52 protein-coding genes and 1 pseudogene (1 of these 53 running past the window's edge) are annotated in these 57,233 nt (G+C 61.2%); 40 read left to right on the top strand and 13 right to left on the bottom strand.

Annotated features, from left to right (window positions below; translation table 11 throughout):
- Together IB263_RS28640 and IB263_RS28635 are read left to right on the top strand one after the other, a co-directional pair.
- Positions 1–1,017 carry the 3' portion of an ABC transporter permease gene (locus tag IB263_RS28640; RefSeq protein WP_192439347.1) on the top strand. The gene continues 33 nt to the left of window position 1, outside the view, so the window shows 1,017 of its 1,050 coding nt (coding positions 34–1,050); the start codon falls outside the window, past its left edge; the stop codon is at positions 1,015–1,017.
- A 51-nt stretch (positions 1,018–1,068) separates the two neighbouring features.
- Positions 1,069–2,112, top strand: a complete 1,044-nt coding sequence (locus tag IB263_RS28635) for a substrate-binding domain-containing protein (RefSeq protein WP_192439346.1) — start codon at positions 1,069–1,071, stop codon at positions 2,110–2,112.
- A 57-nt stretch (positions 2,113–2,169) separates the two neighbouring features.
- Here the strand turns inward: IB263_RS28635 and IB263_RS28630 are convergent, their stop codons facing one another.
- From IB263_RS28630 to IB263_RS28620, 3 genes are all read right to left on the bottom strand, one after another.
- The gene (locus tag IB263_RS28630; RefSeq protein ID WP_034796449.1) at positions 2,170–2,394 is read right to left on the bottom strand and encodes a hypothetical protein; all 225 of its coding nucleotides are present in this window, start codon (positions 2,392–2,394) and stop codon (positions 2,170–2,172) included.
- 70 nt (positions 2,395–2,464) lie between these two features.
- On the bottom strand, positions 2,465–4,519 hold the full coding sequence (locus IB263_RS28625) for a bifunctional aldolase/short-chain dehydrogenase (RefSeq protein WP_110819241.1): 2,055 nt from the start codon (positions 4,517–4,519) through the stop codon (positions 2,465–2,467).
- A 57-nt stretch (positions 4,520–4,576) separates the two neighbouring features.
- On the bottom strand, positions 4,577–5,557 hold the full coding sequence (locus tag IB263_RS28620) for a sugar-binding transcriptional regulator (RefSeq protein WP_034796445.1): 981 nt from the start codon (positions 5,555–5,557) through the stop codon (positions 4,577–4,579).
- Between the two features lie 298 nt (positions 5,558–5,855).
- Between IB263_RS28620 and IB263_RS28615 the strand changes: the two genes are divergently transcribed.
- From IB263_RS28615 to IB263_RS28605, 3 genes are read left to right on the top strand one after another with little or no spacing between them, the layout of a single operon-like run.
- Positions 5,856–6,407, top strand: coding sequence for a MaoC family dehydratase (locus IB263_RS28615; RefSeq protein WP_034796442.1), 552 nt, complete (start codon positions 5,856–5,858; stop codon positions 6,405–6,407).
- Between the two features lie 7 nt (positions 6,408–6,414).
- Positions 6,415–7,575 carry a CaiB/BaiF CoA-transferase family protein gene (locus IB263_RS28610; protein WP_060603754.1) on the top strand — a complete coding sequence of 387 codons (1,161 nt, stop codon included), beginning with the start codon at positions 6,415–6,417 and terminating at the stop codon, positions 7,573–7,575.
- Positions 7,572–8,708, top strand: coding sequence for an extracellular solute-binding protein (locus IB263_RS28605; RefSeq protein ID WP_112985053.1), 1,137 nt, complete (start codon positions 7,572–7,574; stop codon positions 8,706–8,708). The genes IB263_RS28610 and IB263_RS28605 overlap by 4 nt, the downstream gene beginning before the upstream one ends.
- A 54-nt stretch (positions 8,709–8,762) precedes the next feature.
- Here IB263_RS28605 and IB263_RS28600 read toward each other — a convergent pair whose 3' ends face one another.
- Positions 8,763–9,599, bottom strand: coding sequence for an amidohydrolase (locus IB263_RS28600; protein WP_112985054.1), 837 nt, complete (start codon positions 9,597–9,599; stop codon positions 8,763–8,765).
- A 76-nt stretch (positions 9,600–9,675) separates the two neighbouring features.
- Positions 9,676–10,464: an IclR family transcriptional regulator gene (locus tag IB263_RS28595; protein WP_034796531.1), complete on the bottom strand. Its 789-nt coding sequence runs from the start codon at positions 10,462–10,464 to the stop codon at positions 9,676–9,678.
- Positions 10,465–10,628: 164 nt separating this feature from the next.
- Between IB263_RS28595 and IB263_RS28590 the strand changes: the two genes are divergently transcribed.
- The 15 genes from IB263_RS28590 to IB263_RS28520 all read left to right on the top strand — a co-directional run bounded on the left by IB263_RS28590 (position 10,629) and on the right by IB263_RS28520 (position 24,356).
- Complete coding sequence (locus tag IB263_RS28590) at positions 10,629–11,948, top strand: extracellular solute-binding protein (RefSeq protein ID WP_034796434.1); 1,320 nt, start codon at positions 10,629–10,631, stop codon at positions 11,946–11,948.
- Between the two features lie 81 nt (positions 11,949–12,029).
- On the top strand, positions 12,030–12,926 hold the full coding sequence (locus IB263_RS28585) for a carbohydrate ABC transporter permease (RefSeq protein WP_034796432.1): 897 nt from the start codon (positions 12,030–12,032) through the stop codon (positions 12,924–12,926).
- Positions 12,926–13,792 (top strand): carbohydrate ABC transporter permease, encoded by an 867-nt coding sequence (locus tag IB263_RS28580; protein ID WP_034796430.1) that lies wholly within the window; start codon positions 12,926–12,928, stop codon positions 13,790–13,792. The genes IB263_RS28585 and IB263_RS28580 overlap by 1 nt, the downstream gene beginning before the upstream one ends.
- Before the next feature lie 6 nt (positions 13,793–13,798).
- The gene (locus tag IB263_RS28575) at positions 13,799–14,896 is read left to right on the top strand and encodes an ABC transporter ATP-binding protein (protein ID WP_110819237.1); all 1,098 of its coding nucleotides are present in this window, start codon (positions 13,799–13,801) and stop codon (positions 14,894–14,896) included.
- A 1-nt stretch (position 14,897) separates the two neighbouring features.
- Complete coding sequence (locus IB263_RS28570) at positions 14,898–16,010, top strand: mandelate racemase/muconate lactonizing enzyme family protein (protein WP_110819236.1); 1,113 nt, start codon at positions 14,898–14,900, stop codon at positions 16,008–16,010.
- Between the two features lie 15 nt (positions 16,011–16,025).
- A complete protein-coding gene (locus IB263_RS28565; protein ID WP_034796424.1) occupies positions 16,026–16,376 on the top strand; it encodes an L-rhamnose mutarotase in 351 nt (116 codons plus the stop codon).
- Positions 16,369–17,448 (top strand): Gfo/Idh/MocA family protein, encoded by a 1,080-nt coding sequence (locus IB263_RS28560; protein WP_110819235.1) that lies wholly within the window; start codon positions 16,369–16,371, stop codon positions 17,446–17,448. The genes IB263_RS28565 and IB263_RS28560 overlap by 8 nt, the downstream gene beginning before the upstream one ends.
- 1 nt (position 17,449) lies before the next feature.
- Positions 17,450–17,896, top strand: coding sequence for a MaoC/PaaZ C-terminal domain-containing protein (locus IB263_RS28555; protein WP_034796420.1), 447 nt, complete (start codon positions 17,450–17,452; stop codon positions 17,894–17,896).
- Between the two features lie 10 nt (positions 17,897–17,906).
- Complete coding sequence (locus IB263_RS28550; protein ID WP_060517918.1) at positions 17,907–18,641, top strand: SDR family oxidoreductase; 735 nt, start codon at positions 17,907–17,909, stop codon at positions 18,639–18,641.
- Between the two features lie 25 nt (positions 18,642–18,666).
- On the top strand, positions 18,667–19,512 hold the full coding sequence (locus tag IB263_RS28545; protein ID WP_034796416.1) for a fumarylacetoacetate hydrolase family protein: 846 nt from the start codon (positions 18,667–18,669) through the stop codon (positions 19,510–19,512).
- A gap of 19 nt (positions 19,513–19,531) precedes the next feature.
- Positions 19,532–20,809 carry an L-fuconate dehydratase gene (locus IB263_RS28540; RefSeq protein WP_112985055.1) on the top strand — a complete coding sequence of 426 codons (1,278 nt, stop codon included), beginning with the start codon at positions 19,532–19,534 and terminating at the stop codon, positions 20,807–20,809.
- Positions 20,810–21,004: 195 nt separating this feature from the next.
- Positions 21,005–21,982, top strand: coding sequence for a C4-dicarboxylate TRAP transporter substrate-binding protein (locus IB263_RS28535; RefSeq protein WP_060517914.1), 978 nt, complete (start codon positions 21,005–21,007; stop codon positions 21,980–21,982).
- Between the two features lie 137 nt (positions 21,983–22,119).
- On the top strand, positions 22,120–22,632 hold the full coding sequence (locus IB263_RS28530) for a TRAP transporter small permease (protein WP_060518088.1): 513 nt from the start codon (positions 22,120–22,122) through the stop codon (positions 22,630–22,632).
- Positions 22,629–23,942: a TRAP transporter large permease gene (locus tag IB263_RS28525; RefSeq protein ID WP_060603769.1), complete on the top strand. Its 1,314-nt coding sequence runs from the start codon at positions 22,629–22,631 to the stop codon at positions 23,940–23,942. The genes IB263_RS28530 and IB263_RS28525 overlap by 4 nt, the downstream gene beginning before the upstream one ends.
- A gap of 165 nt (positions 23,943–24,107) precedes the next feature.
- Entirely contained in the window at positions 24,108–24,356 is a 249-nt protein-coding gene (locus IB263_RS28520; protein ID WP_034796529.1) for a WGR domain-containing protein, read from the top strand.
- 19 nt (positions 24,357–24,375) lie between these two features.
- Here IB263_RS28520 and IB263_RS28515 read toward each other — a convergent pair whose 3' ends face one another.
- The 3 genes from IB263_RS28515 to IB263_RS28505 all read right to left on the bottom strand — a co-directional run bounded on the left by IB263_RS28515 (position 24,376) and on the right by IB263_RS28505 (position 28,513).
- On the bottom strand, positions 24,376–24,882 hold the full coding sequence (locus IB263_RS28515; protein ID WP_060517910.1) for an NUDIX hydrolase: 507 nt from the start codon (positions 24,880–24,882) through the stop codon (positions 24,376–24,378).
- A 93-nt stretch (positions 24,883–24,975) separates the two neighbouring features.
- Positions 24,976–26,559 carry a Na+/H+ antiporter gene (locus IB263_RS28510; RefSeq protein WP_089045103.1) on the bottom strand — a complete coding sequence of 528 codons (1,584 nt, stop codon included), beginning with the start codon at positions 26,557–26,559 and terminating at the stop codon, positions 24,976–24,978.
- A gap of 640 nt (positions 26,560–27,199) precedes the next feature.
- On the bottom strand, positions 27,200–28,513 hold the full coding sequence (locus IB263_RS28505; protein WP_112985056.1) for an MFS transporter: 1,314 nt from the start codon (positions 28,511–28,513) through the stop codon (positions 27,200–27,202).
- 202 nt (positions 28,514–28,715) lie between these two features.
- Here IB263_RS28505 and IB263_RS28500 point away from each other — a divergent pair, with 202 nt between their 5' ends.
- Genes IB263_RS28500 through IB263_RS28480 form a run of 5 tightly spaced genes read left to right on the top strand, consistent with a single transcriptional unit; the run spans position 28,716 to position 33,885 of the window.
- Positions 28,716–29,555: an inositol monophosphatase gene (locus IB263_RS28500; protein WP_090298586.1), complete on the top strand. Its 840-nt coding sequence runs from the start codon at positions 28,716–28,718 to the stop codon at positions 29,553–29,555.
- Between the two features lie 56 nt (positions 29,556–29,611).
- Positions 29,612–30,232 (top strand): dual specificity protein phosphatase, encoded by a 621-nt coding sequence (locus IB263_RS28495; RefSeq protein WP_029742776.1) that lies wholly within the window; start codon positions 29,612–29,614, stop codon positions 30,230–30,232.
- Positions 30,225–31,925, top strand: coding sequence for a metallophosphoesterase (locus tag IB263_RS28490; RefSeq protein WP_112985057.1), 1,701 nt, complete (start codon positions 30,225–30,227; stop codon positions 31,923–31,925). The genes IB263_RS28495 and IB263_RS28490 overlap by 8 nt, the downstream gene beginning before the upstream one ends.
- 2 nt (positions 31,926–31,927) lie before the next feature.
- Positions 31,928–32,218 carry a MurR/RpiR family transcriptional regulator gene (locus IB263_RS28485; protein ID WP_049810991.1) on the top strand — a complete coding sequence of 97 codons (291 nt, stop codon included), beginning with the start codon at positions 31,928–31,930 and terminating at the stop codon, positions 32,216–32,218.
- A gap of 20 nt (positions 32,219–32,238) precedes the next feature.
- Complete coding sequence (locus IB263_RS28480; protein ID WP_034796400.1) at positions 32,239–33,885, top strand: Na/Pi cotransporter family protein; 1,647 nt, start codon at positions 32,239–32,241, stop codon at positions 33,883–33,885.
- A 10-nt stretch (positions 33,886–33,895) separates the two neighbouring features.
- Here the strand turns inward: IB263_RS28480 and IB263_RS28475 are convergent, their stop codons facing one another.
- On the bottom strand, positions 33,896–34,885 hold the full coding sequence (locus IB263_RS28475) for a LacI family DNA-binding transcriptional regulator (RefSeq protein ID WP_089045101.1): 990 nt from the start codon (positions 34,883–34,885) through the stop codon (positions 33,896–33,898).
- Positions 34,886–35,470: 585 nt separating this feature from the next.
- Here IB263_RS28475 and IB263_RS28470 point away from each other — a divergent pair.
- From IB263_RS28470 to IB263_RS28435, 8 genes are all read left to right on the top strand, one after another.
- The gene (locus IB263_RS28470; RefSeq protein ID WP_029742781.1) at positions 35,471–37,321 is read left to right on the top strand and encodes an iron ABC transporter permease; all 1,851 of its coding nucleotides are present in this window, start codon (positions 35,471–35,473) and stop codon (positions 37,319–37,321) included.
- Entirely contained in the window at positions 37,321–38,454 is a 1,134-nt protein-coding gene (locus IB263_RS28465) for an ABC transporter ATP-binding protein (protein ID WP_090298573.1), read from the top strand. Before IB263_RS28470 ends, IB263_RS28465 begins: the two co-directional genes overlap by 1 nt.
- A gap of 54 nt (positions 38,455–38,508) precedes the next feature.
- Entirely contained in the window at positions 38,509–39,645 is a 1,137-nt protein-coding gene (locus tag IB263_RS28460; protein WP_110819230.1) for an ABC transporter substrate-binding protein, read from the top strand.
- 65 nt (positions 39,646–39,710) lie between these two features.
- On the top strand, positions 39,711–40,814 hold the full coding sequence (locus tag IB263_RS28455; RefSeq protein ID WP_060603794.1) for an ABC transporter substrate-binding protein: 1,104 nt from the start codon (positions 39,711–39,713) through the stop codon (positions 40,812–40,814).
- A gap of 119 nt (positions 40,815–40,933) precedes the next feature.
- Entirely contained in the window at positions 40,934–41,776 is an 843-nt protein-coding gene (locus tag IB263_RS28450; RefSeq protein ID WP_371590025.1) for an inositol monophosphatase, read from the top strand.
- A 17-nt stretch (positions 41,777–41,793) separates the two neighbouring features.
- A complete protein-coding gene (locus tag IB263_RS28445) occupies positions 41,794–42,426 on the top strand; it encodes a dual specificity protein phosphatase (RefSeq protein WP_112984805.1) in 633 nt (210 codons plus the stop codon).
- Positions 42,427–43,282: 856 nt separating this feature from the next.
- Positions 43,283–44,560: a pilus assembly protein TadG-related protein gene (locus IB263_RS28440; protein WP_060603798.1), complete on the top strand. Its 1,278-nt coding sequence runs from the start codon at positions 43,283–43,285 to the stop codon at positions 44,558–44,560.
- A gap of 151 nt (positions 44,561–44,711) precedes the next feature.
- Positions 44,712–45,332 (top strand): pentapeptide repeat-containing protein, encoded by a 621-nt coding sequence (locus IB263_RS28435; protein WP_034796525.1) that lies wholly within the window; start codon positions 44,712–44,714, stop codon positions 45,330–45,332.
- A 28-nt stretch (positions 45,333–45,360) separates the two neighbouring features.
- Here the strand turns inward: IB263_RS28435 and IB263_RS28430 are convergent.
- The 3 genes and pseudogenes from IB263_RS28430 to IB263_RS28420 all read right to left on the bottom strand — a co-directional run.
- Positions 45,361–45,441, bottom strand: a pseudogene (locus IB263_RS28430) (transcriptional regulator); the annotation flags it as partial.
- A gap of 245 nt (positions 45,442–45,686) precedes the next feature.
- On the bottom strand, positions 45,687–46,652 hold the full coding sequence (locus IB263_RS28425; RefSeq protein ID WP_060580704.1) for a magnesium and cobalt transport protein CorA: 966 nt from the start codon (positions 46,650–46,652) through the stop codon (positions 45,687–45,689).
- Positions 46,653–46,703: 51 nt separating this feature from the next.
- A complete protein-coding gene (locus tag IB263_RS28420; protein ID WP_112984804.1) occupies positions 46,704–48,602 on the bottom strand; it encodes a potassium transporter Kup in 1,899 nt (632 codons plus the stop codon).
- Positions 48,603–49,017: 415 nt separating this feature from the next.
- On the opposite strand from IB263_RS28420, the gene IB263_RS28415 reads away from it, so the two are divergent.
- The 6 genes from IB263_RS28415 to IB263_RS28395 all read left to right on the top strand — a co-directional run bounded on the left by IB263_RS28415 (position 49,018) and on the right by IB263_RS28395 (position 55,497).
- The gene (locus tag IB263_RS28415; protein ID WP_112975592.1) at positions 49,018–50,796 is read left to right on the top strand and encodes a hypothetical protein; all 1,779 of its coding nucleotides are present in this window, start codon (positions 49,018–49,020) and stop codon (positions 50,794–50,796) included.
- Between the two features lie 298 nt (positions 50,797–51,094).
- On the top strand, positions 51,095–52,438 hold the full coding sequence (locus tag IB263_RS28410; RefSeq protein WP_051659348.1) for a hypothetical protein: 1,344 nt from the start codon (positions 51,095–51,097) through the stop codon (positions 52,436–52,438).
- Positions 52,439–52,892: 454 nt separating this feature from the next.
- Entirely contained in the window at positions 52,893–53,030 is a 138-nt protein-coding gene (locus IB263_RS28405) for a hypothetical protein (protein ID WP_167550732.1), read from the top strand.
- Positions 53,031–53,329: 299 nt separating this feature from the next.
- A complete protein-coding gene (locus IB263_RS34515) occupies positions 53,330–53,455 on the top strand; it encodes a hypothetical protein (protein ID WP_256436129.1) in 126 nt (41 codons plus the stop codon).
- 117 nt (positions 53,456–53,572) lie between these two features.
- Positions 53,573–54,142: a helix-turn-helix transcriptional regulator gene (locus IB263_RS28400; RefSeq protein ID WP_090302569.1), complete on the top strand. Its 570-nt coding sequence runs from the start codon at positions 53,573–53,575 to the stop codon at positions 54,140–54,142.
- A gap of 158 nt (positions 54,143–54,300) precedes the next feature.
- Positions 54,301–55,497, top strand: a complete 1,197-nt coding sequence (locus IB263_RS28395) for an MFS transporter (RefSeq protein ID WP_112984802.1) — start codon at positions 54,301–54,303, stop codon at positions 55,495–55,497.
- A gap of 32 nt (positions 55,498–55,529) precedes the next feature.
- On the opposite strand, the gene IB263_RS28390 is transcribed toward IB263_RS28395, so the two are convergent.
- On the bottom strand, positions 55,530–56,039 hold the full coding sequence (locus IB263_RS28390) for a GNAT family N-acetyltransferase (protein WP_162727316.1): 510 nt from the start codon (positions 56,037–56,039) through the stop codon (positions 55,530–55,532).
- Positions 56,040–56,269: 230 nt separating this feature from the next.
- On the opposite strand from IB263_RS28390, the gene IB263_RS28385 reads away from it, so the two are divergent.
- Complete coding sequence (locus tag IB263_RS28385; protein WP_060580700.1) at positions 56,270–56,842, top strand: NADPH-dependent FMN reductase; 573 nt, start codon at positions 56,270–56,272, stop codon at positions 56,840–56,842.
- The last annotated feature ends 391 nt before the right edge of the window (positions 56,843–57,233 follow it).

Raw genomic sequence — 57,233 nt, 5'->3', positions numbered from 1 at the left:
GTTGCAGTCCCTTCGAGCGCATCGGGAATTCGCGAGGCGGCCATCAAATACGGCTTCCTCGTGCTTCTCGCCGGGATGGTCCTCTATTTCTCGCGCGTGACCGGCGGCTTCGCCTCACCGCAGAGTGCGGTCTTCATCCTGCAGTCGGTGTCGATTACCGGCATCCTGGCGCTGGGCGTGACGGCCACGCTTGTCGTCGGCGGCTTCGATCTTTCGATCGGCTCGGTCGCGACGACGGCGATGATGGCCTCGTCCTATGTGATGGTGGTGATGGGCGGCGACGCACTGACGGCGACGCTCGTGTGCCTTGCCATCGGTGTCCTGGTCGGTTTCGTCAACGGCGTCATTATCGTCTACATGCGCGTGCCTGATCTGCTGGCGACACTCGGCATGATGTTCCTCCTGCTCGGCCTCCAGCGCATCCCGACGGAGGGCCGGTCGATTGCCACAGGCATGACGCTGCCCGACGGTTCGGTCGCCGGCGGCACTTTCAGCCCGGCCTTCCTTGCACTCGGCCGCCACCGCTTCGATTTCGTCCTGCCCAACCTCGTGCCGGTTTCGGTCGTGGTGCTGATCGTGCTGGCGATCGTCATCTGGTTCTTCCTCGAATACACCCGCTTCGGCCGCATGATGTATGCCGTCGGCTCCAACGAGCGGGCAGCCGGCCTCGCCGGTGCGCCGGTCAATGCCTACAAGATTTCGGCCTATATCATTTCCGGCGTCTTCGCCTCGATCGGCGGCATCCTGCTTGCCGCCCGTCTTGGTCGCGGAGACATCGCGTCGGGCAACAACCTGCTGCTCGATGCGGTTGCCGCAGCGCTGATCGGTTTTGCCGTGCTCGGCGCCGCCAAGCCGAACGCTTTCGGCACGGCGATCGGCGCGCTCTTCGTCGGCATCCTGTTGCAGGGCCTGACGATGATGAACGCGCCCTATTACACCCAGGATTTCATCAAGGGCGCCGTGCTCGTCGCTGCCCTGATCTTCACCTTTGCGCTCTCGAAAAGAGGCAAACGCTGAAGGGGTGCCCTTCAGCGGAAAACAAAAAGTTCACCAGTGGAGGAGACTGACATGAACATGACTCGCAGAAGCCTGGGCCGCTTGACGCTTGGGTTGATGGGGGCAGCCGCCTTCGGCGTGCCGTCCTTTGCAGCCGACATGCCAAAGCCGTTCGACAAGGCCGGCGATGTCAAGATCGCGCTTGTGCGCTACCTTTCGACCGGCGACTTCTTCCAGTCCTATCTCGCAGGCGTAGAGGCGCAGTCCAAGGCGCTCGGCGTGCAGCTTCAGGTCTTCGACAGCCGCCAGGATGCAGCGCTCCAGGCCGACATGGTCGACCAGGCGATCGCGCTTGGCGTGCAGGGCATCATCATCCAGCACGGCCTGACCGAATCGATGAAGGAAGCTGCCCAGCGCGCGGTTGACGCCGGCATCAAGGTCGTCGCCTTCGACGTAAACGTCGAGAACGAGAAGATCCCGCAGATCGAGCAGTCCGACTGCGACCTCGCCCGCCTCGCGCTCGAGCAGGCCGTCAAGGACAATGGCGAAAGCTTCAAGGCAGGCTACGTCTATGTCGCCGGCATCGCGCCGCTCGACCGCCGCGACGAGACCTGGAAGGAATTCAAGGCGAAGTACTCCGGCATCGAGGAAGCCGCGCAATTCGGAACGATGGACAACCCGATCGCCAACTCGGTAGCCAACCAGGCCCGCGCGGTGATTTCGGCCAAGCCCGACATTACCGTGATGTTCGCGCCCTATGACGAGTTCGCCAAGGGCGTGAAGATCGCCGTCGACGAAGCGGGCCTGTCTTCCAGCGTCAAGATCTACTCGGCCGACATTTCGACGTCCGACATCGCCGCCATGCGCGAAACGGGCTCGGCCTGGACGGCGACGGCCGCCACCAACCCTGCCGTCGTCGGCCAGGTCTCGGTCCGCTCGCTCGCCATGCTGCTTGCCGGCGAAGACCCGGGCCGCCAGGTGGTCGTACCGCCGACGCTGATCACCCAGAAGGACCTGAACGATCAGGACATCAAGAACATGGAAGAGCTCGGCGTGAAGCTGCCGCAGTTCGCCCATGCAGATGTTGCCATGCCCGCATGGATGCCGAAGCCTTAATCTCCCAAGGCGAAACGAAAGGGGCGGTCGATCAGACCGCCCCTTTTTTTGTCCTTATTACTCTAATTCGCTTTCCGCCTTTGGCGGCACCCAGGCTTCGATCGCCGTCTCGGGATAGATCTGCACGGAGCCCGGCTCGAAATGGCTTTCGATCGCGTAGCCGAGGCTGGTCAGGTCTGTGCGATACCAGCCGACGATCTTGCCGCGCCATGAGGCGCGGCCTTTCTTGGCGGCATAGTCACCCATTTGAAACGCGGCATCTGCGGGCCATCGATCGACCATTTCGTCTCCATCCGAACAACTCTGGCGGGAGACTGCAGTGTGGCACGTTTTTACGCTTAGACGGAAGCGCTCAGCGCATCGCCGCTGCGATGTTGCCGCCATCCACAGTCGTCACATCCGCGGTGGTTCGTTCTGCGAGCGCGTGGTGCACGAAGGCGCGCGCTACGTCCTCGGCCGTCACTTCGAGACCGAGCAGGTTTCCGCCCATGTAGTCCTTGACCGAAAGGCCGCGGGCGGCTGCACGATTGGCGATCATCTCGTCGTTGAGCAGGCCCGAGCGGATGCGATCGGCGTTGACGGCATTGACGCGGATATGGTCGGCACCATGCTCAAGCGCATATTGCCGCGACAGAAACAGCGTCGCCGCTTTCGGCAATCCGTAGGCGCCGAACTTCGCGCCCGGGTTGACTGCCTGCTTGGAGGCGTTGAAGAGCAGCACTCCGCCGGTCTTCTGTTCCTTCATGATGCGAACGGCATTCTGCGCAACCGTCTGATGCGCGAAGAAATTCAGCTCGAAGCTACGGCGCAGCAGGGCGTCGTCCATCGTCGCAATCGGGCTTTCCCAGGCGGCGCCCGCATTGGAGACGACGATATCGACGCCGCCGAAGGTCGCGACCACCCGGTCGAAGGCGGCGCGCACCGAAGCGGGATCGGTGATGTCGCAGGCGATGCCAATCGAGTTGTTGCCGGCCGCCTTCGCCACTGCGCTTGCTTTGTCGCCATCGAGATCGAGCACGACGGCATGGGCGCCCTCGGCGACGAAAGCCTTGACGATGGCAGCGCCGATGGCGCCGGCGCCGCCGGTGACGAGCGCGACCTGGCCGGTAAACGGCTTCGGCTTGGCGCCTGCGAGTTTCGCCTGTTCCAGCGACCAGTATTCGAGATCGAAGAGATCCGGCCGGCTGACCGGCTCGAAGCGGCCAACGGATTCTGCGTCGCGCGCAGCTTCGATCCACATCTCGCCGACATCGACGGCGATCGTCGCGTCCTTGTAGGTGCGGCCATGGCCGAACATGCCGAGCCCGGGCACCAGCGTCAGGCGCGGCATGGGATCGAGCATGATGCGCTTGACGTCGTCTCGTGCGTCGTTGCTGTGGAAATACCCGGTGTAGTCGGCGGCAAAGGCGGTGACCCGCGCGTCGATCACGGCCCGGTAGCCCGAGAGATCATCTTTAGCCGGCGCCGGAAGCACCAACGGGCCGGTCTTGATGCGGATGGAAAGATCGGGCGTCGAAACGCCCCTGGCTGCCATCTCCTCAACCTGCTGCGCATTGACGAAGTCGAGGATATCGGGCGAGGTGCGGAACACACTGACCATGCGGTCAAAACGGCCTTCGCCCTTGTCGACGGCAACGGCGCCGCGCAGCATTGGCGCGATATCGGCAGGGCTTGCAAGCACTGCGGGCAGGGCGGCGGGCGTAAACGGATTGTGCCCCTTCGCTTTCACATGCTCTTCGGCGAGCGTGACATAGCGGATCATCCGATCATAGGCTTCCTTCGCCGTGTCGGCGAAGGTGAAGATTCCGTGCTTGTCGAGGATCAGCCCCTCGACTGTCGGATCCTGATCGAACACGTCCGCCGCAGCCTTCGCCAGCGCGAAGCCCGGCATGATGTAGGGCACGAAGCCCATCTTCCTGCCGAAAAGCTCGGCGCACATCTCCCGGCTCTTGGCCTGATCGGCGATGGCAAGAATGGCGGTAGAATGGGTGTGGTCGACGAACTTGTGTGGCAGGAAGGCGTGCAGCAGCGCCTCCACGGACGGGTTCGGCGAGGCCGGGTCGATGAGGTTGGCGCGCAACAGCGTCACCATGCACTCGTCCGAAAGCCTTTCGAGCTTGCGGCTCTTGAGCAGGGGGGCGATCTTGACGGCTGGCAGGCCGGGGGGCTCGATCGTGCCCATGTCCCAGCCACTGCCCTTGACGCAGAGCACGGCATGCGTGTCCCCGACGAGGTCTGTGATTTCGGTTTTCACCGAGGTGTTGCCGCCGCCATGCAGCACGAGCCGCGGCTCGCCGCCAAGCAGTCGCGTCGTATAGGTCCGCAGCGCCAGATCGCGGCCGGTGCCCTTGGCCTGATAGCCCGCAACGACCTTCTCCGCCTCGTCGTCGCGCCAGAGATTTTCCATAAGTTCAGCCTCCCGATAAACCGGCCCGGCCGGTATCGGCGGACCCAAATTCGAGGCTCAGGGGGCGCCTGAGCCGCTTCTGCCAAGCCCTTCGCGGTTCCAGCGATCGAGGACTTTGCGTGCCATCGACTCGGTGATGACGAGATGCGAGGCGAAGCCGCCCTTCAAGGCCGCCATCAGCGGTTCGAACTTGCTGTCCTCCTGCACGACCAGCATGCGCTTCTTGATCGTGCGGATGGAGCCGAGATCGGCCGAAATGCAGCGGCGATTGTGCTCGCAATCCATCCATTGGCCGTCGCGATCGATGAGCTGTCCGGCAATGACGCCGGCCGCGCCCTTTTCGCCCATCGCATGCATGTCTGCAGCCGAGAGCGCGCCGCATTTGACGAGGTGGCTGTCATCCTCGATGCCGCCGACCGAATAGAGCGCCAGACCGCAGTCGGAGATGGTCGCGAGCTGCTCCTTGATGACGGGTTCGCCGCGCAGTTCTTCGGCGAGCCGCTCGGAGGAAAGCACGAGCGGCGCATAAAAATTAATCCCTTCGGCATTGAGGCGGCGGGCGATTTCCGTCGTGCATTGATCCGGGCGGTAGGAATAGGGCGCGCCGAGGTTGCCGCAAAGTTGCACGACCGTGACGCCGCGCAGGTCCGCAAAGGGCATGACGTCGGCGATATGATAGACGGTGCGGCCCCAGGCAACACCGATCCGGTCGCCCTTGTTGATCAGTTCGAGAAAGACGGAGGCCGCGACGACGGGCATTTCGGCGGCCGGGTCCATCGCCTGCCGATCTTCCGGCACGAGCCATGCAGTCGTAAGCCCGGTGGCGTCTTCGAGCTCGCGGGCAAGCACGTCCTGCGAAAACAGTTCTGTCGACGTGGTGATCGTGACGATGCCCATCTCGCGGGCCTTGCGCAGATACATGGCGATCGAGGCGCGGGATATCTCCAGCCGCTGCGCCACTTCGTCCTGGCGCAGGCCGTGCGTATAATAGAGCCAGGCGGCCTTGTGAATGATCTGGTCTGTGGCTCGGATGGGCATTGGCGGAACCTTCGCAAGATGGATCTGACATATTTCATCTATACTGACAAAAGTCAACGTCGTTGACGAATGTCGCCACCTCGCGCGCGCTGCAGCAGCTGAACCTCTATTTGAATGATGGTCTTTACGGCGTCGCTTCTCGCCGCGAACGCGCTTGCAGCCCACAGCCGGTTGCAAACGGAATCCATATGTGAACATACTATTCATATAAGGATCCGAATGGAGATCGAGCGGCATTGCCCTCGGGAACCGTCGAACGGACCCGCAGTTGCCGACCTATTGCATCAGGGACTGACCAATGGATGACTTCATGCCCACTGTCGGGGTGTCCTCGACCCGTCCCGGGGACATGCCGGAGGAGCACGCCGCGCTTCCCGTGTGGAACGCGGAAAACTGGTTCTATGAGGACTGGCCAGTCGGCCAGCGTATAAGGTCCTTGCGTCGCACGATCGCCGAGAGCGACAGCCACCTCTTCAATACGCTCGTCGTCGACATCCATCCTTACGTGCAGGATCAGATGTTTGCCGAGCGCGAGGGCATCTTCGGCAGGCGTCTCGTTGCCGGCGCCTTCGTCTTTTCCGCAGGCCTCGGGCTGGTCGCCACCAACTGCGTGAACGCCTTTTCCTACGGCTATGACAAGCTGCGCTTCATCAAGCCGGTCTTCATCGGCGAAACGATCTACACGATCCGTACCAACATGGACAAAACGCCCCGCTACAGGGAGCTCGGGCTTATCCGGGCCAGCTACCAGGTCTTCAAGGGCGAGGGGGAGCTGGTGCTCTACTGTGAGCACCTGCAGACCGTGAAATACAAGAACCCCGCCGACTTTGTCGGCAAGACCGAGAAGTAAGATACCGATGACCGAAACCAACGAACTGCCGCTCTCTGGCCTTGTCGTCGTCGACATGAGCCAGTTTCTCTCAGGCCCCTACTGCTCCTTGCGCCTCATGGATCTCGGGGCGCGCGTCATCAAGATCGAGCGCCCCGACGGTGGCGACCTGTCGCGCCGGCTTTATCTGAGCGACACCGAGATCGGCGGCGATTCGACGATCTTTCATGCCATCAATCGCGCCAAGGAAAGCCTCGCGATCGACCTCAAGAACGAGGCCGATCTTAAAGCCTTGAAGACGTTGCTCGCCAAGGCCGACGTGCTGATTCAGAATTTCCGTCCCGGCGTCATCCAGCGGCTCGGGCTCGACTACGAGGCGGTCAAGGCGATCAACCCGAAGATCGTTTATGCCTCGATCAGCGGCTATGGCGAGGAAGGCCCCTGGGTGAAGCGGCCGGGGCAGGATCTGCTCGCGCAATCGCGCTCCGGCGTCATGTGGCTGAACGGCGATGAGGGCCAAGGGCCGGTGCCCTTTGGTCTGGCGATCGGCGACATGCTTGCGGGCGCCGCAGCAGCGCAAGGTATCCTTGCAGCCCTCGTCCGTCGCGGCATTTCCGGCAAGGGCAGCCTGATCGAGACGAGCCTGCTCGAGGCCCTCGTCGACTTCCAGTTCGAAGTCCTGACGACGCACTTGAATGACGGCCGCCGGCTGCCGACCCGGTCGGGTTTTCGCAGCGCCCATGCCTATCTGTCGGCGCCCTATGGGGTCTATCCGGCCAAGGACGGCTATCTCGCCATCGCCATGACGCCCATCCCGAAGCTTGCCGATCTCTTGCAAATGCCACAACTCGACGCCTATCGCGACGATCCGGCTTCCTGGTTCTCCGAACGGGACGAAATCAAGGCGCTGATCGCCAAGCGGATCGCCGAAAACACCATCGACCATTGGCTTGGCGTGCTTGAGCCTGCGGACATCTGGTGCGCCCGGGTTCTAAACTGGAACGAACTGCTCGAAAGCGAAGGCTTCCGCGTGCTCGACATGCTGCAGACGGTGGTGCGCGAAGACGACGTTTCGATCCTGACGACGCGTTCGCCGCTCAGGGTCAACGGCAAGCGTGCGCAGGTGGACCGCGCAGCACCACGGATCGGCGAGCATAGCACCTCGATCCGAGAGGAGTTCGGCCTGTGAGCGTCACATTGAAAGGCATGACCTGGAGCCACCCGCGCGGCTACGATCCGATGATCGCCTGTTCGCGGCTTTGGCAGGAACGCACCGGCATAACGGTAGAATGGGACAAGCGCTCGCTACAGGATTTTGAGACCTATCCGGTCGAGGAATTGGCGCGGGCCTATGACCTTATCGTCATCGATCATCCGCATGTCGGCCAAATCACCAAGGAGAAGTGCCTGGCGCCGCTCGATGTGGAAGGCCGCCAAGCCGAGAGGAAGGCGCTTGAGGATGCGAGCGTCGGGCGCTCCTATCCGAGCTATACCTGGCAGGGCCGGCAATGGGCCTTTCCGATCGATGCGGCGACCCAGGTCCAGGCGTGGCGCCCGGACCTGACGGACCGTATGGAAAGCTGGACCGACATGCTGGCGCTCGCGCGACAGGGAAGGGTGGCGCTGCCGATGCGCCCACCGCATTCCCTGATGAGCTTCTACACGCTCGCCGGCAATCTCGGTTCCCCCTGCCGCAGTGACGCCGCCGGGCCGCTGATCGACCCGGATGGGGGCATCAACGCCTTCGAGCGCCTGCGTGAACTGACAGACCTGATCGATCCCTCCTGCTTTTCCATGGACCCGATCGTCTTGCTGGAGGCAATGAGCGATCCGGCGTCGAAAGTTGTCTGTGCACCTCTGATCTACGGCTATGTCAGCTACGCGATGCCGGGCTTCCGGCCGTCGCTCGTGACGTTCGGCGATGTTCCAGTTGCCGGAACCAATGGTCCGGCAGGCTCGGCCCTCGGCGGAACGGGGATTGCGGTCTCGGCTTTCTCACAGGCGCGGGAAGCGGCGATCGATTTCGCCTATTTCGTTGCGAGCGGCGCCGTCCAGCGCGGTCCTTATGCCTCAGGAGGCGGGCAGCCCGGCCACGCGGCCGCCTGGGATGACGACGCCGTCAATGCCGCGACATCCAATTTCTATCGTGCGACGCGCAAGACGCTGGAGAGCGCCTGGGTTCGCCCACGGCACGATGGCTACATGGCCTTCCAGCAGGCGGCATCCGATCGCATCAACGACGGCCTCACGGGCAAAGAGGCGGCGCGAAAGGTCGTCGACGATCTCAATCGGCTGTTTGCAGAGAGTTTTGCTACAGCCTGATTTCTGAGTTCCGGGATGCCCAGGCGTCCCGGAACGGACTTAGGGCAGGGCTTGCTAGGCGAGATTCCAGATCCGGCGCGCGTTGTCGGCAAGCAGCTTGCGCTTTTCCTCCGCGCTGCAGCCTTCCAGAAGCGCGTGGGTGGCGCCGACCCAGGTCGAAAGATTGCCGCCGAGCGTGCAGACCGGCCAATCGCTTCCCCAGACCACCCGATCCCAACCAAAGACGTCGATCGTGTGCTCGACATAGGGGCGCAGCGTCTCGACCTGCCAGGCCTCGTCCGCATAGGCGACGACGCCGGAGATTTTTGCCGTGACGTTCGCACGTTGGGCGATCTCGCTCATGTGCTCGCGCCAGGGATGCTCGGCGCCGGCGCGAATGTCGGGCACGCCGCAATGGTCGAGAATAAACGGAACGTCGGGCGCCAGATCGGCAAGCGCAATCGCCTTTTCGATCTGGTGCGGCAGGACGCAGAGGTCGAAGGTGAAGCGACGGCCGCCGAGCCGGCGGATATTGTCGCGAAAAGTCGCTCCTTCGGAGAGATCATCCGGCATCACATGCAGCACGCGGCGGAAGCCCTTGACGAGGCCGTTTGCTTCCTGGCGTTCCAGATAGGCCGAAAAGCCATCCTCTTCAGGTCGGCAGGCGGCAATAGCGCCCTTCAGCAGGCTATCCGCCTGGCCTGCGAGCCGCGCGACCTCGGATGTCTCCTTCTCCATCTCTAAAGGATCGACATCGACCTCCATGTGCAGGCTGGCAGTAATGCCGAGCCGCCGCGCTTCGCGCTCGTAGGTGGCGTAGAGAAAGTCCTGGTCGAGGGCAGGCACGCCGGCGAGCCAGGGATAGGCGAGCCTCGACCTGTCGATGAGGTGAAGATGGGTGTCGATGATCAAGGCGCGCCTCCTCCGAACGGCTTCTCACATAAGAATGATCTATTCAGATAAGAAGTACGACCGTTCCCAAGTGCCGTCAATCTGTTGTGGAGGCCACGTCCGAACCGGCCAACGTCGACAGTTGCTCGGCGGTTTTCAGCAAAAGGGCGATGCTTTCAGTGATGTCTGGCGCAGAGGGCGCGTTGACGAGCGCAATATAGGGAACGGTCAGCGCCGCGATGCCGCGGCCATCAGGCCCCAGGATCGGCGCCGAGAGGTTATAGACGCCGGCTGTCTGCGCGCTCGCCATCATTTCATAGCCGCGCTCGCGGATCTGATCGAGGCGCGCGTAGAACTCAGGCCCGCGCGGGACCTCGTCTTTGCTCCTGGCATGTTCCGCGATCATCATTTCGCGCTCTTCGGCCGAGCGGAAGGCAAGCAGGATATGGCCGGAACCCGTGTCGAAGAGGCTGATATGCGACCCGACCCGGATCGAAATGCCCCAATAATCAGGCGCTTCCTGCTGGGCGATGACGACGGCGGAGCCGCGATCGAAGACGGCGAGGTGGTTTGCCTGCTTCGAGCGCTGGGCCAGATCCCGCATCAAGGGCGTGGCGTAGGAGGCAAGCCTGCGGACCGGCGCATGCAGTTGCGACAACCCGAAGAGCTTCAATGTCAGCGAATAGCGATCTCCGTCGATGCGCGTGACATAGCCGCGCCGCACCAGCCGATCGAGCATGCGGTAGAACTCGTTCGGACTCCGGTTCAGGCGCTTGGAAATCTCGGCCTGCGTCAGTCCGCCGTCGACGCTGGCGAGCAGCTCGAGAATGTCGAGCCCCTTATCAAGGGCCGGTGCGCGGTAGCGATCTGACTCTTCGGTGTCCATGAAGCCTCCTTGGTGAATATTCATATCCATATACGCAGACGAAGGCGCCCACAAAGGAAAGTTCTCCCTTGACGCTTCATAAAAATGTTGTTTGTATATGAATTAGTTGCTCACAAATGAGAACGTCGCGTCAGGAAGAGGGCGTGAACATGGGAGGAGTGGATATGAAAAGGCTGCTTGCCGGCGTCTCCGCCGGCGTCGTTATGCTTGCCTGTGCAGGGGGAGCGGCGAATGCCGCAGAACTGCCCGGCAAGTTCGAGGGCGTCACGATCGACGCCAAGCTGATCGGTGGACAGCAATACGAAAAGCTCTACGAGCGGATCGGCGAATGGGAGAAGGCGACCGGCGCCAAGGTCAACATCCTGTCGAAGAAGAACCACTTCGAACTCGACAAGGAGATCAAGTCGGACATCGCGACTGGCGGCGTCAGCTGGTGCGTCGGCTCGAACCATTCCTCCTTCGCGCCGCAATACCCCGACATCTACACTGATCTCCTGGCGCTCCTGCCGCCGGAGGAGATCGCCAAATTCGTGCCGGCGCTGATCGACGCTTCGACGCTCGACGGCAAGCTGGTGATGTTGCCGCGCGCCCAGTTCGACGTGTCGGCGCTCTACTACCAGAAGAGCCTCTACCAGGACGAAGCCAAGAAGACCGCCTTCAAGGCGAAATACGGTTACGACCTCGCGCCGCCGGACACCTGGGCCCAGGTCAGCGATCAGGCCGAGTTCTTCGCCGCCCCGCCGAATTTCTACGGCACGCAGTTTGCCGGTAAGGAAGAGGCAATCAACGGTCGCTTCTATGAAATGCTGGTCGCCGAAGGTGGCGAATATCTCGACAAGGACGGGCGCCCCGCCTTCAACTCGGAAGCCGGTGTCCATGCGCTTGACTGGTTCGTCAAGCTCTACAAGGACAAGGCCGTACCGCCGGGCACGACCAACTATCTTTGGGACGACCTCGGCCAGGGCTTTGCCTCGGGCTCGATCGCCCTCAACCTCGACTGGCCTGGCTGGGCGAGCTTCTTCAACGACCCGAAGTCCTCCAAGGTCGCCGGCAATGTCGGCGTGAAGGTGCAGCCGGCCGGTTCTTCCGGCAAGCGCACCGGCTGGTCGGGCCATCATGGCTTCTCGGTCACCGAAGATTGCGCCAACAAGGAAGCGGCCGCTTCGCTCGTCTGGTGGCTGACCAACGAGGACAGCCAGAAGCTGGAATCGGCTGCCGGCCCGTTGCCGACCCGGACTGCCGTCTGGGAATACAACATCAAGCAAGCCGAGGGCGACGCCTACAAGACGGAAGTGCTGCAGGCTTTCCAGGAAGCCGCAAAGCATGCCTTCCCGGTTCCGAAGACGGCCGAGTGGATCGAAATTTCCAACGCCGTCTATCCGGAACTCCAGGCCGCCATCCTCGGCGACAAGACGTCGAAGGAAGCGCTTGATGCCGCCGCTCAGAAAGCGACCGGCATTCTCGAAGACGCGGGCAAGCTCTGATCGTTACCCATGAGGCGGCGCCGATGCCTTGAAGGCGCCGGCGCCGCCTCAGCCATTTCATGCAATCCTCAGGACTGCCCGATGAAGCTCAAGAAATTGTCAGCACCGGCCCTGCTTCTGCTTCCGGCCTTTGTCGTGCTCGCGGCGGTGATCGTGTTGCCGCTCCTTTTTTCCTTCTATTCGAGCTTCACGCCGTTCCGCTTGACCAAACCGGAGACGCTGTGGGTCTTTGTCGGCCTGCGCAACTACGCGACCGTACTTGGCAACGCCGAATTCTGGGTCGCGTTTGGCCGCACCGTGCTGTTGCTGACTGTGGCTCTGAACGCCGAGATGCTCCTCGGTCTCGGCCTGGCTTTGCTTGTCAACAAGGCGACCCACGGCCAGCGCCTGCTGCGCACCATGATGATGTTTCCGATGATGTTTTCGCCGGTGCTCGTCGGCTTCCAGTTCAAGTTCCTCTTCAACGACAATATCGGCTTCGTCAACAATGCGCTGCAGTCGCTGGGACTGACGGATCAGGCAATTCCCTGGTTGATCGACGGCAATCTCGCACTGCTCTCGATCATCATCGCCGAAGTCTGGTCCTCGACCGCAGTCTTTGCGATCCTGATTCTGGCCGGCCTGCTCGCCATGCCGAAGGATCCGGTCGAGGCTGCCCATGTCGACGGCTGCACACCCTGGCAGACCTTCCGCTATGTCACCTGGCCCTATCTGATGCCGTTCGCCTTCATCGCCATGACGATCCGCTCTCTCGACGTCGCGCGCGCCTATGACATCGTCAAGATCATGACCGATGGCGGCCCGGCCAAGCGCACGGAGCTACTCTGGACGCTCGTCGGCCGCACAGCCTATGCCGATGCCCGCATGGGGCTCGCCAACGCCATGGCCTATGTCGCGATCCTCCTGTCGATCGTCTTCACCGTCTATTTCTTCCGCAAGCTCGCCGCGGCGCGCCAGCAGATCGGAGCCGAGTGGTAATGGATATCAACGCTTCGCACCGCCTGCGCCGCCGCCTGTTGAAGACGGTGCACCTGATCGGCCTGTTTCTCGCAATGGCCGTGATCTGCCTTCCCGGCCTCTGGATCGTGCTGTCGTCGCTGCGCCCGACCGTCGAAATCATGGCGAAACCACCGGTTTGGATCCCCGAGAGCATTTCGCTCGATGCCTATCGCGCCATGTTTGCGGGCGCCGGGCAGGGTGGCGTTCCCGTCTGGGACTATTTTCGCAATTCGCTGATCATCTCGGTGACCTCGACGGTGATTGCACTGGCGATCGGCATGGCCGGCGGCTACGCCTTTGCCCGCTATCGTTTCAAGGCGAAGTCGGCGATCTTTCTCGGCTTCATGCTGACGCGCGCCGTGCCTGGCATCGCGCTCTCGCTGCCGCTCTTCATGCTCTACGCCCGCACCGGTATCATCGACACGCATTTTTCGCTGATCCTGACCTATGTCGCGCTCAACGTGCCCTTCACCATCTGGCTGATCGACGGCTTCTTCCGCCAGGTGCCGAAGGATCTCGCCGAGGCCGCCCAGATAGACGGCTGCACGCCGTGGCAGGCCTTCTGGCAGGTGGAGTTTCCGCTTGCCGGTCCCGGCATCGCATCCGCCGGCATCTTTGCGTTCCTGACGTCATGGAACGAGTATGCGCTTGCCTCGCAGATCACCCGCTCGGTCAATTCCAAGACCCTGCCGGTCGGGCTTCTCGACTACACCGCCGAATTCACCATCGACTGGCGCGGCATGTGTGCGCTCGCCGTCGTGATGATCATCCCGGCGCTGACCCTTACCTTCATCATTCAGAAGCACCTCGTTTCGGGTCTCACCTTCGGCGCGGTGAAAGGATAATCGTTCATGGCTCCTGTCACCCTCAGGAAACTGGTCAAGCGCTACGGCGCGCTCGAGGTCGTCCACGGCATCGACCTCGAAGTGAAGGACCGCGAGTTCATCGCGCTCGTCGGCCCGTCGGGCTGCGGCAAGTCGACAACGCTGCGCATGATCGCAGGCCTCGAAGACGTCAGCGATGGCGCGATCGAAATCGGCGGAAAGAAGGTCAACGACCTGCCGCCTCGGGCGCGCAATATCTCCATGGTCTTCCAGTCCTATGCGCTGTATCCGCATATGACGGTCGCCGAAAACATGGGTTTTTCGCTAAAGATCGCCGGACGCTCGGCAGACGAGATCAAGACGCGGGTCGATGAAGCCGCAGCCATCCTCGATCTTAGCCATCTCCTGGAGCGCCGCCCGTCGCAGCTTTCCGGCGGCCAGCGCCAGCGTGTCGCCATGGGCCGCGCGATCGTGCGCCAGCCGGATGTCTTCCTGTTCGACGAACCTCTGTCGAACCTGGATGCGAAGCTGCGCACCCAGGTGCGAACCGAGATCAAGAAGCTGCATGCCCGCATGCAGGCGACGATGATCTACGTCACCCACGACCAGGTCGAGGCGATGACCTTGTCAGACCGCATCGTCATCATGCGTGACGGCTATATCGAACAAGTGGGCACGCCGGAAGAAGTGTTCCAGCGCCCGGCCACAAAGTTCGTGGCCGGCTTCATCGGCTCGCCGCCGATGAACATGGACGAGGCGATCGTCGACGACGGTACGCTTGTCTTTGTAAGCGGCATGCGGCTGCCGATCCCGCCGCGGTTTGTGAACGCGCTCCGTCCGGGACAGAAGGTCACCTTCGGTCTGAGGCCTGACGACATCTATCCGAGCGGCCATGGTCTGCATGCCGGCGACCCGGCCGCCGTGCACGAGGTCGAGCTACCGGTGTCGATCACCGAACCGCTGGGCAACGAAACGCTGGTCTTCATCCAGTTCAACGGTCGAGACTGGGTTTCGCGCATGCTCAATCCGCGCCCGCTTGGCCCGGGCGAGAAGGTGCGCATGAGCTTCGACCTCTCGCGCGCCCATCTCTTCGACATCGATACCGGCAAGGCTCTGGAAGGCTGACATGGCAAGAATCGAGAAAATTGAACTGCGCATGGTTGACTTGCCGCCGAAGGTGAAGCGGACCGATGCGATCCAGAGCTTCGTCAGCCAGGAAACCCCGATCGTCACCATCACCGACAGCGATGGCGCGACGGGCACCGGCTACAGCTATACGATCGGTACCGGCGGTTCGTCGGTGATGCGGCTTCTCTCCGACCACCTGGTGCCGATCCTGATCGGCGAGGATGCCGATTGCATCGAGGCGATCTGGCACAGACTAGAATTTGCGACCCACGCGACGACGATCGGCCCGATAACGGCGCTGGCGCTGGCGGCAGTTGACACAGCACTTTGGGACCTGCGCGCCAAAAAGCAGAAGCTGCCGCTCTGGAAGCTTGCCGGCGGCGCCAAGGAAAGCTGCCCCCTCTACACCACCGAGGGCGGCTGGCTGCACATCGAAAAGGAAGCGCTGGTCGAGGACGCGCTTGCCGCCAAGGCCAAGGGCTTTTCAGGTTCGAAGGTGAAGATCGGCAAGCCGCACGGCTCGGAGGATTACGATCGCCTGTCGGCAATGCGCAAGGCGCTCGGCGACGGCTTCGAGATCATGACCGACTGCAACCAGGGCTTCACCGTCGACGAGGCGATCCGCCGCGCGTCCAGGCTGAAGGAGCTCGACCTTGCCTGGATCGAGGAGCCGCTGCCGGCCGACGATCTCGACGGTCATATCCGGTTGACGCGCTCGACGCCCACGCCGATTGCGGTGGGTGAATCCATGTACTCGATCCGTTATTTCCGCGAATACATGCAGAAGGGCGCCTGCTCGATCGTCCAGGTCGATGTTGCCCGTATCGGCGGCATCACGCCTTGGTTGAAAGTCGCGCATGCGGCGGAAGCCTTCGACATTCCGGTCTGCCCGCACTTCCTGATGGAGCTGCATGTCAGTCTCGTCTGCGCCGTGCCGAATGGCAAATATGTTGAGTACATTCCGCAGCTCGATGATCTCACGACCAAGGGCATGGAGATCCGGAACGGTCGCGCATTGGCGCCGTCCGAGCCTGGCATCGGAATTTCCTGGGACTGGGATGCCGTGCGCGCCCGCTCGATCGACGAGTTTACCCGCGAGTTTCGGGGCTAGGATAGGGAGGTCATCATGCAGCGAATGGGAATGGTGATCGGTCTGGAGGCGTCCAAGGTCGCCGAATACAAGGCGTTGCACGCCGCCGTCTGGCCGGAGATCCTCGCGCTGATTTCCGAGTGCAACGTCACCAACTACTCGATCTTCCTCAAGGAGCCGGAAAACCTGCTCTTCGGCTACTGGGAGTATGTCGGCTCTGATTTTGAGGCGGACATGGCCAAGATGGCCGCACATCCGAAGAACCAGGAATGGTGGTCGGTCTGCATGCCCTGCCAGAAGCCGCTTGAAACGCGCCAGGAAGGCGAGTGGTGGGCGATGATGGAAGAGGTCTTCCATCACGACGGCAAGGTCTCCCACAATGGCTGAAAATTTCGATCCGGGCGCGCTCAGGCAGTGGTGGCCGAAACCGGCAAAGCCCCGGCCGATCGTGATCTTCGGCGCCGGCAGCATCGTCGGCGACGCACATCTGCCGGCTTATCGCCAGGCCGGCTTCCCAGTCGCGGGCCTTTATGATCCAGACCGGGAGAAGGCCGCGAAGCTTGCCGGCGCCTGGCGCATTCCCGCCTTCGAACGGGAAGAGGATGCGCTTGCGGTCGCTGATGCAATCTTTGATCTGGCGACCCCGCCGGCGGCCCATGCCGCCATCCTGGCGAAGCTTCCGATCGGCGCCGCTGCCCTCATCCAGAAGCCGATGGGCTCGGACCTTGAAGCCGCGACCGCCATTCTCGAGATCTGCCGGACGCGCAAACTGAAGGCAGCGGTCAATTTCCAGCTCCGCTTCGCGCCGATGATGCTGGCGCTGAAAGACGCGATCACCAAGGGATACCTCGGCGAGGTCGTCGATTTCGACGCCTGGCTTGCACTTGCTACGCCCTGGGGTCTGTGGCCCTTCTTGAAGGGCCTGCCGCGCATCGAGATCGCCATGCACTCGATCCACTATCTGGATCTCGTGCGCGGCCTGCTTGGCAATCCCTTGGGCGTCCATGCGAAGACGATCGGCCATCCGAACCATGAGGTCGCCCAGACACGGACGGCTGCGATCCTCGACTATGGCGACCGCGTGCGCTGCGTACTTTCGGTCAATCACGACCATGATTTCGGCCGCAAGTTCCAGGCCTGCGAGTTCCGCATCTCGGGCACGTCGGGTGCTGCTTATGTGAAACTCGGTGTCAACCTCGACTATCCCAAGGGCGAGCCCGACGAGCTCTGGATCCGGCCAACCGGGGCTGTCGAGTGGGTGTCGGTTCCGCTTGAAGGCGCCTGGTTCCCCGACGCCTTCGCCAACCGAATGGCCAATCTGCAGCGTTTCGCCTCCGGCGAAGACCCGGAGCTGATCGGCTCGGTGGAAGACGCCTGGCAGACAATGGCTCTCGTCGAGGCCGCCTATCAATCGAGTGCGTCGCCGGCAACGGCGATCGCGCCACTTCCGGGACGCTGAGATGTCGGAACAGATCATCCATTTCGAAGACTACGAGCTCGGCCATGAGCGCCTGACGACGGGCCGGACGATTACCGAAACCGACTTCGTCGTTCATGCCGGCCACACCGGCGATTTCTTTCCGCACCACATGGATGCGGAGTTCGCCAAGACCCTGCCGGGGGGCCAGCGCATCGCCCACGGCACCATGATCTTCTCGATCGGCGTCGGCCTTACGGCATCGCTGATCAATCCGGTTGCCTTTTCCTACGGCTATGATCGTCTGCGCTTCGTGCGCCCGGTTCATATCGGCGATACGATCCGTACCCGCGTGACGATCGCCGCCAAAGAGGACGATCCGAAGCGGCCGAAGGCGGGACGCATCGTCGAACGGTTAGAAGTCATCAACCAGCGTGGCGAGGTCGTTCTCGCCGCCGACCATATCCTGGTCGTTGAACGCAAAGCATGAGGGATCGAGAATGACAGCGGATCTTAAAGGCAAGGTCGTCCTGATTACGGCTGCGGCTCAAGGCATCGGCCGCGCTTCGGCTTTGGCCTTTGTGAAGGCCGGCGCAAAGGTGCACGCGACCGATATCAATACCGATGCGCTTGCGGCACTTGCAAAGGAAGCCGACGTCGAAACGCACCGGCTCGACGTTCTCGACACGCAAGCGGTCGAAGCGCTCGTGGCAGAGATCGGCGCCGTCGACGTCCTCTTCAACTGCGCCGGTTTCGTGCATGCCGGTTCGATCCTGGAGATGAAGGATAGCGATCTGGAGTTCGCGCTCGACCTCAACGTCAAGGCGATGATCCGCACCATTCGTGCGGTCCTTCCGGGCATGCTTGTCCGCAAGGACGGCGCGATCATCAACATGGCTTCGGTCGCTTCCAGCATCAAGGGCGTACCCAACCGGTTTGCCTACGGCGTCACCAAGGCCGCCGTCATCGGTCTCACAAAGGCCGTCGCAGCCGATTACGTGTCTGAGGGCGTTCGCTGCAACGCCATTTGCCCGGGCACCGTCGAAAGCCCGTCGCTGCAGGACCGCATGCGCGCCCAGGGAGACTATGAAACTGCGCGTGCCGCCTTTATCGCCCGCCAGCCAATGGGACGGCTCGGCACCCCGGAAGAGATCGCCGACCTTGCCGTCCATCTCGCGGGCGCCACCTATACGACCGGCCAGGCCTATGCCATCGATGGCGGCTGGACCATCTGACAACAGACAAGCAGGAAGCAGAGATATGAAACTTCTTCGTTACGGCCTCCCGGGCCAGGAAAAGCCGGGCATCCTCGATGCGAACGGCACCTTGCGTGATCTTTCCGGCCACGTCGCCGATTTCTCAGGTGCGGCGCTCGACCCGGACAAACTCGCCGAACTCGAGGCACTCGATCTCGCCGGCCTTCCGGCTGTCGACGGCAACCAGCGGCTCGGCCCTTGCGTGGCCGGTACCGGCAAGTTCATCTGCATCGGCCTCAACTACTCCGACCATGCCGCCGAGACGGGCGCCACGGTTCCCTCCGAACCGATCATCTTCATGAAGGCGACGTCGGCGATCGTTGGCCCGAATGACGACCTGATCATTCCGCGCGGCTCGGAGAAGACCGACTGGGAAGTGGAACTCGGCGTCGTCATCGGCCGCAAGGCCAAGTACGTCACCGAGGCGGAAGCACTCGACTATGTCGCCGGCTACTGCACCGTGCACGACGTCTCCGAACGCGCCTTCCAGATCGAGCGCCAGGGACAGTGGACCAAGGGCAAGTCCTGCGACACCTTTGGTCCGACAGGCCCGTGGCTGGTGACCAAGGACGAAGTGGCGGACCCGCAGAACCTGCCGATGTGGCTGAAGGTCAACGGCGAAACCATGCAGAACGGCTCGTCGAAGACCATGGTCTATGGCGTTGCCTACCTCGTCTCCTACCTGTCGCAGTTCATGTCGCTGCAGCCGGGCGACATCATCTCGACCGGCACGCCGCCCGGCGTCGGCATGGGCATGAAGCCGCCGCGTTACCTTAAGGCCGGCGACGTCGTCGAACTCGGCATCGAGGGCCTCGGCAGCCAGAAGCAGTCCGTGCGCGCGGACGATTGATCATAAGACTGGAGTGACCATGACCCGCATCACTGATCTGCGCGTCTTCGACCTGCGCTTTCCGACCTCGCAGAGCCTCGACGGTTCCGACGCGATGAACCCGGACCCGGACTATTCCGCGGCCTATGTCATCCTCGACACCGATCGGGAGGGACTTGCGGGCCATGGTCTCACCTTCACCATCGGCCGCGGCAACGACATTTGCTGCATGGCGATCAAGGCCATGCGGCATCTGATCGTCGGCCAGGAGACATCAGACATTCTCGCCCATCCCGGCCGGTTCTGGCGGCACCTGACCAGCGACAGCCAGCTGCGCTGGATCGGTCCGGAGAAAGGTGCGATGCATCTGGCGACCGGCGCCGTCGTCAACGCCGTCTGGGATCTCTTGGCCAAGGAGGCGGGCAAGCCCGTCTGGCGGCTGGTCGCCGACATGTCGCCGGAAGAGATCGCCGACATCGTCGACTACCGCTACATGACGGACGTGCTGACGCGTGACGAGGCGGTCGCAATCCTCAAGAAGGCCGAACCCGGCAAGGCTCAGCGCATCGCGACGCTCGAGAATGAAGGTTATGCCTGCTACACGACATCGGCCGGCTGGCTCGGTTATGACGACGATAAGCTCCGGCGTCTCGCCCAGGAGGCGATCGACGAAGGTTTCAACCATATCAAGATGAAGGTCGGCCGCGACCTTGCCGACGACATCCGGCGACTGACGATCGCGCGCGAGGTGATCGGCCCGGACCGCTACTTGATGATCGACGCCAACCAGGTCTGGGAGGTCGGCGAGGCGATCGACTGGGTCAAGCAGCTCGCTTTTGCCAAGCCCTTCTTCATCGAGGAGCCGACCAGCCCCGACGACGTTGCCGGTCACCGCAAGATCCGTGAGGCGATCGGACCGGTGAAGGTCGCAACCGGCGAGATGTGCCAGAACCGCATCATGTTCAAGCAGTTCATCGCCGAGGGCGCGATCGACATCGTCCAGATCGATAGTTGCCGGATGGGGGGCCTGAACGAGGTTCTGGCGGTGCTGCTCGTCGCCGCCAAATACGGGCTGCCGGTCTGGCCGCATGCCGGTGGCGTCGGCTTGTGCGAATATGTCCAGCATCTGTCGATGATCGACTATCTGGCGGTTTCCGGCACCAAGGATGGTCGCGTCATCGAATATGTCGACCATCTGCACGAACACTTCCTCGACCCCTGCGTGATCGCGAACGCCGCCTATATGCCGCCACAGCGGCCCGGGTTCTCGATCGAGATGAAGCCGCAGTCGATCGCCGACTACAGGTTCGGCGGTTAACGCAGAAGGTTTTATATAAGAATAACGGCTTCAAGATTCAAAAGCCGGAGCGATATAGAGCCGCTCCGGCTTTGTTGTTTCGTCCGATCATCGGTCAGTTTCGGCGCCCAGCCCTTGACGTGATGCGTTCATTTATGAATGATCTATTCATTCATTGTGAATTCCGGAGGGGAGTCCGGGAAGAGGAGGAAATTGATGAAGACCTTTGTTCTGGCTGCAGCCGTGGCTGCGCTGTCCTTTTGCGCCGTCGCCAACGCGCAGGAATACAGCCTGAGGTTCTCGACCTCGCAGGTGAATCCGAACGAGCCGATCGTCAAAGCCATGAAAACCTATGCCGAGCGTGTCGGCGAACGTTCGGGTGGCCGCATCGCCATCACGGTCATGACCGGCGACCAGCTCGGCGCGCAGAAGAAGGTCAACGAGATGGTCATGAGCGGCGCAAGTCTGCTCAGCGCCACCGACTATGGCCAGCTCGGCCAGTTCGTCCCGGATCTCTCCATTCTGGCCGGCCCCTATGTCTACCCCGATCTGGCGGCGACCGACCGTCTCTTCGCGTCGGACCTCTACAAGGAGCTCTCGGGCAAGCTTGAGGCGCAGGGCATCAAAATCATCATGCCGAACGGCCTCTTCGGTTATCGCCACATCATCGCCAACAAGCCGGTTCGCTCGCCGGCCGATCTCGCCGGCGTCACCATCCGCGTGCCTTCGTCGCCGATCATGATGGCGACCTTCGGCAATTATGGCGCACGGCCGACCGAACTGCCCTGGGGCGACGTCTACAACGCGCTTCAGACCGGCGTCGTCGATGCGGCCGAAGGCCCCTTCGGTTCGATCGCCGGCGCCAAGCTGAACGAAACCCGCAAGGTCATCTCCAAAACCGGCCACCAGATCATGTTCACCGCCTGGGTGGCATCGAGCCAATTCTTCAACGGCCTGCCGGAAGACCTGCAGAAAATCCTGCTCGAGGAAGGCCAGACGATCGCCAAGGAGCTGACCGAAATGACGCTCGAAACGGATGACGCCTACGCCAAGCAGCTTGCGGCTTCCGGCGTCGAGATCGTCACCGACATCGACATCCCGGCCTTTATCGAAGCCTCGCGCGCTGCCTACGAGAAAGTGCCAAACATCACGCCTGGCGTGTACGACCAGGTGCAAAGGGCGATGGCGCAGTAAGCAGGCAATTGCACGACGCGGCGATAGAGACGCCGCGTCGTGCTGGCGTCGGGCGCGTTCAGGATGCCGCGACAGAAAACCATCAGGCCGGCCCAAGCGCCGGCCCTGTTCCGCCTTTCAAAATGATTGGGGCCATCATGGAAACCTCACCTTCGCCGGAAGAGACCGCTCCTCTCTTCAGCCTGCGGCGCGCCGATGAAGCGGTCGGCGTTGCCGCCCTTCTCGTCATCGTCTTTTCGATCCTCTGGGGTGTCGTCAGCCGCTACATCTTCCCGCAGCCGGCTGCCTGGACCTACGAGCTGGCGATCATGGCTTTTGCCTACCTCGTGTTCTTCGGCGCCGTCGCCGGTGTTCGTCTCGGCACGCATGCGGCGATCGATGTCCTCGTCGCGGCGCTACCCAACGGCTGGCAGCAGGCGATCGCCTGGTTCAACTACCTGCTGCTGGCGCTATTCTTCATCGTCATGACCGTTCTCTTCGGCTGGCAGGCCTGGACTTCGCGGCACGTGCACACGATCGCGATGGATCTGTCTCGCAGCCTTTCCTACGGGCCGCTGGCGCTGGCTTCGGCCGGCATGTTCGTCCAGCACCTGATCGTCGAAAGGCCATGGACCGTTCGCCTGCACCGCAATGTGGAATCGCTGATATGACCCTTTTTCATCTTGCCGGCCCCTCGCTGCTGGTCGTCGTCCTCTTCCTCCTGTCGACGCCGATCACCTGGGCGATGGCGATCGGGGCGCTTGCCTTCTTCTTCATCAACATGGACATGATCCCGCTTGCCAACTTCGCACAGGAGATGGCCGAGGGCAGCCAGTCCGTGTCACTGCTGGCATTGCCGCTCTTCGTGCTTGCCGGCTGCATCATGAATGCATCGGGCATCACCCGGCGCCTGCTGACGCTCGCCGACGTGCTGGTCGGCCACATGACCGGCGCACTGGCGCAGATGTGTACGGTGCTCGGCACGCTTCTCGGCGGCCTGACAGCGTCTGCCAACGCCGACGCTGCGATGCTCGCAAAGACGCTCGGCGTCGAGATGTCGGAACGGGGCTATAGCCGTGCCTTCGCCGCGGTCATCACCTCGTCGGCGGCGATCATTACCAGCCTGATCCCGCCTTCGATCGGTCTCATCGTCTACGGCTTCCTCGCCGAAACCTCGATCGGCCGACTGTTTGCTGCAGGCGTCGTTCCCGGCCTCGTGCTTGCGGCAGGTCTGATGGTCACCACTTATTTCATCGCCCGCAAGCGTGGCTACAAGCCGCTCCGCAAGGAACGCGCCAGCAGGGCGGAGGCGAGCCGGGCGCTGATCGACGGCCTTTGGGCGCTGTCGATCCCGGTCGTCATCTTCGCCGGCACGCGCTACGGCATCTTCACCACCACCGAGGCCGGGGCGGTTGTCGTCGTCTATGTGCTCTTCGTCGCCATCTTCGGATACCGCGAGTTCACCTTCCGGCAAATCCCGGAGGTCCTGGCAGAAGCGGTGCGCGATTCCGCCGTGGTGATGATCATGATCTGCGCGGCCGCCTCCTTCGGCTTTTATCTCGCCTGGGAACAGGTGCCGCAGGCCATGTCCGGCTGGCTAGGTGACGCGACAGACAACCCGCTCCTCATGCTGCTCCTGATCAACGTTCTCCTCATCGTCATCGGCACGGCGATCGAAGGCTCGGCGGCGCTCATCATCCTCACCCCGATGCTGATCCCGATCATCGACGGCGTCGGTATCGACCGGGTGCATTTCGGCGTCGTCTTCATCACCAACCTGACGATCGCCGGCATCACGCCGCCGGTCGGCGGCCTGATGTACATCTCGTCGATGGTGTTGAAGGTACCGATGATGGCCTATGCGCGGGAGGTCCTGCCTTATCTCGCAATGATGATGGTGCTGCTGGTGATGCTCAGCATGTTTCCGCAGCTCTCGCTGTGGCTGCCGAACCTCGTCTACGGAACCGCGGCGGTTCAGTAGCGCGATCCAGAGCGGCTCCGGCGGCCTTTGACTTGGGCGCCAGACTAAGCCCTGGCACGTCGCTCCGACCCACCGTTGCGACAGATCACGAAAATGAATCGATCACCCCGGATCGATTCAAAACTCTCGTTGGACCTATGCGCGCCGATCGCCGAATCTTCGCGCATGACGATCGTTCAGCCCTACCAGATCTATGTCGAGCGAAGGGACGCGGCCAGAAACATGGCGCGCTACTACTCCATGCAGATCTCCATGTCCCTATTGGGCGAGGCGTGCCTGACGCGGCGCTGGGGACGGATCGGAAGTCACGGCCAGATGATGGTGCACCACTTCGCGCGGGAGGAGGAGGCGGTCAAACTCTTCCTCGAGCTAACGCGTAGCAAACGTCAGCGCGGCTATCGTCCGAGGATGTGATCCGGAAAGGTGCGCGACTTCACCGCGGCTTGAAGTCGACCAGAAGCGATTTGAGCTCGATTTCGCGGACGCGCCGCGCCGCTTCATCGGGGCTGACCCAGGCGACCAAACGCTCGCCTTTCTCCTTGTATTTTTCCGCCAGCTTGGTGACTTCGATCTGGAAGATGTCAACGATACAGGGCACCACGTCGCCGTCATCGAGCACCTTTAAGTAGGTGTAGCTGCCAATCGGCTTCTTGCGAACTTTCCCGCGAACACCGGCCTCCTGCAAGGCTTCGATCGCCGCGGCCTCGTGCGGTTCCTTCTGTTTCATCGGCCAGCCTTTTGGAATGAGCCAGCGGCCGCTGTCGCGCGACGTCACCACAAGGATCTCGATCGCGCCGTCAGGCACGTAACGATAGCAAAGTGCTGCACATTGCTGGCGAAACGAACCCGAAAACAGTTTCTCGGGCGAGGCAGCCAGCTTCTGCAACAGCGTCTTCGGTTTTGGTGGTTTCGGCGCCTTTGACTTCTTGATCGCTCTCAAGCTCCTCGATACTTGGCGCCAATTTGCGGACATCTAGGACATCCGCCCCTCATGTCAAAGGAGAAAATGGAAAGAAACGTTCCGGCAAGAGGCTCACGCCTTGGCAGATATTGCGCTCAATTCCTCAAGGTCGAGATCGCGCTCCAGTTCATGCAGCGTTTCATCGTCGATTTCGCCGGCGCGATGAAGCCGGATGAGTTCGCGCCGCCCGGTCGCGACCGCTTCGAGCACGACGTCGAAATGGGCGTGGAGGATCGGCGTGTAATGCTCCGTGCGCGCGGCATAGTCGACGATCGAAACCGCTCGGCGCTGATAGCGGTCCAGCAATTGCGGATGGATGAGATTGCCCGCCGCGTCATAGGCGCGGCTTTGAATGGTGATGAGCTGCGCCTGGGCCATCGCCGCCTCGGCCTGGCTTAGGGTGAGGGGTGCCTTTTCAGAGGAAGGCTCGACGAGCCTCGCCCAGGCGATCACCCGCCCGAGCGTCGTTCCCTGCATCAGCACCGTTCCAAGGATCACGGCAAAGGAGGTTACCAGGATGAAGTCCCGGCCGGGGAAGCCTTCGGGCACGCTCAGCGCAAGCGCGAGCGTTACCACGCCGCGAACGCCGGCCCAGGAAAGCACGGTCGCACCGCGCGCGCCGACCGGCGTGTAGCGCTTGAGCCCCAGCCTGTTGCCAAGCCAGATTGCGAAGTCGGAACCGAACACCCAGAAGAAGCGGGCGACGGTGAGCGCGAAGAGTACCATGAGGATCGGCCATCCCAAGGTCGCTGCAACGGTCTCGAACCCGCCGCCGCGCTCGACCACGCCGCGAAGCGACAGGCCGATCAGGATGAAAACCGCGGCCTCCATCAGGAAGACGATGACTGTCCAGAAGGCCGAGCCGCGCATACGGGTGGCGGCCGAGAGCACGGTGTGCTGGTGCCAACTGGCGACGAGGCCGGTGGTAACTGTCGCGATCACGCCTGAAACATGCAGGAACTCGCCGAGCAGGTAGGACGTCCAGGACAAAAGGGCCGTCGCGGCGATGATCAGGTACTCATCTCCGAGGCGGCGGGCAAGCAGCACCCACGCCGTACCGATGGCGAGGCCGACAAGGGCACCGCCGATCGCCAGCAGGAAGAAGTTGCCGACCGCCTCGCCGGCGCTAAATGCCCCGGTGACGCCGGCGGCGATCGCGAAGCGGAACAATACCAGTCCGCTTGCATCGTTGAGCAGGCTTTCGCCTTCGAGCAGGATCTGCAGCCGTCGCGGCAACTGCACGCGCTGCAGCACGGCCCGTGCCGAGACGGCGTCGGGCGGCGAGACGATCGCCCCGAGTGCGGCGCATGCGGCCCAAGGCAGGGACGGGAAGATGAGGTGCGTCACGACGGCAACGACGGCCGCGGTAAAAAACACTGCGCCGATCGCAAGCGAGGCGATGCCGATCAGGTGACGGCGCAGGCGGCCGACCGCGATCGTCCAGGCGCCGTCGAGGAGCAGCGGCGGCAAGAAGATGACGAGCACCAGCTCCGGGTCGACCGCGATGGCCGGCAGCCCCGGAATGAAGGCGAGCATCGCGCCACCGCTAAGAAGCGCCACCGACGGCGGCAGGCCGAGCCGATGCGCGACGTAGTGCAGCGCGATGATCGCGACAAACATGCCGATCACCAGTTCGAACAGATGTATCGGCTCCACCGGTCTCCCGCCTCCATCGCTCAATGACGCGGCCCATTACAGAACACGTTTTTTCGAAACGCAATTGCGCGTGCAGCAACAGTGGCGTGGAGCCTTGCCGAAGGTGAAGGGTCGCAGAAAAGAAAAAAAGGCCAGCGGAAGACCGCGGCCCATAAAGGTGTGAAGGTCAAAAACCTCCAGAGGGGAACAGCTGCTGCGGCGGACTGGGAGGAGACCCGCCATGTGCATCAGCTGTGTGCTTTATGCCTGATTTTTGACCAGCTGGAAAACATTTATTGTGCAATGCAGCTATGCATAAACGCACGACGTGCGCCGCGGTCGTCGGCCGGAACTGCCAAACGGTGCCAAAATGAGCGTTCTGTGGGAGGAGGGGACGCCGCCAAGGACCCCCGTCCGGGCGGACAATCGGGACCGGCACACGTGCCGGCCCCGATGAGATAGTTGCTACACTAACGGTCGTGAGCTTGACCGCACAGCCATTTTACGAGCGCTTTTACGATCGAACAGCCGGCAACCCGACTTCCGGCCTTGTCCGCAGCCGGTCCACAGGTTGTTCACAGGGAAAGGAGGCGCTAACGCGTTGAAACGCAGTTCAGTTTTCCAAACTGTGAGCTACTGCCCCTGAAAAGAATGCACCGTATCAGGTCAGCGATACCTTACGGGTTTCCGCATCGATCATCGCAGCGGCGATCGCCGCCACAAGCAGCAAGCCTGCAAAGGTGCCGATCGCTAGGCCGAAGCCCTTCGCCACCAGCAATCCGATGAGCGAAGGCGCAAGCAGGCCACCGAGCCGAGCCATGCCGCCGGCCGCCCCCATGCCGGTCGCGCGCGAGGCGGTCGGATAGAGTTCCGGCGTATAGGCATAGAGTGCGCCCCATGTGCCGAGCAGTGCAAAGCTCATGATCAGGAGCGCAGCAGCAACGACCAAGGCCGCATCCGCCACGACGAACAACAGGCAACTGAGGGCGGAGAGCAGGCAGAAACCGACCAGCGTCGGGCGCCGTCCCCACTTCTCGACGCCGTAGGCGGCAAGCGCATAGCCCGGGATCTGCGCCAGAGCGATGAGAACGAGGAACCCATAGCCACGCACGAAGCCGAAGCCTTCTCCCGCAAGCCGCGGCGGCATCCAGGTAAAGACGCCATAGTAGGAGACCGAGACGAGGAACCAGACCGAAAGGATCAGAAGGCTGCGGCGACGCAAGTCCTTCGAAAAGATACTGATATCGGCGGTCGGTACAGGCAGGGCGATCGATACGGTCGGCTCGAGTTGCGGTCGAGCGTTGGCTGCCAGCATTCGATCGACGATCGCCTTGGCCGCCTCCACCTTGCCGGCGCGCAACAGGTAAAGCGGCGATTCCGGCACGAGAAAGCGTAGTCCGACGCCAATGACTGCCGGAATGGCCGTGACGGCAAAGATGTAGCGCCATCCGTCCGTAAGGCCGGCAAGAGCGATGAGCCATGCCGCCAGTGCCACGATCAGCGTGCCCACGGCCCAGAAGCCTTCGAGCATGACCAGCCATCGCCCGCGGCTGCGCGCCGGCAGGAATTCCGACATCATCGCATAATCGACGGGAAGTGTGCCGCCGACCGCAGCGCCGGTGAGGAAGCGCAGGACAAGCAGGACCACGAAATTCGGAGCGAAGATCGACAGAATGCCGAAGACCGCGTCGCAGGCAACGGTTACGATCAGGACCCGGCGCCGGCCGATCCGATCGGCAAGCCTGCCGAAGCCGACGGCGCCGATCAGCATGCCCAGGAAAAACAGCGTGCCCGTCTGCAACGCTTGGGGAACCGTCAGCCCGAATGTTGCGGCAATGGAGGCGGCGGTGAACCCGACGGCGAGCACCTGCATGGCATCGGCCGTCCAAACCAGGCCGAATATGCCCATCAGGCGCCGCTGATAGGGGCCCGTGCCCGCCCGGTCGAGCGCTTCCTGTATCGTGATCGTCGTCATTCGACCCTGCCTTGAGATTCGACATGTGGACACTACGTCGACCGCGCCTGCTTGAATATTGCAGAAATGCCGCAGATGTCCGGCTGAGTGCGGCCGCGACGATCGACCAATCTTCCAGGCACCTGGCACGGACCGGCAATTTCGACTTGCGCGACATGCACACGCGTGCAAATATGCACGCGTGTGCAATGGAGTTTCGCCGATGAACGATCACAAGCCGCGCTATTCGAGCGACCTTTCGGGGCGGGCCCTGTTGTGTCGGGATGTCATTCGCTCTGCCGGCGCTCTGGTGCTCGACGGCTTCAAGGCAAGTGCCGAGCGTGGCTTTTCCCTAAAGGGCCCGCAGGATTTTCTGACGGAAACCGATGCGGCCTCCGAGGCCCATATTCGCGACGCAATTGCCACCCATTTTCCGGCCGATGCGTTCCTGGGCGAGGAGGGCGGCGGGACCGTTGCCGATCGCGTCTGGGTAGTCGATCCCGTCGACGGCACGGCAAACTTCGCTCGCGGAATCCCGCACTTCTGCATCTCCATAACTTATGTCGAACACGGACGCGCAGAGATCGGCGCAATCTACAATCCGGCCCACGACGAACTTTATTTCTGCCGCCGGGGAGAAGGTGCAACGCTCAACGGCAAGGTCATCACGGTCTCGTCGACGGCGACCTTCGATGCCGCGTCGGTCGAAATGGGCTGGTCGCGGCGGGTGCCGGACGAGACCTATCTGGAGACGATGCGGCAGATGCTGGAGAAGGGCGCCAATGTGCGGCGCGGCGCTTCGGGAGCACTTGCGCTCGCTTATGTCGCCGATGGGCGCTCGGACGCCTATGTCGAGCTGCACATGAACTCGTGGGATTGCCTTGCCGGACTGTTGCTCGTTGCCGAGGCGGGCGGCGCCGTGTGTCCCTTCATGGAAATAGGCAGCCTGCTCGACGGCGGGCCGGTGCTCGCATCGACGCCGGCGATTGCCGGCGGCGTAAGTGTGGCTTCAGGCATCCCGGTCCAAAAAAGGGAGCAAGCCGCCAAGCTCCAGCTGGCCTGAAACCGCGGTAGCCTGAACACGCATGCCACCCGTTCGCATAAACAAGGGGAAATCCAATGGACGCACCGGTCTATACCCGGCCCGCTATCAGTCTGATCGCCAGAGAACTCGGGCCCCACAGCGCCGATCTCTATATCGGCGGCAGTGACGGCGCGCGTGACCTGGACCTGCTCAAGCGTCACGGGATCTCCATTGTCGTCAATTGCGCGATCAACCTGGACATCAACCTCGTGCGCGAAGAAGAAGTCAGCATCAATGATGATCTTTGTGCAAGCGGCTATGCGGCCGTCCGCTATTACAAGCTCGGCATGATCGACGGTGATGGCAGCCCCGACACGATGATGCTCGGTGCCTACTACATTCTCGACGGCGCGCTACGCCAGACGATGCCGAAGCGCGCAACCTACCCCTTCGCCGATGGCGGCAACATCCTCGTCAATTGCCGCGGCGGACGCAGCCGCTCGGTGTCGCTGGTGGCGCTGTTCCTGCACAAGCAGCAGCCGCATCTGTTTCCCACACTCGACGCGGCCGTCGCCCACATCCGCGAACATCGCGAACTGCGGCCGGATGAATGGTTCGAGACGCCGAAGCCCATGCTCTATGAGGCAGCGCGCCGCGCTTCGGCCTGGATCGACCTCGTCGAGGCCTCCCGTCTGGAGGTGAAGGCCGATGTCTGATTTGCCTCGGATCGCCATCATCGCCGACGCCCATTTCCATGATCTTGAAGGCGATTTCGAGTTCCCGCGGATAGAGATCGACGGCGAAAAACTGGCCGTCAGAAGCTGGACCGACACGCGCGAATCTACCCGCGTCTTCAACGAAAGTGCCAAGGCGCTGGACGAGACCTTGGCGGAGGTCGCGCGCCGCGGCATCCGTCACGTCGTCCTTTTGGGCGACTACACGGACGACGGGCAAAGACAGACAACGGCGCGCCTGCGCACCATTCTTGATGGGCACGAGAGCACTCATGGCACGCGCTTTTATGCGCTTCCGGGCAACCACGACATCTTCGGGCCCAAGGGGCGACACCACACCAAACAATTTCTTGATCGGAACGACGTGAGGGTCCTCGTCACGAGCGACGTAGGAAAGGCAGCCCCCGGCAGCCACGCAACGCCGCGCATGTATTGCGAGGGATATCCGACGGGCCTTGCCCCTGTGGCTACCCATGGGTACTTCCGACGGCCGGACTATCTTCATTGGGAAACCCCGTTCGGGGCGTCTGACCGCGTCGAGGATCGGCTCTACCCGGTCTCGTCTCCGGACGGCCGGAATGGCTACCGGCTGATGGATGCCTCCTATCTGGTCGAGCCCGAGCCGGGTCTCTGGCTGCTGATGATCGACGCCAACGTCTTCGAACCACGCGACGGCCTGTTTGAGGAGGGCGATGAAGCCGCTTTCGTCGACAGCACCGGCGCGGGCTGGAACGCGCTTATCAGGCTGAAACCGTTCATCGTCGACTGGATTGCCGACGTGTCCGCGCGCGCAACAAAACTCGGAAAAACGCTGCTCGCATTCTCGCATTATCCGGTGCTCGATCCCTTCGATGGCGCAACGGGAGCCGAAAGCGTTCTCTTCGGCGAGACCAATATTGCCCGCAGGACACCACAGCAGGCGGTCGCAGATGCACTGATGACCGCCGGCATGACGCTGCATTTTAGCGGGCACCTGCATGTCGAAGGCGTTACGCGCCGCGCGCGCGGCTGCCGCTCGCTGATCAATGTCGCCGTGCCGTCGCTCGTGGCCTTTCCGCCGGCCTTCAAGATCGTCGAACCGTCTCAATCGGCGTCGTCCATCGAAACCGTCGAACTGTCCGCGATGGCCGTCGATCCACGCGTGCTGCGCGCCTATCGTCGCGAAGCGGTGCGAGCCGGCGAATATCCGGACCCAGCCTTTGCCGCGGCGGATTACGGTTCCTTCCTGAAGGCACACAAGCGTGCCCTGGTCCAGCATCGCTATTTTCCGAAGGAATGGCCCGGAGATATCGTCAACGAAATATCCGGGCTTTCGATCGCTGCGGTCTGCAAGTTGATGCCCGACGCCGGCGCCATGACGAGCGCTTCCGGGCAAGGAGCGATCGCCATCTCTGAGGACGCCGCCAGCCTCGACATGATCGAGGTGATCGCCGATTGGTATTGCCTGCGCCAGGCCGGCGTCCTTGCTCTTGACAAGATACCTGAGCGGCGCCGCGCGCTTTATCGCCTGCTCGCCAAACACTTCGGCCGTCCGCCCGGGACCGGCTGGGACGGATCGACATCAGGCTTCCTGGCGATCTTCTTCGGGGCCTTCGACGCCTTCCTCGATCGTGCCGAAGCGGGAAGCCTGCACATCCGCATCGAGAGCACCTCCGACACGGAAGAGGCTGCCTGACCATGGACCAGTTGCTCTCCACGGCCTCTTCCTCCGCGCCGCCGGCGACTTTCATCGAGTTGCGGGAATCTTGCCGTCTGGGCCGACGTCATCTGAAGGGTGGGCGCCTGGAAGTGGCCAAGTTCGTGCTTGCCCATCCGTACGACGTCGCCTTTGCGAGCGCACGGGAAGTGGCCGTGCGCAGCGGTGTCTCGACGACGACAGTCATGCGGCTCGTCAGCGACCTCGGCTTTGAGACCTATGCATCCTTTCAGCAACTCTTTCGAGCGGAGTTGCTGCGCGGCCGGCAATAAGCAGCATTGGGGAGGGGGCCATGAGCACTGCGATCGTCAGCATCAACCTCTTCGGCGCGGTGGCGCTCCTCCTGTTCGGCCTTGGTCAGGTGCGCGACGGCATGCAACGCGCTTTTGGTGCCCGTCTGAAAGCCGGACTGGCGGCCGGGACGCGTGACGGTCTTCGTTCGTTTTTCAGTGGCCTCGTCGCAACCATCGCCCTCCAGAGCTCCACCGCCACCGCTCTCATGGTCGCGTCCTTCGTCGAGCGTGATCTCATCGTGCCGCGCATGGCGCAGATCGTGCTGCTCGGCGCCAACGTCGGCACGGCGATGACGGCCTGGATCGTGGCTTTGGGGCTCGGCTGGCTCTCACCGCTCTTGCTGCTTTGCGGTTTCGTTGTCGGGCGCGGCAGCTCGAGCACGCGCAAGGGATCAGGCGCAGCGCTCGTCGGCATCGGGCTGATGTTGCTATCGCTGCATCTGATTGGCGGTGCGACCGAACCGCTGCGGACCTCTGCCGCCCTTTCGGCTTTCTTCGGGATGCTCGACAATGCCTGGCCGGTGGCGCTCGTCATCTCGGCAGGACTCGCAGCGCTCGCGTCATCGAGCCTGACAGTCGTGGTGCTGATCCTGTCTCTTGCAACATCCGCCAGCCTTTCGACCGGCCCGCTCATCGCCCTCGTTCTGGGAGCCAATCTCGGCGGTGCTGTGCCCCCGGTTCTAGCCACATTCAAGGCTGCGGCGAGCGCCAGGCGGGTTGCCCTTGGCAACCTGATCGTGCGTGCCGTCGGCTGCCTGGCCGCTCTGGCGCTCGCCGGGTACATCGCCCCGCATATCGACTGGTCGCCTGTCTCACGCGGCAATCTGCCGGTTGATGTGCATCTCGCCTTCAATCTCGCACTGGCGCTTCTGGCGGCTCCCCTCGCTCGGCCTCTATCCCGCCTGACCATGCGCCTGTTGCCGGACGAGCCAAAGGCGACGGACGGCCCGCTTTTCCTTGAACAGAACGATCTCGGCACGCCGGTCGCAGCGCTTGCCGGCGCAAGTCGGGAAGTGCTCGGCGTCGGCGACCTGGTCGAGCGCATGCTGGTCGAAGCAAACGACGCCCTGCAGCAGACGGACCCTTCCAGGCTTGCTGCGATCAGCACGCTTGAAGGGCGCGTGGATCGCGTGCAACACGAGATCAAGGTTTACGTCTCGCGCGTCGGCCAGTCCGAAATCGCCGAGGAACAGCGCCGCCACGCCATGGATATCGTCGACTATGCCATCAACCTCGAGCATATCGGCGACATCATCGAGAAGGGGCTCCTTGCCGAACTTGCAAAGAAGATCGCCCGCGGCCTGGCTTTCTCCTCCGATGGCCACGAGGAACTGTCGCGTCTCTTCGCCATCACGATCGACAATCTGCGCATGGCCCAGGCCGTGTTTGCCACGCGTGACAACGCGATGGCGCGGCGCCTGGTAGAAGCCAAGGAAGATGTCCGCAGGCTGGAGCGGCAGTCGGCTGAGCGGCATCTGCAGCGCCTGCGCGATGGTCGCGCCGAAAGCATCGAAACCAGCTCGCTCCATCTCGACATGCTGCGCGATCTCAAACGCATCAATGCACACATCGCAACCGTCGCGCACCCCATCCTTGATCAGAGCGGGTTGTTGATCGACAGCCGTATCCGGCCGGCGGCCACTTGAGCATTCCGGTCTAGCGTCGGGCGGTCTTGCGCTCGACCATCGTGACGGGAACGACCTGAAGTCGCGTTTCCATCTCGTCGGCTTCCAGCGCTTCGAGAACATGCTCCGTCAGAGCGGAGAAGGACTGCGCAACGGTGGTGAGTTCGTAGCTCTTCCACCCTGCCTGCGGAATATCGTCGAAGCCGACGACGGAAAGATCGGCCGGCACGCGGCGGTGCATTTCGGTGCGGGCAGCGTCGAGAAAGCCGAGAGCCAAGAGATCGGTAACGCAAAACGCGCCGTCGATCGCCTCGTCGCCGAGCACCTCGCAGCCAGCCTGGTAACCGCTTTCATAACTCGTGGTACCGCCCGACCAGGCGACCACCTCGACCCCGGCGGTCGCCATTTTCTTTTTGAACGCAGTGGTGCGGCGCACCTGAGCAGGGGTTTGGCTGCCACTCGAGATCACCGCAACCTTCTTGCAGCCCGCCTCGATCAGGCGCAGTGCTGCAAGGTCCGCACCGCGGGAATCGTCGCTCAGCACCATGCTGGTATCGGTGCGATCGATTTTCTGGTTGATCAGGATCAGGCGCACGCCGTTGGCAATGCACTGGTCGACGATCGATTCCGGCGGCTCTCCGGAAAGAACGATGATCGCTTGCGCCCGGAATTCGAACAGTAGCTCGATCAGCGGCGCGATATCCTTTCGCGCATCCGCGGCATTGAGCAACAGGCATTGCAGACCGCGACGCAACAGGCCGATGCTCAAGAGATCGAGCTGTTTTGCATGGAAGGGTGCGCTGAGATTGGCACCGACGACCCCGATGAGATTGGAGCGGTCGTTGTTCAGTCCTTGCGCCAGCCGGTTGACCCGGTAACCGAGCTCCCGGGCGGCTTTGAGAACCTTGCGCCGCACAGCCTGGGATACGCTGGCTCCGGGCGTAAAGGTTCGCGAGACCGCCGAGCGTGAGACGCCCGCGCGTTTTGCAACCTCTTCGGCCGTCACAAAGCCCCTCGCCATGCCTTTCTCCTGCAGAATCAGATGCTTTTCATCAGGGCCACAAAAGCAGCCCCATTCCAACGAAAAAGTTCGAGCCTACCCGCTCGGTGAACCAGCAGATGATGCCGGTGAACGGTCGCCATCGCTCCGTCTATATCGGCTATTTCTCCCCGCTGAAGTCATTCGCCCAACCTCAATGATCACGTGTTCCAAAAACAATACATCATTGTCACAAAAGAGTCATCAAAAACAACGGCTTATATCATTGCGCACGTGTGCATTTTTTTGTTGACAATGGCGCCTCACCATTGGATCATACGTTCCATAGACAGAGCTGGATTGGAATTTTTGTTCTGTCTATGTTCGTGGTGACGGCGGCGCGGTTGAGGAGCTTGCGCCGACATCTGGCAAGCGCTTGCGCCTGCCCTGCGAACGGGGAGGATTGAATAACCGACAGCCGCGCCTTTTGCGTCATTGAGCGGCTTCTTGCGTAGGTCAGCGCCACGCCCTGGCGGCTGATTTCTATTCCCCGTTGGCACTTTGAAAGTTCCGCCCGGCATCGATCGCCGGGGCAGGCAGCGCATGTTGAGTTCCAAGGGGAAGAGCATGGCCTTATTGAGTGAGACAGCCAAAGCGGCAACATTGCCCGGCAGCGCAATGGCGCCGACGGCATGGCAGCGCTGGCGCTATCGGATGAAGGTCGCGTCGCGGGAGCCGACGACGCTGATCGGCGTCCTGACGGCACTTCTCTTTACCTATCTCATCGTCGTGCCGATCATCTCGATCGTGCTCGATTCCGTGCGCGTCCAATTCGGCCACGAGCGGCGGCTCGGCAAGGACTTTGGTGAGCTTACGCTCTACTACCTTGATCGAGCCTTCCTGTCGCCGGTCTCGGTCGATCTTTTCTGGCGGCCGCTCTTCAACACGCTATCGGTTGCGCTCGGAGCGATCAGCCTGTCTTTGTTGATCGGTACGGTGCTCGCCTGGTTGATCAGCCGGACAGACATGTTCGGACGGCGCTGGTTCGCAACAGCGCTGATCGTGCCCTACATGCTGCCGGCCTGGACCTTTGCGCTTGCCTGGACAACGCTCTTCAAGAACCGCACGGTCGGCGGCCAGCCGGGCTGGTTCGAGGCCATGGGGCTAACGCCGCCCGACTGGGTCGCCTATGGGCGCTTCCCGATCATCGTGATCCTGGCGCTACATTATACGCCTTTTGTCATCCTGCTGTTTGGCTCTGCCCTTCGTCGATTCGATTCCCAGCTCGAAGATTCCGCCCGTATCCTTGGAGCCAAGCGCTACCAGGTGGCGATGCAGATCATCCTGCCGCTGATGCGTCCCGCACTTTTGTCCTCGATGGTGCTGATCTTCGCCAAGTGCCTCGGCGAGTTTGGCGTGCCCTATGTGCTCGGCCTGCCGGTCAAGTTCGAAGTGCTTTCCACCTCGCTCTTTCGCAGCATCGCGTCGCGCCAGACCGGCGTTGCCGGTGTCGTCGCGGCCTCGATCATGCTGATCGGCATCGTCACCCTGATGATCGATGCGCGTCTTGTTCGTGAAGCCCGGCGCTTCGTTACTGTTGGCTCGAAGGGTTCGATGAACCGCCAGAGCCGGCTCGGCAAGTACCGTCTGCCGGCGACCGGTTTTGCCGCACTTATCTTTCTCTTGAGCGTCGGACTGCCGCTTCTGACCCTGTTCCTCTCCACCATTATGAAGCTGCCGGCGCAGTTCACGCTCGACAATTTCACGCTCGACTACTGGATCGGCCGTGATCTCCACACGGTGGCACTGCAGACTGGGGTCCTCTTAAGCCCCGATCTATGGGCGGCTGCAAAAAACACGCTCGTCATCGTCGGCCTTGCGTCCTTGACCTCGGGCATTCTCGGACTTCTTGTCGGCTATGTGGTCATCCGCACGCCGGTGAAGGTCCTGTCGGTCTATCTGCGGCAGGTCACCTTCTTGCCCTATCTGGTGCCGGGTATCGCCTTTGCCGCCGCCTATCTGTCGCTCTTCGCCGTGCCACGCGGACCGATGCCAGCCCTCTATGGTACCGTCACCATCCTGGTCCTGGCGCTGATCGCCGACCAGATGCCTTACGCCTCGCGCGCCGGTATCTCGGCCATGACCCAGCTTGGCAAGGATCCGGAAGAGGCAGCCCAGATTTCCGGCGCAGGCTGGTTCCGGCGGATGATGTTGATCGTCATTCCGATCCAGAAGGGCTCGCTGGTAACAGGCGTGCTGCTGCCCTTCATCTCGGGCATCAAGGGCCTGAGCCTCTTCGTCATCCTCGCCGTGCCGAGCACCGATGTTCTGACCACCTATTCGCTCCGGCTCGTCGACTACCACTACACGCAAGCCGCCAATGCCGTCGTGCTGATCATCGCGGCGATCGCCTATCTCGGAACCCTGGCAGCCCAGAAGCTGACCAAGACCAATCTCGCAGAAGGACTCGGAAGCTGATGCCCACCATCAATCTCAGCGGCGCCCAGAAGAACTACGGCGTCAATTCCGCCAATGCCGTCTCGAACCTCGATCTCGAAATCCGCGACGGCGAGTTCATGTGCCTTCTTGGACCCTCTGGCTGCGGCAAGACCACGACGCTGCGCATGATCGCCGGCCTCGAAAACCTCTCGGACGGCGAGATCCGCATCGGAGAGCGGGTGGTCGACTCGGTCAGGGCAGGCGTGTTCATCCCGCCGGAAAAGCGTGAGATGGGGTTGGTATTCCAGAGTTACGCGCTCTGGCCGCACCTGACAATCGAACGCAACACCGACTTCGGTCTGAGGCTGCGCAAACTGCCGAAGGAAGAGCGTGAAATGCGCGTCGAGAAAGTGATGCAGGCGCTCGACATCGCTAAGTACCGCGACCGCTACCCGTCGCAGCTCTCGGGCGGCCAGCAGCAGCGCGTGGCGCTCGCCCGCATGCTGGCGGTCAATCCAGGCGTTCTGTTGCTCGACGAACCGCTGTCGAACCTCGACGCCCGGCTCCGGCTCGAGATGCGCGCCGAGCTCAAACGTATCCACAAGGAGTTCAAGACGACCATCGTCTTCGTCACCCACGACCAGTGGGAGGCAATGACGCTGGCAACGACGATCGCCGTCATGAACGAGGGCACGCTGCAGCAGATGGGCACGCCCAACGATATCTATGATCGCCCGGCCAATCGCTTCGTCGCGGAATTCGTCGGTAGCCCGCCGATCAACATCCTGAACTTCGGATCGGCCGCCGCCTCTGAGCTGTCGCGCGCAGCCGAGGCCTATCTTGGCATGCGCCACCCGTCGTTGCGCGGCATTGGCTCGATCGGCATCCGACCGGAAGCGATCGGCTATTCGGTCAAAACCAACGATGTGCCGGCCGGCAGCTTCTCCGGCGAAATGACAGTGACAGGCGTCCTGCCGACCGGCGGCAGCTGGATCCTGGAGCTCAGGAACGGCAGCGACACGCTGTTCTTGACGACCAATGCCCTGCCGCGCGTCGAGACCGGAACGAGGGTTTCGTTCTTTGCGCCGCCTGAGGCACTGCACGTTTTTAACAAGGACGGCCAGCGGATCGCCGAAGCGGACGCGCTGCTGCGCAAGTCCACGCTGAACTAAGGCGCTTCAGTGCCGAACGACAAATCGAAACATAATCTGAGGGAGGAACAGACGATGCAATTTCTAAGGACTGAAAGGACGCACCGTGCAATCAGGCGCGCGCTGCTGGCAACGACCATCGTCGCCTTCGCCGGACCGGCGCTGGCACAAGAGCCGTTCGACCTGAACGCGCTGATCGAGGCCGCGCGCAAGGAGCCGCCGATTACGGTTTATGACAGCACCGGCAAAATCGTCGAAATGGCCAAGGCCTTTGCCGAGAAATATGGCGTCGGCGCCGAGGGCTCCAAGGTCAAGGCGACGGCCCAGCTTGAGATGATCATTCGCGAGGCCCGTGCCAACAACATCCAGGGCGATGTCTCGATCATCAGCGACGCACCGGCCGCGATGGCGCAACTCATCCCGCAGGGCTTTGCCGAAAGCTGGCTGCCGCCGGATCTCGCAGCCAACATCCCCACTGAGTATCAGGACCCGCTGACCGTCGTTACCAGCGCCAATGTCTGGGCCTACAACACCGAGCTCTTCGACAAGTGCCCGGTCAGCAACATCTGGCAGCTGACGGGACCTGAGTGGAAAGGCAAGGTCGCCATGCAGGATCCGCTCGGCAAGCCATCCTATGTCGACTGGTTCAACCAGATGGCCAAGCACGGCGACGACAAAGTGGCGGCCGCCTATAAAGAGCTTTACGGGAAGGATCTCGAAACCGACGACGGCAGTGCGACGGCCGCCTGGGTCAAGGCGCTCGCTGCCAACGCTCCCTTGCTGACGGACGCCGATGCGGCCGCTGCTGATGCCGTCGGCGCGCCGGGTCAGTCGCAACCCTTCATGGGGCTGATGAGCTCGGCGAAGTTTCGCGACAATGCCGAAAAGGGCATGAAGCTCGGCCTTTGCAAGGACCTGAAACCCTGGCTCGGCTGGATGTATCCGGGCGTCGGGCTGATCACCAAGGGCACCAACAGCCCGAACGCCTCAATGCTCTTCATCCATTACGTGATGACCGCCGAAGGCATCGCGCCGCAGGCAGAAGACGGAAAAATGTCGACCAACAAGGACGTTTCGCTGCCCGCAGACGAGCCGTCGGGCATCGGCGCCGTTCTTGATCAGGTCATGCCCTACCAGATGGCAACGAGCCTCGACGACTGGGACGCGCGCGAGACCTGGCAGGACCTGTGGCGGCTCAGCTACCAGAAGTAATCGCCTGAACATGTGAAACGGTCTCCTTGGGAGGGGAAACCATGAGCAAAGGTAAGAACAGGGTTATGATCATGGGGGCGGCATTTGCCGCCCTTGCGGCCGCATTGGCCGTCGAGGCAAACGCCGAGGAGGCGTTTGATCTCAATGCGCTGGTGGAGGCGGCGAAGAAAGAAAAGCCGATCAATGTCTATGACAGCACCGGCAAGATCGTCGAGATGGCCGAGGCCTTCACCGCCAAATACGGGGTGAAGGCGACCGGCGTCAAAGTCTCGGCCAACAGCCAGCTGGAGATGATCATCCGCGAAGCCCAGGCCGGCAACGTCCAGGGCGATGTCGCCCTGATCACCGACGCGCCGGCAGCGCTCGCCCAGCTTCTGCCGCAGGGCTTCGTCGAAAGCTATCTGCCCGGCGACATGAAGGAGAAGATACCGGCGGCCTTCCAGAACCCGCTGGCGATTTCGACCAATGCCAATGTCTGGGCCTATAACACCGAGGCCTATGACAAATGCCCGGTCGGCAATATCTGGGAGCTGACCGAGGCAAAATGGAAAGGCAAGATCGCGCTGGTCGATCCCCTGACCAAGAGCACCTATACCGACTGGTTCAACCAGTTGGAAAAGCATGCCGACAACGCCGTGAAGGAGGCCTACAAGGTCCACTTCGGCAAGGATCTCGAAACCGCTGAAAAAAGTGCAGCGGCCGCCTGGATCAAGGCCCTGGCACAAAACGGCCCGCTGGTAACGGACGGCGACGATCCGGTTGCCGAAGCCGTCGGCGCCGCCGGCCAGAAGGAGCCCTTTTTCGGGCTCCTGAGCTCCGCCAAGTTCCGTGATAACGAAGGCAAAGGCTACAAACTCGGGCTCTGCACGGAGCTGACCCCCTGGGTCGGCTGGACCTACACCAAGCTCGGCCTGATCGCCTCGAAATCCGCGAGCCCGAATGCCGCGAAGCTCTTCATCCACTACGTGCTGACGGAAGAGGGCATAGCGCCCCAGATGAAGGACGGCAAGCTGCCGACCAATGTCGACATCAAGATGCCTCAAGACGAACCGTCGGGGATCATGGAGGTAGCGGACCGCCTCTTTCCCTATGACGCGGCCACTGGGCTTGACGATTTCGACCGGCGCGAGGAGTGGCAGGATTTCTGGCGCGTGAACTACAGCAAGTAAAATCCCGGCCGGCGCGGCCTCACGAGGACAGGTCGCGCCGGCCGTTCCAGTATGAACAGGAAGAGAGCATGACCGACGTCAATCCCGCCACGAGCCGTAGCCAATCCGATAGAGACGCCATGCGCGACTACTCGCGGCGACTGATGACGATCGCCGAAGGTGCGGCCCGCTCGGCCGCCGGCCCCTTGCTCGCTGCCTTTCGCTCGGAAATGGCCGTCGACTACAAGCGCGATCTCCACGACGTCGTGACGGTCTACGACAGGCAAGCCGAGGCATCCATCCGCGACTACATCTTCGCGCACGAGCCGAATTCGGCGATGCTTGGCGAAGAGGGCGGGCAGGTCGGTGAGGGCGACATCCAATGGTATGTCGATCCGATCGACGGGACCGCGAACTTCGCACGAGGACTTGCCTTCTGGTGCATATCGATTGCGGCGGTCGAAGGCGGATCGGTTGTGGCCGGGGTCGTCTATGACCCGGTGGCCGATCTCCTGTTTTCGAGCGACGTCGAGCGTGCCTATCTCAATGGAAAGGTCATTGCCTCCAAAGCCATCGGTGACGAAAGCCGGGCAACGCTGATCACCGGCTACCCGGTCTCGCGCGACTTTCGCCTGGATGGCCGCAACGAGGCACTTGCCCGCCTCGGTGATCTGGTCGAAACCTTCTCGACCGTGCGTCGCCCTGGAAGTGCAGCTTTGAGCATCGCCCATGTGGCGGCGGGTTTTGTCGATGCGGCCGCGGGCTTTGGCGTCAACGCCTGGGATGTGGCCGCAGCGACGCTGATCCTGAAGAACGCAGGCGGCCGTTATGCGCCGTTGTCGCTTGGCAAAGTGCCGGAAGGATCCGTCGACTACCTTTGCCCGGGGTATCTCGCCTATGGCCGCGGTGGCGACTATCCAACCCTGAACCGTGTCGCCGCCGCAATCTCTGCCGGGCGCAGCGCGAAGGCGCCGTCGCCATGAAAGCCCACGAGGAAACCATGCTCGACAATCTTAGCGATGCCTCCGCCACGGAAACGACCAGCAGCGAATTGCCAAGGCTCAGTCTCGTCTATCCGAAGCATCCGACCTATGGCGTCGACATCTTCATTTCCGGGAAGGAAGGTGCGAGCGACCTCGAACTCCTGCGCAAGTGCGGGATCACGACGGTCGTCAATTGCGCGGTCAATCTGGACTTCAATTTCGTCGACCAGCCGAAGCTCGTCTCGGATCACCGCAACAGCATCCATGGACCGGGCGAAATCCGCTACTACAAGATCGGGCTTATCGACGGGGATGGGAACCCGGACACGCAAATGCTGGCCGCCCACTACATCCTGCGAGCGGCCCTGGAGCAGGTCCTGCCCGAAAAGCCGTCCTATCCCAGGCGCGAACGTGGCGGTGTGCTCGTCAACTGCCGCGGTGGCCGATCGCGCTCAGTCGTCGTCGTGTCGCTGTTCCTGCATTTGACGCTGCCTGATCAATTCGAAACATTGGAGCGCGCCATCGACTTCGTCCGCGAGAAGCGCGAGATCCCAAAGGACGAGTGGTACAAGGCGCCCAAACCGGTTCTGGCGACCTCGGCCGAGCGAGCCGCGGGATGGGCACGTGCGATTGAGAGCGGGAAGGCCTGACCCGAGCACGCAGTTCAGAGACCGTCTGCAGTATGGGCCACGGAAACCTGCTCTCAGTACCGCCAGGGATGCCGACGTCTCGACGTCAGCCAGCCGTCGACGCATTCTCGGCCGCCCCTCCGGTCGCGACAAGCCGGTTCTTTCGCGCATGCCAACGCGTTCGAACGCCCAAGCGGAATCGAAATCGCTTTATTAGGCGGAGCGCCTTGACGCGCGCGGCCGGCGCCACCCTTGACGCCGGCAGATCGTGATTGAGTAGAATGAAAGGCCCTATTGTTTGGGCAATATGCCCTTATTTACGAGCCATGTTTCGAAGGTGCCGGGGCACCCTTCGCTGGTCCATCGTCCCCGATAGGAAAAGCCGGGTGCTGCGCGCGCCGTCCCGACGAAGCCGTCATATGCGCTTCTATCGGCCCCGCCTATTTTGAATGCCTTACCGGGATGTTTCCTCTTTGCCTTTGTGAATTTCATCGTCCGCCCCTTACGCAGTACAACCATGAAGTCGAAAGCGTCGCACAGCGCACGGAGCAGTCAAGGATTAGGCAATGAGCAAAAGGGGTTAGTCGCCGCACTGCCTCAGCAGTCCAGCAACCTCTGAGTGAAGAAGACCCAGAATCCGCCTCTCGGGCACGCCAAAATCGCTTCCAACCGGCGAGCGTGGCAGCTGGCCGGTTGTGCCGAAGTGACGCGCGTTTAGCGCAAAATATCTTCAAATAACCTCGTTTCGCGCCTGTGTCAGAGCTCTGAAGAACGTCTGAGAGAGTGCATACCGTTAACTCGGCCCGAAATTAAAGGATTGGCAAGGCTCCCTGCACGAAGAGGCGACTACTCTCCATCTGGTTGCAAAGAAACTGCCATGAACATACTGACCCTGCCACTGATCAGGCATTGCGCCTCGGCCCTGCTGAAATGCCGGTCCGGGAACTTCGGCCTCTTGGCAGCGCTTGTCGCGATCCCCCTCATTGCCGCTCTTGGCGTTGCGATCGATTTCGCAGCCGCGGTCAACCGAAAGGCCGCTATGCAAAGCGCGGCCGATGCTGCGGCACTGGCGGGAGCTGCAGCAGGTGTCGGTTCGGAGCAGAAGATCGCCGTGGGTTTTCTCGGCGCCCATCTTGGCAGCAACGACACGCAAGATCTGAAAGGGCCCCCCAGCTGGAACCATCAGGTCACGGTCGAGCGGGATACGGTTGCGGTGGCTGTCAATGAGGACTACGAAACCGCCATCATGCATATGTTCGGCTTCCGGACGGTTCCGATCTCAGTCATCGCGAAAGCCGCCCGAGGGGCCGGCAGCTCGGCCTGCATCCTGATCCTTGATCCGGGCAGGGCCGATGCGCTGAAGATCATCAATTCGAACTCGGTCACCAGCGAATGCGGCTTCCAGGTGAACTCGTCCCATTCGCAACGTGCGTTCTACGCCGAAAACCAGGGGAAGTTCGCAGCACCGCTGATCGCCGTCACCGGCCAGTCGAAGCTTTCCGGCCGCCTGATTTCGCCGCCGCCGGTCGACGGATCTCCTGTCGTGCCCGACCCCATGGCCGGCATGCCCGAACCGGTGTCGCCGAACGACGCCTGTACCTCCCAAAGCCTGAAGACGATCAACAGCCAGGGCAAGTCGTCGCTCGAGCCCGGGATCTATTGCGGCGGGCTGACCGTGAATGCCACGGACGAGTTAACGCTGAAGCCCGGAATCTACGCGTTCCGCCGCGGCGCGTTGACCTTGAACACATCGGCCAAGGTCATAGGCAAGGACGTGCTTTTCTATTTCGAGGACGCGCAATCGCCGCTGTTTTTGAACGGTGCGGCAATCCTGCAGGTATCGGCGCCAACCAGCGGCGCGCATGCCGGCATCCTGATGTTCCAGGGCCGGCAGGCGAAGGACAGCAGCGTCCAGTTCCGCATCAACACGTCTGCTGGAAGCTTCTACAATGGGGCGATCTATTTGCCCTATGCGGCGGTCGACTGGAACGTCAGCGGAAGCCTCAATTCGGAATCGAAGTTTACCGCACTGATTACCAGGGTTTTGAACCTCTACGTGTCCGGAACGGCCTTCTTCAAGAAGCCGGGGGAAGAGGGCAAAGATTTCGTGCCCAACGGCTTCGGCAGGGGAGGCGGCGTGCGGCTGGTGGAATAGCGTCGAAACCAGCCCGTCGTAATTGCGTGCCCCGGTGGCTTCGCTCGTGCGCTCGATTTTTCGGCATTGCCAATCATCGCGAAGATGGAAATGCTCAGCGGCGAAGCAACAAAAGGCATTGCGCTTGGTGCGGGGCCGCAGATGGATGGATATGGCTGAACGACGATACGGCGAAGCGCCGCCCAAGACCGACAGCACGATTGCAAGCGCCGACTGGTACGGTCGCCAGATCGAGCGCGAGCGATACGACAACACGCTGTTCGTCGATCTCGACCTGACCGAGGCGCAGACCGTCGGCGTGGTCTTTCACGAATGCACCTTCCGGCGAGCCCGGTTCAATGCATCGTCACACCAGGCGAGCGCCTTCGTCAACTGCACGTTCGTCTCCTGCAAGTTCTTCGATAGCCGCTTCAAGGAGTGCAAGTTCGTCGGAAGCATGTTCGACGCTTGCGAGTTCGACCAGATGCAAGTGACGGGCGGCGACTGGTCCTTTACCGGATTGCCAGGCGCGGCTCTCGGCCGCGCATCCTTCAAGGAAACGCGAATGCGGGAAGCGGATCTGACCGGCGCCTCCTGCAAAGGCGGCTCGCTCAGGGACGTCGATCTTTCCGGTGCCTGGCTGCATGGGGCAGATTTTACCACCTGCGACCTCAGGGGCAGCGACCTCACCGCCTTCGATCCGGAGAACCTTCGCCTCAAGGACGCGATCATCACGATCGACCAGTCGATCATCATCGCCGAGGCTCTGGGTCTCGACGTCAGGCGAAAGTGACGCTGCCGGCGACGTATAGGACCCAACGGGTGCCTGCCGCGGACATGTCTTCGACGGCGCTATGGATCGCCTCAAAGGCATCGCTCCTGAACTTGCGCTTGGTCGCCATTGCAAATCTCCTAGAGGGCACCGGTCCTGATTTCCGCGTCAAGCTCGGCCTGCGCCGATAGAGTTCGGCGAACTTCCGGAAGGCCGAAGGTCACTTGCCGGAAGATGGGGGAGGCGGGCTGGAGGTAAGGCCGGATTGCCCGAGAGCACCAAGAGATACCATCACACAGAGCTTTTACCCGATAGCATGCTGCAATGCCGCGGTGTCGACACCAAACGAAACCCACGGAAAGATATTTCCGCTGGCTACAGCCATCCGGACCTTTTGAACCGCCAGTAGAGAATAGAGCAGAGCGTCGCAATGACACCGAGGACGGCAAAGTAGCCGTAACGGGTTGCCAGTTCAGGCATGTGTTCGAAGTTCATCCCGTAGATTCCGGCAATGGCTGTCGGTACGGCAAGAATTGCGGCCCAGGCTGCAAGCTGCCGTGTGATGGTGCCCTGTCGTTGCTGCTCCAGGAGATTGGAGGCCTCGAACACGGACGTCATTATCTCGCGAAGGCCGCCTACCAGGCCTTCCACACGTCTGACATGGTCAAGAACGTCTTTGAAGAATGGCTTGGCATTGTCGTCGATACAGGGCAGCTCGAGATGAGTTAGCTTACCCGCCACCTCTCCCATCGGCCCGAGCACCCGCTGGAAGCGAATGACGTGACGGCGCATCCGAAAGATGCGCCTGATCTGCTCGGGCTGCAGGAAGGACACAAGTACGTGTTTCTCGAGCTCCAGAACTTTGTCCTCAAGCGTTTCGACCACCGGCAAATAGCCGTCGACAACGAAGTCGATGATGCCGTGCAGGACATAGTCCGGTCCGTGCTCAAGAAGCTGGGGCGACTGTTCCAGGTGTTGGCGCAGTTCCTTGTGGGAGCGGGCAGATCCGTGGCGAACAGAAATCAGGTGGTGCTTCCCCACGAAAATGCAGGTTTCGCCGTAGGTGATCTTGTCACCCTCAAGGTGGGCCGTCTTGACGATCACGAACAACTGGTCGCCGTAGATGTCCACCTTCGGCACTTGATTGCCGTTGAGGGCGTCTTCGACGGCAAGTGGGTGAAGAGCGAACATGGCCTGAAGGTCGGCCATTTCCTGCTTTGTCGGTTCAGTCAAACCGATCCAGGCGAAGTCGCCACCTGATGCTTCGAATGGTTTGGCGGCAAGCGGGATTTCTTCGGCGCGCTTGCCCGAACGATACATGTAGGAGGCGACGACTGGCATTTTTTGAAGTTCCGGGAGTTGATATCGCAGCGTGAAGCATCTGATCTAAGGTTAGATCGTGACTTGCTCGCCAATCTCGACCACGCGATTGGCTGGCAGCTTGAAATAGGACGATGGATCGATGCCGAGACCTGCAAGTGCAATGTAGAGCTTGTCTTGCCAGCCGGGCAGACCTGAGTTCGGGTCACCAATAAGGGTCCTGCGCCCGAGGTAGAAAGAGGTCTGCATGATTTCGAACTTGAAACCTGCCTTCTTGCACAGTGACAGCGCCTTCGAGACGTTCGGTTCGTCCATGAAGCCGAAGCAAAGCTCGAGCCTTGTAAACCTGTCTGACAGTTCGGTCATTGAGACGCGCTCTTCCTGCGCGACATACGGATGCTCGGATGTGCGAACCGTCAAAATAACATTGCGTTCGTGCAGGACATGATTGTGTTTGATGTTATGGAGGAGAACGGCGGGTGTCTTATCGCCGACGCTGGTTAGAAAGATTGCCGTCCCTCGAACGGTCTGGGGCGCATGCGTGGACTTCTCTATCGAGCGGATGAAGGTTTCCAGCGGGATATCGTTGCGCGCGGTCTTTTCGCGCAGCATTGCGGATCCCCGCGTCCAAGTCCACATCACCACCATGATTGTCAGTGCCAATGCCACCGGCACCCAGCCGCCATCATGAATCTTGAACAGATTGGCAAGCAAGAAGACGCTCTCGATGACGAGCAATGGCGCTAGAAGCAGTGCAGCCAGAACGGTTGAGTATCCCCAGACGGAGCGGAGAAACTGGAACGCCATCACTGTTGTCACAACCATCGCGCCTGTGACCGAGATTCCATACGCGGTCGCGAGAGACTCTGAGTCCCCGAACGAGAAAATCAGCACGATGACCCCGACGAACAGCAGCGCATTTACGGCAGGGACATAGATCTGGCCGGTGTTGGTTTCGGACGTAAATTTGATCAGCAGTCGAGGAAGAAAGCCCAAATGGACCGCCTGGCGAGCGAGAGAAAACGCTCCCGTGATGACAGCTTGGCTAGCGATGATTGTCGCCATGGTCGCGAGAATGACCATCGGCAGCAGCGCCCAGTCTGGATAGAGAAGATAGAATGGGTTGTTGACCGCGTCTGGGTGGCTCAGCACGAGCGCGCCTTGGCCGAGGTAGTTCAGCGCCAATGCGGGGAATACAAGGATAAACCATGCCGTGCTGATCGGTTTCCTCCCGAAGTGGCCGAGATCTGCATAAAGGGCCTCGGCTCCCGTGACCGTCAGGAAGACGGCGCCAAGCACGATCAGACCTGCCCAGCCTGCATGCGTGATGAACCACAGGGCGTTGATCGGGTTCAGAGCCTGCAGGATGGTCCAGTCGTCGCCGATGTGGATGAGACCGCCCCACGCCATCGCGAGGAACCACACAACCGTGATTGGCCCGAAAAACCTTGCGACCGCTTCCGTACCCTTGGACTGCACGGCAAACAATGCAACCATAATGACCGCAGCAAGGGGAAGCACGTAGTCCGAAAAGGCTGGTGTGACGAGTTTCATGCCTTCGAGCGCCGACATGACCGAGAGGGCAGGGGTGATCATGGCATCCCCGATAAACAGGGCCGCCCCGATTAGGCCCGCGAAAAACAACACGGGCATGAAACTGCCGGTCTTCTTCATCAAGAGCGCGAGAAGCGACAATGTTCCACCTTCACCGTCATTGTCGGCGCGTAGGAGGAAAAGCACGTATTTGAACGTCACGATACACGTCAACGTCCAAACCATCAGGGAAATGAGACCGATGACTTCGTCAGGCTGCGCCCCGTCGTTCAAGAAGGGGCGAAGGGCCTCCCGAAAAGCGTAGAGCGGACTTGTTCCGATATCGCCATAGACAACGCCGATGCATCCAAGCAGTAGAACGAGAAAGCTCTGCGTTCCCGATCGAGGTCCGACAGCTTCGCTGTGAGCATTGGGCATAAGGTCTCCTGAAACACCGTCGGCATTAGCGATGGCAGATATATGCTGCATTGCGAAAGTCCAGGCAATTCTCACAGGAACCGCTCGAGAATGTCGAGTGTGAATAATCGGCCGTGGGACAAACCTAACTCGCGAAAACATCAGGGAATGGTTTGCGTTCCCACCCGCATCGGCTGAGATCAGTGTTCCGCATTGCTGAGGCGAACCAGTTGCGCTTTTCTCTCGAGAATACCGAACGATGACCGACGCAGTGAATGTCGATTGTGAAGTCTCTGGGCCCGCATCGCAGACCGAGTTAAGCAAGGTTGCCCTTGAGGCAGAGTTTCGCACGCAACCTAGAATTACACACTTATTAAGAGAGTAGGTGTAGGCAATCTCGGGTGAGTTTGGGCGCTTCACACGAGTTTCATCTGCCATGAGTTTAGTTGTCGGCGAGACAAGTGTCGCGCGAGTTGATGAACGCTGGTCGGCAACGGGGTATTGGCTGATCTGCATCTTTATCGTCGGCCTACTCATCGGGTTCGATTTGTCCGGTGAGCGTATTCACAACGCTGACATCGACGACAGTTTGCGGGGTCTGCAAATCAAGGCATTCCTTGAGGATGGCGGGTGGCTTAGGCCGGCAATACCGCGGATCCTGATGCCCGAGCCGTATATTTCGCCTTGGTCGCGAATAGTTGACCTTCCCTACATGCTCATAGCTTTCTCTCTTCAGTCCGCCTTGGGAGCGGAAGACGCGCTCGCGGTGGCCTTCCAGGTTTGGCCAGCCGTAATGGCAGTCTTTTTCACCATTGGGGTTGTTGGGGTTTTGAGCCGGATAGCGCCACGAGAAGGTGAGCTTTCGCCCGGAATGCTATGCGCCGTCCTCGTCCTTATGGCCTTCGCGATCTGGGAATTTAGCCCTGGCCGCATTGACCACCATAACTTGCAGATGGTGCTGTTGCTTACGTTGATATACGGGGTTGGCAGGTTCGATCGCATAGGCGGGGCGGTCGTCGCGATTTCAGCGACGATCTCGCTCTTGGTAGGCCTGGAGACGTTGCCTGTTATCGCGCTGGTGTTGGGAGCCTTGGCACTAGCGTGGGCCGCGGGTTTGGACGGCACCCGAACGATGCTTGCCTCAACCGCCATCACATGCCTGGTTGCGGTACCCATCCTGACCTTTTTGGTAATCGGTCCTTCCGGGTTCTGGCGTGTGGAGAACGATGCTTTCTCCGCACCATTTGCATTCGCACTGCTTGGCTTTGGAGCGATCGCAACCGTGACCTTATGGCTGGTGCCGGAGGCTTCGAGCGCGGCGTTCAAGTTTGGACTTTTGGCTACCGCCGGTTCGATGCTATCGGCTGTGCTGTTGTTCGCCTATCCACAGCTTTTGGCCGGCCCATATGCAGCCATCGACGATCTGGCCCGGATATATTGGTTTGATCGCATCGACCAGGAAAAGAGTGCCCTGGAGTTTTTCCGAACAGGGGACTACGGCTCACTTGCTCTACTGGGTATTTTCAGCTGCGTCCTGGCTGTTAGCTTGCAGCGCGCGTTGAACGCCCCCCGAACGGCAAATCCGCAATTCGCTATCATCCATGCTGTCGCCGTAGCGCTCCTCCTGACCGCGTTGGTCTCCAACCGGTATTTGCGCTTCTCTGCTGCCGTCGTTCCGTTGTTGCTGCCGGCTGCGGCGTCGGTAATTCGCGAAGACAGCCAGGTGGCGGTTAGGCGGTTGGCTGCGTTTGGCGGGATGGCTGTTGTGATGGCCACCTCATTCTACTTCGTCGTGCCTTTTGAGCGTAAGACTACGGATGCTTTTGACCACCTGCTCTGGAATGATTGCAAGGGGGCGGATTTCTCGCTGCTTGCTACCCTTCCACCTGGACAAGTGATGACGCCGCCGGCACTGGGGCTTGAGATCGCCCGTAGGTCGCAGGACAGCCTTACGGTGTCGAGCGTTCCCTTTCACCGGGCCGCGCCAGCCATCGGACGGGTTCTTCGGGCCTTTATGTCGAGTAGCAACAATGAGCGGAATGCTCTTTTAGCCGGGTTCGACTATCTGGCCGTTTGTCGGGCGCCGTTAGGGCTCGTGGGAAGCGAGAAGATGCCGTTGTTCGATGCCATCATGACAGGCAGTGCTGGGCCGGGCCTTCATCCCGTATCATCAGTCAAACAGTCTGACCTCATCGTACTGCGGATTGAAAAGTAGCGTGCGCCCAGGAGTATATGTTTGGTTTCGCAGGCCACGTTCAGCCGGGCCACGACAGGATCCGGGGCCGGCAGAAATCACGTCGAAGCGGTGAGTCGAAGCGGTGAACGGTCACGCGGAAAGTTCACCATTCCGGATCGCTGCGGGGCTGGAATGGACGCCACTGCCGTTCCGTTCCGCTCACGGTTTGAATTGTAACGATACTTATTGTCACTTCCCACTTGCCGCCAATCAGTGCAGTGGTTCATCACGTAGTTTGTTTGGTTGCTCCGCGACCAGCTTTGAGAGAACCGGCAGTATGAAGAAACCGAACCCTCTGACGCACTTCCCGCGGACGAACATTTTCCGTCCAGGCGATGTTTTCGTTCTGTTTGGTGAGCTGTTCGATCGGGGTTATGCCACCCATCTGGTCGACCAAGCCAAGAAGGCCGGCATGGAAATTGTCGGGATCACGGTTGGCAGACGAGACGAAGCCAATGTTCTGCGGCCACTGAACGACGAGGAACTTGCGGCGGCTGAAGCCCGGCTCGGAGGCAAGATCATCAACGTGCCGATCATGGCCGGTTTCGATCTTGACGCGCCTGAAGGCGAGCCCACTCCGACCGACCTTCTCGCGAAGATGACGCTCGAGACGTGGCAAGACGAGAAGCTCGACTGGTCGCACATCGAGAAATGCCGAAACGTCGGCGTCGAACGGTTCAAGAATGCCCTTTCTGAAGTCATGGGGATCCTCGATGGCATGATCGCTGATGGCAGGAATGTCTTCTTCGCGCACACCATGGCCGGTGGCATCCCGAAGGCCAAGGTGTTCATGGTCATCGCCAATCGCGTCTACAAGGGACGTGGCGCGCGCCACATGTCGTCGCAAACGCTGCTCGACAGCGATTTGGGCAAGCTCATTCTTCAGAATTTCGACGAGGTTTCGGCCAACACGTTCCGACACCTGATCGATCTGAGCACAGCCATCCGGGCGCGCATCGAAGCTTCCGGTGGCCAGGTTCGTTATTCGGCGTTTGGCTACCACGGTACGGGCATTCTCGTTGCTAACGAGTACCGCTGGCAGACCTATACCAATTACACGCAGGGCTACGCCAAGATGCGCCTGGAGCGCATCGCTGAGGAAGCCTGGAACAAGGGCATTAAGGCGACGGTCTACAATTGCCCTGAGATCCGCACCAATTCTTCCGACGTGTTCGCCGGCATCGAGCTGCCCCTCATTCCGCTTCTGCTCGCGCTGAAAAAAGAGGGCGGTGGCGAATGGGTCGCGCAGCAATGGCAGGCCTGCCAGGATTTGTTGGCAGATGGCTTCACCGTCGATGACGTCTTGCGGAAGATTTCCGATATGCAGACGAGCGAAGTGATGCGGCCGTTCTACGACTTTTCGTCCTGGCCAATGCCGAATAATCCGGGACAGTCCGACCTGACGATCGGTACGTCGAGCGAAATCACGGCGATGCACCGGGACGGCAAGGCGCTGATCTCCGATCTCTTGAGCCGGCTGGTGGTCGAAGCAGTTGGGCAGCTCATCTTTGGTGAGAGCTCGGCGCCATCGGGCCCTGTCCTGTGGCTCAACCACGACATCGTCGCGCGCACGCTGATCGAGACGAAAGGGTCAGCCCGCAACGCTCTCGAAGCGGCCTAAGCGCGACGACGCAGGCGGCTACTGCCTGTCTCCTTGAGTCGCCTCCGATTGCGCGTCTGATCAGACGCGCACGCGAGGTCGATGACCGTGACGTCAAGCAGTCTTGGCGGTACTGGTCGTTAGTTGAACCAGACGACGCGTGACGATTGCACCCGCTCGGCCGACCTTTTGGGGTGGCCCTCGGCGTCCTCGGCAAACAGCGTCTTGCGTGCCAGCCAATCCATTTGCGCGAGCGCTTCGGCGATCGTGGTGTCGGCTGCGATCGTTTCTCTCTTAAATCTTGTAGCTCAAGAAGTTTGCCGGCGTAGGGCGCGCCGAGAGAGAGGATGTGCGCCTTTGTTTCAGTATCGTGATCGTTCGGATACAGGGTTTGGTTGAAAGTCGTGTCGTCGCCGGGTTGTCTGGGCGTTTGCCTGTGACTATGTGTGTGACAGCCAAGAAAGGATCAAACTCAATGCGTATTGCCACATTCTTGCTCGTACTCTCCGCGCTTGCCGGATGCTCCCAGACCGGCGGCGGTGCGACCAGTGTCAGACAGGATTACTATGGTGGCGACGGCGGTTTTTATGCGGGCGCGGTTGCACCGCGCTGAAGCCGCTCCGGCGGCGCTGTAACTGCACTGCCGACAGCGAACTCTGCAGGGGGTGGGCCCGCTCAGGCGATTTTGACAAGCATGAGGGGGCCATCGCCTGATCTTCGGCCGTAGTGGCGCCGAACGTCGCCAAGCCGCCACGAGAATGTTGGCGATGCGACCCTCGTCGAGAAAGCTCTCCTTCCATCAAGCCAACTCTCTGCCCTTCAGGTCCAAGCTCTGTCCGATTGTTCGGATTGCAAGGGCTTGCGCTTTGACAATGGCGCGGCCCGTAACGCCGTGATCTCCCCTGGAGCAACGTGCCGACCAACCGCTTTCATTCCCGATGGCCGGATGACGTCATCGCTATTGCTCCGGAAAGCGTCCGTCTCAAGGACGCGATCATCATCGCCGATGCGTTGGGCCTCGACGTCAGGCGAAAGTGAGCGTCAGAAGATGCCACTGTCCCAGCATCGAGCTAGACCGTGGCGTCGGGTGTCTGTTGACAACCGACCAGGCCTCCCTGCTATTCAACGGGGGAGGGCTATTGTCGCGAGGAAGGTATGGAGCTTGATCTGAAGGTTTGCGCTTTGCCGCTCGGATGCCGGCTTCGACGCTTCCGCAGGCTCAGGCAGATCAAGCAGGAAAGGTTGGCGGCGGATCTTGGCGTGTCGCAGGGTCTGCTATCGCGATGGGAAGCCGGCCAGCATGAGCCTTCAGCAAAGGCCCGGGCCCGGGTCGAGACGCTGCTCGAGCGGCATGAGAGCGTCGGGATAGACCTGACATTGCGTCGGCTCATCGAAACGGCGCCGTTTCCGGTTCACCTTGTTTGCGACGACACCCATGCGCTTTTGAGCGTCTCACCGGCCAGGCAAGCCCAGTGGCGGATCTCTGCCGCGTCCTTTTTCGGCGTCTCGCTATGGCGATACGCGACGGCGGAAATCATCGAGAGAGAGCTTCAACTGCAAGAACTTGGCTGGTTTGAAGAGGTCTGGTCGGGAGCCGTCCAGTTCACGACCGGCGGCAGCGACGACCCCGATATGCCGATCCCCCCGAGCATCATCCGATGGGAACGAATAGGAATTTCCGACGGGCGCGTCGGCCGCCTGGTAACCAGTATCGATCCCATCTGAGACGCGAATATTTCATTCGTTGTCCGAGCTGTTCTGCCCCTGCTAGCCTGCCATGACCGCCAGTTGCCCCGAAACCGCGTACCAAAAAATTCGGCGGGCAGGGCGTCTGCGCTCACATCCCATCGGTCACGATAGATCCGCCAAGAGCACTCCGGACAATGACAAATTCGCGTCGCGCCATCACGTTTTCACTTCTCATCATCTGTGCAACGCTATCGCTGGCAGGGACCGACCTCGTCTTGCCGGCCGTTCCGCAATTGCCTGAAATCTTCGGCACTGACCGGACGACCGCGCAGCTGGTGCTTGCCGCCTATGTCGGCGGCGGCGGTCTCGGCCTGCTTCTTTATGGGCGCCTGGCGGACCATTTTTCGCGCAAGGCGCTGCTTTTCTCTTCGCTCGCCGGATTTGCAGCCGCCTCGCTCGCCTGTGCCTTCTCGCCAAATATCACGGCACTTATCACGCTGAGGTTCGTTCAAGGCGTGGCGTCTGCGGCGGCTCCGGTCTTTGGCCCAGGGTTGATCCGGCAGCTGTTCAGCGACAAGGCGGCGGTGCGCGCCATCGGGTTTCTCGGCAGCGTGGAATCGCTGGTGCCGGCGCTTGCGCCGATCTTCGGCGTGCTGCTGCTTTCGCATTTCGGATGGCAATCGTCATTCGAGCTGCTGGGTGTTTTGACGATGCTCGCTGCGGTCCTCATACTCGTGCTTGGGCTGCCCCGTGAGGAAGAACCCTCCGACACGCTCGGTAGTTATGGGCAACTGCTCACGGATCGCGTCTTCATGCGATACGCGCTCAGCCAGGCCCTGACGCTCGGCGGACTGCTCACCTTCGTCTTCGGCGCGCCGACAGTCATCGTCGCGTCGATGGGCGGCTCTCTGAACGACTTCATCATCATGCAGGTCATCAACATTTCCGGGTTCATCATCGTCGCCAATCTGACCGCCCGGATTGCCGAACGTTTTGGCGCTGAAAACGTCATCCTGACCGGCACCATCATGGCTGCCTTGAGTGCCCTTGCGCTGTTCGCCTACGGTCTCATGGGCGGTACCAACACGCTGATGTTGCCTCTATTGTTTACGCCCATGGCGATCGGCTTGGGTCTTCGCGGCCCCATTGGCTTCTATCGCGGCATTCTTGCTTCGGGTGCCAATAATGCGCGCGGATCGGCGCTGATCGTCTTTTTCATCTTCATGATCACCACGCTTGGAACCGTCATCGCCGCGCCAATCATCGCAGCCGGGCTCGCGGCGCTCGCGTTCGTCGCCTGTGCTATCCACCTCCTGTCGGTGGCCCTCCTGCTCCTGCTTCCGGCAATGCCGGAGCCAACGCGCGATGCTGCCGGCGTACCCACGCTGTAGGTATCCGAACCAGATGAGGACCCCTTGAACGGCTAAATCGACGAATCTCTAAAGACGTGCCGGTATACGCCGTAGCGCATGCCACTGATATCCACGTGTCGCTCAAGCGCGCCTCCAAGTTTTCTCGCGACCGCTTGGGAAGCCAAATTGTCATCAGTGATCAGGCTTATTGCCGTCCTCCAGCCAAGTTTGCTGGCTGCGAAGTCGAGAACGGCATGCATCGCCTCGGTAGCATAGCCTCGCCCCTGGAACTGGGGGTAAATGCCCCATCCCAATTCAGGTTCAAGCTTGTCCAAAGGAAGCTGCGCTCCGCAGTAGCCCGCCATTTCACCTGTTTTACTATCCTCGACAACGAAAAAGCCAAAGTCGCGCAAGTGCCAATGACCGATGAACGACAACATCCTTCGCCAGGCATCCTCACGCTTGATCGGACCCCCGACGAAGGCGGTGGTGACGGGGTCCCCCCAGAATCGAGCGAAGGCCTCAAAATTGTCCTCGCGCCATTGGCGCAATATCAGTCGTTCAGTTGCTATAGTTTGCACGATGTTCTTCTTTCAAAGGTAGCCATTCTTCCTTCCGCATCCGCCGGATACCATGCCGATCGCCGCGGCGACCGGCTCCCGATGAAAGCTGCAGTTCTACCGGCTTACTGGCGCGTTAAGAGAGTTCTGAGATCGGGTTTGCAGCGACTTGGAAACATGACAGTCACGGCGCGACGCGCTACATTGTCGTTGCAGTCCACGCCACAGGTCACGGTATCGGGAGAATTATTATGCAAACGCATAAGGTCGGATACTTGATTGGTAGTCTCGCCAAAGACTCCATAAATCGCAAGCTCGCCCGTGCACTGGTGAGGTTGGCTCCTGCACACCTTGAAATGACAGAAATATCGTTCAGGGAACTCCCGCTCTATAGCCATGACTATGATGCCGATTTTCCGCCGGTCGCGAGAGCTTTCAAAGAAGAGTTGGCTGGGGTCGACGCCATTCTCTTTGTAACCCCGGAATACAACCGTTCAATCCCGGGTGGCCTAAAAAACGCCATTGACTGGGCGAGTCGCCCCTACGGAAAGAACTCCTTCACACGCAAGCCTTCGGCTGTCATCGGGACATCGCCGGGCTCGATCGGAACCGCGGTAGCGCAACAGGGACTGCGCAGTGTTCTTAGCTTTTGCAATTCACCGCAGATGAACGCCCCAGAAGCCTACATTCAATTCACTCCGGGGCTGATTTCCGACGACGGAGAAGTGACGGTGCAAACGACCGAGCAGTTTCTCCGTGGCTACATGGAAGAGTTTGCAGCCTTCATTGCGCGCGTGCTCTCTGTCCTGCCTCGCGACGCTTGAACAAGCGGCTGCCACTCGCGTCTCCTCAAGCCGTAGGCAAGGGCGTCGAACAACGCCTCGAAGTGGCTCAGGCGTCCTCACGATGGGTTCTGCCATGGCCACATCGAGGCTGCGGTCGAAATCGAGCGGCGCAAGACGTATACACGAAATGGGGAGCGCTGACTCAATCAGCTATCGCGAGGAAGTGAATTTTGATCAATGCGTTAGATGGCATATTTGATACATCACATCCAGTTCCATAATTCAGATTATGCGATTTTAACTTGTAGCCGCAAAGTTAAAGTGTCCTGATCCTGCAAAGTTGGAATGTCACTCTCCCCGGGTTTTGATGACCTGGGAGGTTGCGGATGGGATTGATTGCGATGAGCGAGCGCGATCTGCAACGGATTGA

The organism is Ensifer sp. ENS03, from assembly GCF_014852035.1.
In the GTDB taxonomy this organism is placed as follows: Bacteria; Pseudomonadota; Alphaproteobacteria; order Rhizobiales; family Rhizobiaceae; genus Ensifer; species Ensifer adhaerens.
Note: the sequence above shows the minus strand (reverse complement) of the source record. Positions and strands in the feature narration are given on the sequence as shown.

What these genes read in the sequence shown, in the direction of transcription:
- IB263_RS28635 (WP_192439346.1), top strand. Translation starts at nt 1,069, where the DNA reads ATGAACATGACTCGCAGAAGCCTGGGCCGCTTGACGCTTGGGTTGATG.
- IB263_RS28630 (WP_034796449.1), bottom strand. Translation starts at nt 2,394, where the DNA reads ATGGTCGATCGATGGCCCGCAGATGCCGCGTTTCAAATGGGTGACTAT.
- IB263_RS28625 (WP_110819241.1), bottom strand. Translation starts at nt 4,519, where the DNA reads ATGGAAAATCTCTGGCGCGACGACGAGGCGGAGAAGGTCGTTGCGGGC.
- IB263_RS28620 (WP_034796445.1), bottom strand. Translation starts at nt 5,557, where the DNA reads ATGCCCATCCGAGCCACAGACCAGATCATTCACAAGGCCGCCTGGCTC.
- IB263_RS28615 (WP_034796442.1), top strand. Translation starts at nt 5,856, where the DNA reads ATGGATGACTTCATGCCCACTGTCGGGGTGTCCTCGACCCGTCCCGGG.
- IB263_RS28610 (WP_060603754.1), top strand. Translation starts at nt 6,415, where the DNA reads ATGACCGAAACCAACGAACTGCCGCTCTCTGGCCTTGTCGTCGTCGAC.
- IB263_RS28595 (WP_034796531.1), bottom strand. Translation starts at nt 10,464, where the DNA reads ATGGACACCGAAGAGTCAGATCGCTACCGCGCACCGGCCCTTGATAAG.
- IB263_RS28590 (WP_034796434.1), top strand. Translation starts at nt 10,629, where the DNA reads ATGAAAAGGCTGCTTGCCGGCGTCTCCGCCGGCGTCGTTATGCTTGCC.
- IB263_RS28585 (WP_034796432.1), top strand. Translation starts at nt 12,030, where the DNA reads ATGAAGCTCAAGAAATTGTCAGCACCGGCCCTGCTTCTGCTTCCGGCC.
- IB263_RS28580 (WP_034796430.1), top strand. Translation starts at nt 12,926, where the DNA reads ATGGATATCAACGCTTCGCACCGCCTGCGCCGCCGCCTGTTGAAGACG.
- IB263_RS28575 (WP_110819237.1), top strand. Translation starts at nt 13,799, where the DNA reads ATGGCTCCTGTCACCCTCAGGAAACTGGTCAAGCGCTACGGCGCGCTC.
- IB263_RS28570 (WP_110819236.1), top strand. Translation starts at nt 14,898, where the DNA reads ATGGCAAGAATCGAGAAAATTGAACTGCGCATGGTTGACTTGCCGCCG.
- IB263_RS28565 (WP_034796424.1), top strand. Translation starts at nt 16,026, where the DNA reads ATGCAGCGAATGGGAATGGTGATCGGTCTGGAGGCGTCCAAGGTCGCC.
- IB263_RS28560 (WP_110819235.1), top strand. Translation starts at nt 16,369, where the DNA reads ATGGCTGAAAATTTCGATCCGGGCGCGCTCAGGCAGTGGTGGCCGAAA.
- IB263_RS28555 (WP_034796420.1), top strand. Translation starts at nt 17,450, where the DNA reads ATGTCGGAACAGATCATCCATTTCGAAGACTACGAGCTCGGCCATGAG.
- IB263_RS28550 (WP_060517918.1), top strand. Translation starts at nt 17,907, where the DNA reads ATGACAGCGGATCTTAAAGGCAAGGTCGTCCTGATTACGGCTGCGGCT.
- IB263_RS28545 (WP_034796416.1), top strand. Translation starts at nt 18,667, where the DNA reads ATGAAACTTCTTCGTTACGGCCTCCCGGGCCAGGAAAAGCCGGGCATC.
- IB263_RS28540 (WP_112985055.1), top strand. Translation starts at nt 19,532, where the DNA reads ATGACCCGCATCACTGATCTGCGCGTCTTCGACCTGCGCTTTCCGACC.
- IB263_RS28535 (WP_060517914.1), top strand. Translation starts at nt 21,005, where the DNA reads ATGAAGACCTTTGTTCTGGCTGCAGCCGTGGCTGCGCTGTCCTTTTGC.
- IB263_RS28530 (WP_060518088.1), top strand. Translation starts at nt 22,120, where the DNA reads ATGGAAACCTCACCTTCGCCGGAAGAGACCGCTCCTCTCTTCAGCCTG.
- IB263_RS28525 (WP_060603769.1), top strand. Translation starts at nt 22,629, where the DNA reads ATGACCCTTTTTCATCTTGCCGGCCCCTCGCTGCTGGTCGTCGTCCTC.
- IB263_RS28520 (WP_034796529.1), top strand. Translation starts at nt 24,108, where the DNA reads ATGACGATCGTTCAGCCCTACCAGATCTATGTCGAGCGAAGGGACGCG.
- IB263_RS28505 (WP_112985056.1), bottom strand. Translation starts at nt 28,513, where the DNA reads ATGACGACGATCACGATACAGGAAGCGCTCGACCGGGCGGGCACGGGC.
- IB263_RS28500 (WP_090298586.1), top strand. Translation starts at nt 28,716, where the DNA reads ATGAACGATCACAAGCCGCGCTATTCGAGCGACCTTTCGGGGCGGGCC.
- IB263_RS28495 (WP_029742776.1), top strand. Translation starts at nt 29,612, where the DNA reads ATGGACGCACCGGTCTATACCCGGCCCGCTATCAGTCTGATCGCCAGA.
- IB263_RS28490 (WP_112985057.1), top strand. Translation starts at nt 30,225, where the DNA reads ATGTCTGATTTGCCTCGGATCGCCATCATCGCCGACGCCCATTTCCAT.
- IB263_RS28485 (WP_049810991.1), top strand. Translation starts at nt 31,928, where the DNA reads ATGGACCAGTTGCTCTCCACGGCCTCTTCCTCCGCGCCGCCGGCGACT.
- IB263_RS28480 (WP_034796400.1), top strand. Translation starts at nt 32,239, where the DNA reads ATGAGCACTGCGATCGTCAGCATCAACCTCTTCGGCGCGGTGGCGCTC.
- IB263_RS28475 (WP_089045101.1), bottom strand. Translation starts at nt 34,885, where the DNA reads ATGGCGAGGGGCTTTGTGACGGCCGAAGAGGTTGCAAAACGCGCGGGC.
- IB263_RS28470 (WP_029742781.1), top strand. Translation starts at nt 35,471, where the DNA reads ATGGCCTTATTGAGTGAGACAGCCAAAGCGGCAACATTGCCCGGCAGC.
- IB263_RS28465 (WP_090298573.1), top strand. Translation starts at nt 37,321, where the DNA reads ATGCCCACCATCAATCTCAGCGGCGCCCAGAAGAACTACGGCGTCAAT.
- IB263_RS28460 (WP_110819230.1), top strand. Translation starts at nt 38,509, where the DNA reads ATGCAATTTCTAAGGACTGAAAGGACGCACCGTGCAATCAGGCGCGCG.
- IB263_RS28455 (WP_060603794.1), top strand. Translation starts at nt 39,711, where the DNA reads ATGATCATGGGGGCGGCATTTGCCGCCCTTGCGGCCGCATTGGCCGTC.
- IB263_RS28450 (WP_371590025.1), top strand. Translation starts at nt 40,934, where the DNA reads ATGCGCGACTACTCGCGGCGACTGATGACGATCGCCGAAGGTGCGGCC.
- IB263_RS28445 (WP_112984805.1), top strand. Translation starts at nt 41,794, where the DNA reads ATGCTCGACAATCTTAGCGATGCCTCCGCCACGGAAACGACCAGCAGC.
- IB263_RS28440 (WP_060603798.1), top strand. Translation starts at nt 43,283, where the DNA reads ATGAACATACTGACCCTGCCACTGATCAGGCATTGCGCCTCGGCCCTG.
- IB263_RS28435 (WP_034796525.1), top strand. Translation starts at nt 44,712, where the DNA reads ATGGCTGAACGACGATACGGCGAAGCGCCGCCCAAGACCGACAGCACG.
- IB263_RS28425 (WP_060580704.1), bottom strand. Translation starts at nt 46,652, where the DNA reads ATGCCAGTCGTCGCCTCCTACATGTATCGTTCGGGCAAGCGCGCCGAA.
- IB263_RS28420 (WP_112984804.1), bottom strand. Translation starts at nt 48,602, where the DNA reads ATGCCCAATGCTCACAGCGAAGCTGTCGGACCTCGATCGGGAACGCAG.
- IB263_RS28415 (WP_112975592.1), top strand. Translation starts at nt 49,018, where the DNA reads ATGAGTTTAGTTGTCGGCGAGACAAGTGTCGCGCGAGTTGATGAACGC.
- IB263_RS28410 (WP_051659348.1), top strand. Translation starts at nt 51,095, where the DNA reads ATGAAGAAACCGAACCCTCTGACGCACTTCCCGCGGACGAACATTTTC.
- IB263_RS28405 (WP_167550732.1), top strand. Translation starts at nt 52,893, where the DNA reads ATGCGTATTGCCACATTCTTGCTCGTACTCTCCGCGCTTGCCGGATGC.
- IB263_RS28400 (WP_090302569.1), top strand. Translation starts at nt 53,573, where the DNA reads ATGGAGCTTGATCTGAAGGTTTGCGCTTTGCCGCTCGGATGCCGGCTT.
- IB263_RS28395 (WP_112984802.1), top strand. Translation starts at nt 54,301, where the DNA reads ATGACAAATTCGCGTCGCGCCATCACGTTTTCACTTCTCATCATCTGT.
- IB263_RS28385 (WP_060580700.1), top strand. Translation starts at nt 56,270, where the DNA reads ATGCAAACGCATAAGGTCGGATACTTGATTGGTAGTCTCGCCAAAGAC.